This is a genomic window from Halioglobus japonicus, assembly GCF_001983995.1.
GTDB lineage: Bacteria > Pseudomonadota > Gammaproteobacteria > Pseudomonadales > Halieaceae > Halioglobus > Halioglobus japonicus.
The window spans coordinates 402,338-458,982 of the sequence record NZ_CP019450.1 but is presented as its reverse complement, the minus strand read 5'-3'; the positions used below and the strand labels follow the sequence as shown (position 1 = coordinate 458,982).

56 protein-coding genes and 1 pseudogene (1 of these 57 cut by a window edge) are annotated in these 56,645 nt (G+C 58.4%); 23 read left to right on the top strand and 34 right to left on the bottom strand.

Annotation, left to right across the window (positions count from 1 at the left end; translation table 11 throughout):
* Positions 1-1,221 carry the 5' portion of an FAD-dependent oxidoreductase gene (locus tag BST95_RS02180; RefSeq protein WP_146004251.1) on the bottom strand. Its footprint begins 210 nt before the window's first position, so the window shows 1,221 of its 1,431 coding nt (coding positions 1-1,221); it begins with the start codon at positions 1,219-1,221; its stop codon lies beyond the left edge, outside the window.
* On the opposite strand from BST95_RS02180, the gene BST95_RS02175 reads away from it, so the two are divergent.
* The 3 genes from BST95_RS02175 to mtnA are packed head-to-tail and all read left to right on the top strand — an operon-like array spanning position 1,199 to position 4,504.
* Positions 1,199-2,548, top strand: coding sequence for a glutamine synthetase family protein (locus BST95_RS02175; protein WP_084197974.1), 1,350 nt, complete (start codon positions 1,199-1,201; stop codon positions 2,546-2,548). The genes BST95_RS02180 and BST95_RS02175 overlap by 23 nt on opposite strands.
* A 7-nt stretch (positions 2,549-2,555) precedes the next feature.
* Positions 2,556-3,419 (top strand): hypothetical protein, encoded by an 864-nt coding sequence (locus BST95_RS02170; RefSeq protein ID WP_066053308.1) that lies wholly within the window; start codon positions 2,556-2,558, stop codon positions 3,417-3,419.
* Between the two features lie 2 nt (positions 3,420-3,421).
* Complete coding sequence (gene mtnA, locus BST95_RS02165) at positions 3,422-4,504, top strand: S-methyl-5-thioribose-1-phosphate isomerase (RefSeq protein WP_084197973.1); 1,083 nt, start codon at positions 3,422-3,424, stop codon at positions 4,502-4,504.
* Here mtnA and BST95_RS02160 read toward each other — a convergent pair.
* The 3 genes from BST95_RS02160 to BST95_RS02150 all read right to left on the bottom strand — a co-directional run bounded on the left by BST95_RS02160 (position 4,499) and on the right by BST95_RS02150 (position 5,889).
* Entirely contained in the window at positions 4,499-4,705 is a 207-nt protein-coding gene (locus BST95_RS02160) for a type II citrate synthase (RefSeq protein WP_084197972.1), read from the bottom strand. The two genes, mtnA and BST95_RS02160, sit on opposite strands and share 6 nt — an antisense overlap.
* Before the next feature lie 158 nt (positions 4,706-4,863).
* Complete coding sequence (locus BST95_RS02155) at positions 4,864-5,085, bottom strand: PA3496 family putative envelope integrity protein (protein WP_066053317.1); 222 nt, start codon at positions 5,083-5,085, stop codon at positions 4,864-4,866.
* 294 nt (positions 5,086-5,379) lie between these two features.
* Positions 5,380-5,889, bottom strand: a complete 510-nt coding sequence (locus BST95_RS02150; protein ID WP_102106417.1) for a shikimate kinase — start codon at positions 5,887-5,889, stop codon at positions 5,380-5,382.
* 132 nt (positions 5,890-6,021) lie between these two features.
* On the opposite strand from BST95_RS02150, the gene gcvT reads away from it, so the two are divergent.
* Positions 6,022-7,131 (top strand): glycine cleavage system aminomethyltransferase GcvT, encoded by a 1,110-nt coding sequence (gcvT, locus tag BST95_RS02145; protein WP_084197971.1) that lies wholly within the window; start codon positions 6,022-6,024, stop codon positions 7,129-7,131.
* Here the strand turns inward: gcvT and BST95_RS02140 are convergent.
* The 10 genes from BST95_RS02140 to BST95_RS02095 all read right to left on the bottom strand — a co-directional run bounded on the left by BST95_RS02140 (position 7,091) and on the right by BST95_RS02095 (position 17,061).
* On the bottom strand, positions 7,091-8,170 hold the full coding sequence (locus BST95_RS02140) for a BatD family protein (protein WP_084197970.1): 1,080 nt from the start codon (positions 8,168-8,170) through the stop codon (positions 7,091-7,093). The genes gcvT and BST95_RS02140 overlap by 41 nt on opposite strands.
* On the bottom strand, positions 8,167-9,804 hold the full coding sequence (locus tag BST95_RS02135) for a vWA domain-containing protein (RefSeq protein ID WP_084197969.1): 1,638 nt from the start codon (positions 9,802-9,804) through the stop codon (positions 8,167-8,169). The genes BST95_RS02140 and BST95_RS02135 overlap by 4 nt, the downstream gene beginning before the upstream one ends.
* Positions 9,794-10,786 (bottom strand): VWA domain-containing protein, encoded by a 993-nt coding sequence (locus tag BST95_RS02130; protein ID WP_084197968.1) that lies wholly within the window; start codon positions 10,784-10,786, stop codon positions 9,794-9,796. The genes BST95_RS02135 and BST95_RS02130 overlap by 11 nt, the downstream gene beginning before the upstream one ends.
* Complete coding sequence (locus BST95_RS02125) at positions 10,779-11,279, bottom strand: DUF4381 domain-containing protein (RefSeq protein WP_084197967.1); 501 nt, start codon at positions 11,277-11,279, stop codon at positions 10,779-10,781. Before BST95_RS02125 ends, BST95_RS02130 begins: the two co-directional genes overlap by 8 nt.
* On the bottom strand, positions 11,276-12,205 hold the full coding sequence (locus BST95_RS02120; protein WP_229801847.1) for a DUF58 domain-containing protein: 930 nt from the start codon (positions 12,203-12,205) through the stop codon (positions 11,276-11,278). The genes BST95_RS02125 and BST95_RS02120 overlap by 4 nt, the downstream gene beginning before the upstream one ends.
* 4 nt (positions 12,206-12,209) lie before the next feature.
* Positions 12,210-13,178 (bottom strand): AAA family ATPase, encoded by a 969-nt coding sequence (locus tag BST95_RS02115; protein WP_084197965.1) that lies wholly within the window; start codon positions 13,176-13,178, stop codon positions 12,210-12,212.
* Positions 13,179-13,281: 103 nt separating this feature from the next.
* Entirely contained in the window at positions 13,282-13,833 is a 552-nt protein-coding gene (locus tag BST95_RS02110; RefSeq protein ID WP_084197964.1) for an HNH endonuclease, read from the bottom strand.
* A gap of 79 nt (positions 13,834-13,912) precedes the next feature.
* On the bottom strand, positions 13,913-15,142 hold the full coding sequence (locus tag BST95_RS02105) for a putative bifunctional diguanylate cyclase/phosphodiesterase (protein ID WP_084197963.1): 1,230 nt from the start codon (positions 15,140-15,142) through the stop codon (positions 13,913-13,915).
* Positions 15,142-16,299 carry a cyclic di-GMP phosphodiesterase gene (locus tag BST95_RS02100; RefSeq protein ID WP_276205927.1) on the bottom strand — a complete coding sequence of 386 codons (1,158 nt, stop codon included), beginning with the start codon at positions 16,297-16,299 and terminating at the stop codon, positions 15,142-15,144. Before BST95_RS02100 ends, BST95_RS02105 begins: the two co-directional genes overlap by 1 nt.
* 147 nt (positions 16,300-16,446) lie before the next feature.
* Entirely contained in the window at positions 16,447-17,061 is a 615-nt protein-coding gene (locus BST95_RS02095; protein WP_084197962.1) for a fumarylacetoacetate hydrolase family protein, read from the bottom strand.
* A gap of 167 nt (positions 17,062-17,228) precedes the next feature.
* On the opposite strand from BST95_RS02095, the gene BST95_RS02090 reads away from it, so the two are divergent.
* From BST95_RS02090 to BST95_RS02080, 3 genes are read left to right on the top strand one after another with little or no spacing between them, the layout of a single operon-like run.
* Positions 17,229-17,444 (top strand): DUF6316 family protein, encoded by a 216-nt coding sequence (locus BST95_RS02090; protein ID WP_066053351.1) that lies wholly within the window; start codon positions 17,229-17,231, stop codon positions 17,442-17,444.
* 59 nt (positions 17,445-17,503) lie between these two features.
* On the top strand, positions 17,504-17,908 hold the full coding sequence (locus tag BST95_RS02085) for a DUF1761 domain-containing protein (RefSeq protein WP_084197961.1): 405 nt from the start codon (positions 17,504-17,506) through the stop codon (positions 17,906-17,908).
* A 50-nt stretch (positions 17,909-17,958) separates the two neighbouring features.
* On the top strand, positions 17,959-18,561 hold the full coding sequence (locus BST95_RS02080; RefSeq protein WP_084197960.1) for a LysE family translocator: 603 nt from the start codon (positions 17,959-17,961) through the stop codon (positions 18,559-18,561).
* Positions 18,562-18,565: 4 nt separating this feature from the next.
* Here BST95_RS02080 and BST95_RS02075 read toward each other — a convergent pair whose 3' ends face one another.
* The 3 genes from BST95_RS02075 to BST95_RS20260 form a co-directional block, all read right to left on the bottom strand.
* Positions 18,566-19,630, bottom strand: a complete 1,065-nt coding sequence (locus BST95_RS02075; protein ID WP_084197959.1) for an alpha/beta hydrolase — start codon at positions 19,628-19,630, stop codon at positions 18,566-18,568.
* A 101-nt stretch (positions 19,631-19,731) separates the two neighbouring features.
* On the bottom strand, positions 19,732-19,860 hold the full coding sequence (locus tag BST95_RS20835; protein WP_268245008.1) for a hypothetical protein: 129 nt from the start codon (positions 19,858-19,860) through the stop codon (positions 19,732-19,734).
* Between the two features lie 77 nt (positions 19,861-19,937).
* Positions 19,938-20,207 carry a hypothetical protein gene (locus BST95_RS20260; protein WP_229801839.1) on the bottom strand — a complete coding sequence of 90 codons (270 nt, stop codon included), beginning with the start codon at positions 20,205-20,207 and terminating at the stop codon, positions 19,938-19,940.
* Here BST95_RS20260 and BST95_RS21270 point away from each other — a divergent pair.
* The 3 genes from BST95_RS21270 to BST95_RS02060 are packed head-to-tail and all read left to right on the top strand — an operon-like array spanning position 20,127 to position 22,337.
* Positions 20,127-20,438, top strand: coding sequence for a Rieske 2Fe-2S domain-containing protein (locus BST95_RS21270; protein WP_373295109.1), 312 nt, complete (start codon positions 20,127-20,129; stop codon positions 20,436-20,438). The two genes, BST95_RS20260 and BST95_RS21270, sit on opposite strands and share 81 nt — an antisense overlap.
* A gap of 32 nt (positions 20,439-20,470) precedes the next feature.
* Positions 20,471-21,052 (top strand): SRPBCC family protein, encoded by a 582-nt coding sequence (locus BST95_RS02065; protein ID WP_084197957.1) that lies wholly within the window; start codon positions 20,471-20,473, stop codon positions 21,050-21,052.
* A 55-nt stretch (positions 21,053-21,107) separates the two neighbouring features.
* The gene (locus BST95_RS02060; protein WP_084197956.1) at positions 21,108-22,337 is read left to right on the top strand and encodes an alpha/beta hydrolase family protein; all 1,230 of its coding nucleotides are present in this window, start codon (positions 21,108-21,110) and stop codon (positions 22,335-22,337) included.
* A gap of 38 nt (positions 22,338-22,375) precedes the next feature.
* Here BST95_RS02060 and BST95_RS02055 read toward each other — a convergent pair whose 3' ends face one another.
* From BST95_RS02055 to BST95_RS02040, 4 genes are read right to left on the bottom strand one after another with little or no spacing between them, the layout of a single operon-like run.
* Positions 22,376-23,164, bottom strand: coding sequence for a thioesterase family protein (locus BST95_RS02055; RefSeq protein ID WP_084197955.1), 789 nt, complete (start codon positions 23,162-23,164; stop codon positions 22,376-22,378).
* 56 nt (positions 23,165-23,220) lie between these two features.
* Complete coding sequence (locus BST95_RS02050; RefSeq protein WP_084197954.1) at positions 23,221-24,084, bottom strand: DMT family transporter; 864 nt, start codon at positions 24,082-24,084, stop codon at positions 23,221-23,223.
* Between the two features lie 2 nt (positions 24,085-24,086).
* Complete coding sequence (locus BST95_RS02045; RefSeq protein ID WP_229801835.1) at positions 24,087-24,647, bottom strand: cupin domain-containing protein; 561 nt, start codon at positions 24,645-24,647, stop codon at positions 24,087-24,089.
* Positions 24,644-26,053, bottom strand: coding sequence for an amidohydrolase family protein (locus BST95_RS02040; RefSeq protein WP_169843828.1), 1,410 nt, complete (start codon positions 26,051-26,053; stop codon positions 24,644-24,646). Before BST95_RS02040 ends, BST95_RS02045 begins: the two co-directional genes overlap by 4 nt.
* A gap of 206 nt (positions 26,054-26,259) precedes the next feature.
* Between BST95_RS02040 and BST95_RS02035 the strand changes: the two genes are divergently transcribed.
* The 3 genes and pseudogenes from BST95_RS02035 (at position 26,260) to BST95_RS21265 (ending at position 29,494) form a co-directional block, all read left to right on the top strand.
* The gene (locus tag BST95_RS02035; protein ID WP_084197952.1) at positions 26,260-28,419 is read left to right on the top strand and encodes a TonB-dependent receptor; all 2,160 of its coding nucleotides are present in this window, start codon (positions 26,260-26,262) and stop codon (positions 28,417-28,419) included.
* Between the two features lie 3 nt (positions 28,420-28,422).
* A complete protein-coding gene (locus BST95_RS20830; protein WP_276205910.1) occupies positions 28,423-28,983 on the top strand; it encodes a nucleoside phosphorylase-I family protein in 561 nt (186 codons plus the stop codon).
* Positions 28,971-29,494 (top strand): annotated as a pseudogene (locus BST95_RS21265) (hypothetical protein). Before BST95_RS20830 ends, BST95_RS21265 begins: the two are co-directional and overlap by 13 nt.
* Positions 29,495-29,582: 88 nt before the next feature.
* Here BST95_RS21265 and BST95_RS02025 read toward each other — a convergent pair.
* The 10 genes from BST95_RS02025 to BST95_RS01980 all read right to left on the bottom strand — a co-directional run bounded on the left by BST95_RS02025 (position 29,583) and on the right by BST95_RS01980 (position 40,541).
* Entirely contained in the window at positions 29,583-29,825 is a 243-nt protein-coding gene (locus tag BST95_RS02025) for a hypothetical protein (protein ID WP_084197951.1), read from the bottom strand.
* 40 nt (positions 29,826-29,865) lie between these two features.
* Positions 29,866-30,753 (bottom strand): ABC transporter ATP-binding protein, encoded by an 888-nt coding sequence (locus BST95_RS02020; protein WP_373295108.1) that lies wholly within the window; start codon positions 30,751-30,753, stop codon positions 29,866-29,868.
* Positions 30,754-30,771: 18 nt separating this feature from the next.
* The gene (locus BST95_RS02015; protein WP_229801857.1) at positions 30,772-31,716 is read right to left on the bottom strand and encodes an ABC transporter permease; all 945 of its coding nucleotides are present in this window, start codon (positions 31,714-31,716) and stop codon (positions 30,772-30,774) included.
* A gap of 103 nt (positions 31,717-31,819) precedes the next feature.
* Entirely contained in the window at positions 31,820-33,148 is a 1,329-nt protein-coding gene (locus BST95_RS02010) for a CmpA/NrtA family ABC transporter substrate-binding protein (protein ID WP_229801854.1), read from the bottom strand.
* A gap of 336 nt (positions 33,149-33,484) precedes the next feature.
* On the bottom strand, positions 33,485-34,666 hold the full coding sequence (locus BST95_RS02005) for a CmpA/NrtA family ABC transporter substrate-binding protein (RefSeq protein ID WP_084197947.1): 1,182 nt from the start codon (positions 34,664-34,666) through the stop codon (positions 33,485-33,487).
* Complete coding sequence (locus BST95_RS02000) at positions 34,663-35,247, bottom strand: ANTAR domain-containing response regulator (RefSeq protein WP_229801833.1); 585 nt, start codon at positions 35,245-35,247, stop codon at positions 34,663-34,665. Before BST95_RS02000 ends, BST95_RS02005 begins: the two co-directional genes overlap by 4 nt.
* 88 nt (positions 35,248-35,335) lie before the next feature.
* Positions 35,336-36,571 carry an alginate export family protein gene (locus tag BST95_RS01995; RefSeq protein ID WP_084197946.1) on the bottom strand — a complete coding sequence of 412 codons (1,236 nt, stop codon included), beginning with the start codon at positions 36,569-36,571 and terminating at the stop codon, positions 35,336-35,338.
* 267 nt (positions 36,572-36,838) lie between these two features.
* A complete protein-coding gene (locus BST95_RS01990; protein WP_084197945.1) occupies positions 36,839-37,282 on the bottom strand; it encodes a GFA family protein in 444 nt (147 codons plus the stop codon).
* A gap of 25 nt (positions 37,283-37,307) precedes the next feature.
* Positions 37,308-39,065 carry a bifunctional protein-serine/threonine kinase/phosphatase gene (locus BST95_RS01985; RefSeq protein ID WP_084197944.1) on the bottom strand — a complete coding sequence of 586 codons (1,758 nt, stop codon included), beginning with the start codon at positions 39,063-39,065 and terminating at the stop codon, positions 37,308-37,310.
* Positions 39,066-39,074: 9 nt separating this feature from the next.
* On the bottom strand, positions 39,075-40,541 hold the full coding sequence (locus BST95_RS01980; protein WP_084197943.1) for a NarK family nitrate/nitrite MFS transporter: 1,467 nt from the start codon (positions 40,539-40,541) through the stop codon (positions 39,075-39,077).
* 347 nt (positions 40,542-40,888) lie between these two features.
* Here BST95_RS01980 and nirB point away from each other — a divergent pair, with 347 nt between their 5' ends.
* The 7 genes from nirB to BST95_RS01945 all read left to right on the top strand — a co-directional run bounded on the left by nirB (position 40,889) and on the right by BST95_RS01945 (position 49,863).
* Positions 40,889-43,420 carry a nitrite reductase large subunit NirB gene (gene nirB / locus BST95_RS01975; RefSeq protein WP_084197942.1) on the top strand — a complete coding sequence of 844 codons (2,532 nt, stop codon included), beginning with the start codon at positions 40,889-40,891 and terminating at the stop codon, positions 43,418-43,420.
* A gap of 12 nt (positions 43,421-43,432) precedes the next feature.
* A complete protein-coding gene (gene nirD / locus BST95_RS01970; RefSeq protein ID WP_084197941.1) occupies positions 43,433-43,762 on the top strand; it encodes a nitrite reductase small subunit NirD in 330 nt (109 codons plus the stop codon).
* 18 nt (positions 43,763-43,780) lie between these two features.
* The gene (locus BST95_RS01965; protein ID WP_084197940.1) at positions 43,781-45,979 is read left to right on the top strand and encodes a molybdopterin oxidoreductase family protein; all 2,199 of its coding nucleotides are present in this window, start codon (positions 43,781-43,783) and stop codon (positions 45,977-45,979) included.
* A 2-nt stretch (positions 45,980-45,981) separates the two neighbouring features.
* A complete protein-coding gene (locus BST95_RS01960; RefSeq protein WP_084197939.1) occupies positions 45,982-47,940 on the top strand; it encodes a DmsC/YnfH family molybdoenzyme membrane anchor subunit in 1,959 nt (652 codons plus the stop codon).
* Between the two features lie 103 nt (positions 47,941-48,043).
* Positions 48,044-49,123, top strand: coding sequence for an AI-2E family transporter (locus BST95_RS01955; protein ID WP_084197938.1), 1,080 nt, complete (start codon positions 48,044-48,046; stop codon positions 49,121-49,123).
* Entirely contained in the window at positions 49,120-49,398 is a 279-nt protein-coding gene (locus tag BST95_RS01950) for a hypothetical protein (RefSeq protein ID WP_084197937.1), read from the top strand. The genes BST95_RS01955 and BST95_RS01950 overlap by 4 nt, the downstream gene beginning before the upstream one ends.
* A gap of 24 nt (positions 49,399-49,422) precedes the next feature.
* Entirely contained in the window at positions 49,423-49,863 is a 441-nt protein-coding gene (locus BST95_RS01945; RefSeq protein ID WP_146004246.1) for a hypothetical protein, read from the top strand.
* Positions 49,864-49,873: 10 nt separating this feature from the next.
* Here the strand turns inward: BST95_RS01945 and BST95_RS01940 are convergent, their stop codons facing one another.
* Together BST95_RS01940 and BST95_RS01935 are read right to left on the bottom strand one after the other, a co-directional pair.
* Positions 49,874-50,482 carry a hypothetical protein gene (locus BST95_RS01940; protein WP_084197935.1) on the bottom strand — a complete coding sequence of 203 codons (609 nt, stop codon included), beginning with the start codon at positions 50,480-50,482 and terminating at the stop codon, positions 49,874-49,876.
* A 10-nt stretch (positions 50,483-50,492) separates the two neighbouring features.
* Positions 50,493-52,010: an AbgT family transporter gene (locus tag BST95_RS01935; RefSeq protein ID WP_084197934.1), complete on the bottom strand. Its 1,518-nt coding sequence runs from the start codon at positions 52,008-52,010 to the stop codon at positions 50,493-50,495.
* Between the two features lie 163 nt (positions 52,011-52,173).
* Between BST95_RS01935 and BST95_RS21260 the strand changes: the two genes are divergently transcribed.
* The gene (locus tag BST95_RS21260; protein ID WP_146004245.1) at positions 52,174-52,323 is read left to right on the top strand and encodes a hypothetical protein; all 150 of its coding nucleotides are present in this window, start codon (positions 52,174-52,176) and stop codon (positions 52,321-52,323) included.
* A gap of 117 nt (positions 52,324-52,440) precedes the next feature.
* Here the strand turns inward: BST95_RS21260 and BST95_RS01930 are convergent, their stop codons facing one another.
* Positions 52,441-53,973, bottom strand: coding sequence for a CAP domain-containing protein (locus tag BST95_RS01930; RefSeq protein ID WP_169843827.1), 1,533 nt, complete (start codon positions 53,971-53,973; stop codon positions 52,441-52,443).
* Between the two features lie 260 nt (positions 53,974-54,233).
* Between BST95_RS01930 and BST95_RS01925 the strand changes: the two genes are divergently transcribed.
* Positions 54,234-55,904 (top strand): ATP-binding protein, encoded by a 1,671-nt coding sequence (locus tag BST95_RS01925; protein ID WP_084197932.1) that lies wholly within the window; start codon positions 54,234-54,236, stop codon positions 55,902-55,904.
* Between the two features lie 56 nt (positions 55,905-55,960).
* Positions 55,961-56,554 carry a hypothetical protein gene (locus BST95_RS01920; RefSeq protein ID WP_084197931.1) on the top strand — a complete coding sequence of 198 codons (594 nt, stop codon included), beginning with the start codon at positions 55,961-55,963 and terminating at the stop codon, positions 56,552-56,554.
* Positions 56,555-56,645: the final 91 nt, after the last annotated feature.

The window sequence follows — 56,645 nt, the reverse complement described above, 5'->3', positions numbered from 1 at the left end:
GTTGGCCGAGAGCCGCCCGAAATCCGGCATTCGGTTCATGGTAATCGCCAGGGTGCCTCCCCAGCCGTATTCAATCCGGGTGTCGGCCAGTTCGGGGTAGATTTTCAGCATATACTTGCGCACAAAACTGCCAATATCTCGGGGGAATTTGCGGGTGTAAGATTCGCCGCCGCCAAACAGCAGCCGGTTGTCTGCCGAGAGCTTCCAGTAGTCGATCACAAACAGGCTGTCGGACATCGAGGTGTCGTCGCGAATCAGCTGTCGACACAATGCTTCGGGCAGAGGTTCGGTGGCCAGCATGTAGTTGTTAATGGGCATGATGCGGCCCGCGGTGCGCGGCTCCAGCTTTTCCAGATAGCCGTTACAGGCCAGCACCAGCTGTTTGGCCTTGACGGTGCCCTGATCGGTGCTCACCGTGACGCCGTTGGACTCCGTATAAGCGGTAACGCGGCTACCTTCATGTACTGTAGCGCCGAGATCGCGGGCGGCCCGGGCCAAGCCCAGAGCGTAGTTCAGAGGGTGTAGATGGCGGGACCCCGTGTCCAGTACGCCGCCGTGAAGTCCCTGGCCGGAGGTCATCTGCGCCAGTTCCTGGGGGGGCACGTAGCGAATCTTGTCGTAACCGTAAACACGCTCCAGGTGCTCGACTTCCGCCATCAGGTCGGGCTGCTCTTTCGCCTTGGAGGCCACGTGCAGGTTGCCGTATTTCAGTTCGCAATCAATGGCGTGGGTGTCGATCAGCTCGCACACCGTATCCACCGCCTCCAGCCCCAGCTGCCAGAGTGCCCTGGCGTGCTCCAGGCCTACCAGTTCCTCGAGTGTTTCCTGGTCTGCTCGCTGGCCGGTGCCGACATGGCCGCCGTTGCGACCCGAGGCGCCCCAGCCCACTTTGTTGGCCTCCAGTACGACCACGGAGTAGCCCTGTTTGCGCAGATGAATTGCCGTGGACAGGCCGGTGTATCCACCGCCAATCACGCATACATCAGCTTCTGCTTCGCCCAACAACGGGGGGAAATCCAGTGACTGGTTAGCCGAGGCGGCGTACCAGGAGTCGACATGAGGTAGGTTTTGCATGACCGAACTATACTCCGAAGCTGAACCCGCCGCTGATAACACGTTCGGGGTAGCTCCCTTGTTTTGCCCTTGAACCGGATGTCGCGGCCCGCGATACTGAATTTTTAGGCAATGTGGACATTTTATGAGTACCGATACCCAGGCCATTAAGGACTGGCTCAAGCAGCACCAGATCTCCGAAGTAGAAGTGCTGGTGCCAGACATGACCGGTAACGCACGGGGCAAATTCATCCCCGCGCACCAATTTCTCGACATGGGCGAGCCCAAACTCCCCGAAAGCATTATGGTGCAAAGTGTCACCGGAGAGTACAGCGACGAGCATTGGGAGTTGGTCGAGCCTACCGACACCGATATGATTCTCCGGCCAGACCCGAACACCATGCGAGTGGTGCCCTGGGCTCGCGAGCCGACCGCCCAGATTATTCACGACTGTTACAAGCAGAACGGTGAGCCCCACCCGCTGTCTAGCCGCAATGTGCTGCGCAGGGTGCTGGAGCTTTACGAAGCCGAGGGGCTGCAACCGGTGGTGGCGCCGGAAGTAGAATTTTTCCTCGTCGATCGCAATACCAATCCCGACAATGTCCTGATTCCTCCCAGCGGCCGTTCTGGTCGTCGCGAAACTTCACGTTTGTCTTACAGCATCGATGCTGTTGCAGAGTTCGAAGATTTCGTGGAAGACATGTACGACTACGCCGAGGCGCAGAACCTGGCGGTGGACACGCTGATCCACGAAAATGGCGCCGCGCAAATGGAGATCAACTTTTTGCATGGCAACGCCATGGATCTGGCCGACCAGGTCTTCATCTTCAAGCGCACTATCCGCGAAACCGCGCATAAGCATGGCATTTACGCGACCTTTATGGCCAAGCCCATGCAGAATGAGTGTGGCAGCGCGCTGCATATTCACCAGAGTATTGTGCGCGCTGATACGGGAGAGAATATCTTTGTCACGCCCGATGGCGAACATACGGAAACCTTCCTCAGCTATATCGCCGGCCTGCAGCACTACACGCCTGAGTTGATTGCATTCTATGCGCCCAATGTGAACTCCTACCGTCGCCTGGCGCCCGATATTTCGGCGCCGATCAACCTCAATTGGGGTCTGGACAATCGCACGACTGCTTTCCGGGTGCCTGAGAGCAGTGCGGCGGCGACGCGGGTAGAGAACCGCTTCCCCGGGGCTGACACCAACCCGTACCTCGCTATGGCGGCTACTTTGGCGTCCGGCTACCTCGGGATGAAAGGCAAATTGAAGCCCACCGAACCGCACCAGGGTACGGCCAATGAGGACGAGGTGGAAATTGCCCGCAGTCTGGAGGAAGGTCTGCGGAATCTGGATAACTCGCCCGAGGTTCGCGAAGTGTTTGATCCGCTGTTCCTGAAGGCCTTTGCCGCGGTCAAGCGCGATGAGTTCGAAGAATTTAACCGGGTAATTTCTTCCTGGGAGCGGGAGCACTTGCTGCTGCAGGTTTGATACTGGAATGACGAAAGATTCGGACACGCTGCTAGGCGGCAGCGATTTCAACTATCGCCTTTACACCGGCGTTAAATACCTGGTCTATGTGTTGCTGACATTCAATGTTTTCCTGTTCTTGCAGGAGGAATTGGGCGCGCTGGAGCACACCTTTGTCGATGGCTTTGAGCCCTCGCAGATTATTCAGGTCTTTTCCGCCACCATTGATACCACCGCCTGGGTGTTGCTCTTGCTGCTCTTTGAGCTGGAGACATCGGTGCTCGATGACAATCGTATTCAGGGTTGGGTTAAGCGCGGTCTGCACTGGGTGCGCTTGCTCTGTTATGCCGCGGTGTACTACGCTTTTACTGGCTACTACGCCGAACTCACCATGCTCTACGACGCCTCTCCGTTGGTGGGTTTCGACCCTTGCGCGTCGCTGGATCAGGGATTGTCGATGCAGGTTGATATCGACGAGTATGTCCCGCTGGATGCAGCCAGCTGTGCGGTATCCGGTAACCAATGGTTTCAGCTCAACGGATTCCAGATTGTCTCCGAGAGCGAGGTGCTGGCCGCGGCCCGGGCCCTGGCCTGGACGGATGTCATCAACTCCGCCGCCTGGTTGTTGGTTGTCATCATGCTGGAAGTTGAAGTCCGCCTGCAGTTGCGCGGTAACCTGTCTGACCAGATTATGGCCTTCACCAAGTGGATTAAGTTCGCGCTGTACGGCACCTTGTTTGGCGCAGCGGGTTACTGGGGTGTGGCAGGTGACTTCCTCGACTTCTGGGATGCGGCACTGTGGCTGTTTGCGTTTATTTTCATCGAGCTGAACGTGTTTGAATGGCAGCATGAAACTTCCCATACCGAGAATGCCACTGCACAGGAAGCCTGAGCGTGTTTTCATCGGATGACTTGTCCAGCCTGCGCTGGGACGCTACATCCGGCGCGGTAGAGGTCATTGATCAGACCTTATTGCCTCACACGCTGCGCTGGGTGCACCTCGAATCACTGGAGGACTATTGCCATGCCATCAGTGCCATGCAGGTGCGGGGCGCACCCCTGATCGGCATTACCGCGGCCTTTGGGTTGGCCCATGGGTTGCGTGATGATTCGAGTGATCAGGGCCTGGCCGTCGCTTACGATAAGCTGCTCGCAACCCGCCCCACCGCGGTGAACCTGCGCTGGGCCCTGGAACAGGTTCGCGATGAGGTTGGCGAGCTGATGCCCTTTGCCCGGGCTGAGGCGGCGTGGCAACGCGCCGTGGAATTGCGCGCCGAGGACATCGCCAGTTGTGCGCGTATCGGTGAAGTCGGTCTGCCACTATTGCGTGAGGCTCAGCGCGGCGACACGCTGAACGTGATGACCCATTGCAATGCTGGCTGGCTGGCAACGATTCAGTGGGGTACTGCGCTGGCACCGGTTTACAAGGCTGTGGAAGCGGGACTCAACGTGCACGTGTGGGTGTCGGAAACCCGTCCCAGGAATCAGGGTGTGAACTTGTCGGCCTGGGAGTTGCAGCGCGCCGGTGTGCCCTGCACGGTGGTTGCTGATAACAGCTGCGGGCAGTTGATGCGCGAGGGTCTGGTCGATTGCGTCGTTGTCGGCTCAGACCGTACCGCCGCTAATGGCGATGTCTGTAACAAGATAGGGACTTATCTGAAGGCGCTGGCCGCCACAGACAACAACATTCCTTTTTATGTCGCCTTGCCTGCGTCCACGGTCGACTGGCGTTGTGACGCCGGTGAACACATTCCCATTGAAGCCCGCGACAGTGGCGAGGTGCTGGCGATGGCGGGTGTCGACGGGGCAGGTGAGTCGCGCCAGATCAATCTGGCTGCGGCCGGCACCCGTGCCGCTAATCCTGCATTCGATGTCACGCCAGCTCGCCTGGTGTCGGCGCTGATCACCGAGCACGGCTGCTGTACGGCTGACCCTGCCGGACTCCAGGCGTTGCGCGCACAGCTGTACGATTTATAGGGCTTCGTCGGCGCCGATGTAATCAATGCCTGGGTATGCGCGCCACTGAAACGTCTGCTTGTGATCGCAGATCAGGCAGCGGTGCTCGATGTCACCGCTGGTTTCGTCCATGAATCCACATTGGGCCATCATTCCCTGGTTGCATTTGTCGCACAGGTAATTGACGTCGACGGGCCGAACTTCGTGTTTTATTTCTGGCATAAATTGGCTCCCCCTGATTGCGCATGCTAGCGCGAGAGCCGGGTGTGCGGGAAGAGGGTGGGGTTTGAAAGCTGCGAAGCCGACCCTGTCACCACCGGTTGCCCCGTGGCGGCCGTGCCTGCGCCCAAAGTCAGCGAAACTTCAGTGGCTTGCGCCGACTAGAAGTCGTCCAGCTCCAGATCGTAGTAACCTAACTCGTCCCGCAGGCGTTTCTCTTCCAGACGTTGCTCAGCGCGGCGGCGTTTCTCCGCCAGGCGTTGCTTGTCCGAGGCCAGCGGGGCCAGTTCGGCCAGGTCCTCGTCGGACATGTCGCCCAGGCCGGGTTCGAACATATCCTCCAGGGGTTCCGAAGTATTCGGTTCCTGGTTGCGCTCTCCCATAAATCACCTCCCGATGATTTACACAAAAACCAAGGGCCAGCTCGTTTAAGCATGCCTCAAGGCGGAGTTAAGCAAAAAATATCGACGTTGGGAATACTAACTTTTTGCCGGTAGCTGTCGGGCGGCCCGCCACCCTCCATGGTGTTCTCTGCGCTCCGTTGACGTCCTTGTCGCCGGGTGCCCATTAGTGCAGAGATGCGGGCCGCCTCGACAGTTAATTTGCAAAGGCCGTGCCAGCGGCAGACTCGGTAAATCGAAGGATAGTGGGCTCCAGGTGCTGTCCGGACATGTCCACTACAGCTGTTCCAGCTGCGCGAGAATGGCGGCGGCCACCTGATCTGCCGTCCCCGCGGTGGCGTTGATCGTGATGTCGCTGTAGCGCTCGTAAAGCGGGGTCCGCTCCGCATAGACACCGGCGAACCCGTCGTCGCTGTCACTGGCAATGCCCCGCGGTGGCGCGGCAGCCACCCGCGCTTCCAGCGTTGCCAGGTCGGCCTGCAGATAGACAATGGGACCGGCGGCGGCGAGGCGCGCCATGGCATCTTCGCTGTAGACCACGCTGCCACCTGTAGATATCAGCGCGTGGTCCAGGTCCAGTTCCATGAGCACATCGTGCTCGATCTCGCGCAGGCGCAGATAACCCTCGCTGTCGACGATTTCCTGCAGCGTGGCGTTCTCGCGGACCTGGATGTCGAGATCGGTGTCGACAAAGCGCAGGCCGGTTTGCTTGGCCAGAATCACGCCAACGGTACTTTTGCCCGCACCGGGCATGCCAATCAGATTGACGGTATTGAATTTGTACACGGGCCAGTCCTGGTAATTCGGGGGCGCGCATTATCCCCGAACCTCGCCTGGCTCGCCAGTCGGACAGCAGTTGCACCGGCACCGGGCTGTGGGTAGAGTGCCGGCTTCTTCTCTTATTCCCGGAGCCTGACCATGAGCCTGCTGACCACACCCCTGGATGGATTGCACCGCGAACTCGGTGCCAAGATGGTGCCTTTTGCTGGCTATGATATGCCCGTGCAGTATCCCTCCGGCATCATCAAGGAGCATTTGCATACCCGGGCTGCGGCTGGACTGTTTGATGTCTCGCATATGGGGCAGGTGATTATCACGGGCGCTGGAACAGCTGCGATGCTCGAGTCCCTGGTGCCGGTGGATATTGAAGGGCTGGCGGTCGACGGCCAGACCTACGCGCTGTTTACCAATGAGCAGGGCGGCGTGCTCGACGATTTGATTATTACCCGCTGGGCCGAAGACCGGTTCTTCCTGGTGGTCAATGCTGCCTGCAAGGCGCAGGATATCGAGCACCTACAGGCGCATCTTGCCGGTCAGACGCTGGAAGTGCTGACTGACCAGGCCCTGTTGGCACTGCAGGGACCTGCCGCTCGCGAAGTCATGGCTGAGCTATGTCCGGCCGCTGCGGAGCTGGTGTTCATGCAAGGTTGTCGCGCGCAAATCGATGGGGTCGAGGTCTACATCACCTGCTCCGGTTATACCGGCGAGGATGGATTCGAAATTTCAGTCCCCGCAGCGGCAGCCGATGTTCTGGCTCGTCGCCTATTGGCGTTTACCCAGGTTGAGCCGATTGGACTTGGCGCCCGGGATTCACTGCGCTTGGAAGCGGGGTTGTGCCTGTACGGCCATGAACTCAGCACCGAGATCGATCCTGTTCAGGCGGGCCTGCTGTGGTCTATCAGCAAGGTGCGTCGCCCTGATGGCGCGCGCCCCGGAGGCTTTCCGGGTGCGGATGTGATTTTCGATTGTATGCAAAACAAGCCGGCGTTGCGTCGGGTTGGCCTGGCTGTTGACGGCAAGCGACCCGTTCGAGAAGGTCAGCCGGTGGTCGATCAGAGCGGTCATAAGGTGGGAGAGGTCTGCTCTGCAGCCTTTGGCGCCAGCTACGGTGGCCCCATTGCCATGGCGTTTATTGAGCGCGACCTGGGAGAGCCGGGTACAGCCCTGGCAGTTGAGGTTCGCGGCAAGCAGGTGCCGGTGACCGTGACTAAGATGCCTTTCTGTCCGCAGCGCTACCACCGCGGCTAGTGCCCGGATTGAGTTGAGAGGGCAGCCCGGGCTGACGCAGCGCCACCAGGCCCCGTCGCGCATCGGCTATTGGCTTGGCCAGCCAGCGCCAGGGCCGGTAGCGCAACAAGCCGGCGGCGATGAAGCCCAGGGCCACCAGTCCACCTATACCCATCCATTGAACACTGCGCAGTGCATTGTTGGTTGCTGGCTGCTGATTCATGTCGCCTTCGACATGGATCTGGACGGCCGGAACCGTGATGACCTCCAGGGTGTTGGTCTTGGTATTCCACCAGAAAAAGTCCTCTGCAGGGAGCAGATAGTCCCCCGGTTGTTCGGCCACGTAGCTGACGGTCTCTATCCGGGTGGCCTTTGACTGGCCGCGATTCATCCGGTTTTCCAGATTCGGTGTGCCGGGATATGCTGCGAGGCCGGGCGTATCGCTCTGGCGCAGTGTGGGCAGCATCATGGCCTGAACATCACTGGCGCGAAACTCCACTCGTCGTTCAAAGGCATCGCCCGGAGTCAGGGCGTCGGTCTCTCGGTCGAGGGACTGGCGTGCGCTGAACTCCGGTGCGGCCACCCAAAAGGGCGTGTTCGCAAGTGCCTCAGGAACGATGACTTCGAGCTCCGTGGCTGGTGCAAGCACGGGGCCTTCCAGATTGCCCAGCTCGCCCCCGTTGACCTTCAGCGTGACTTCAATCGGCCCAATAGTGAAGAGGCCGGCCTGTTGTGGATAAACGTCAATGGTCCAGCGCTGCATGACCCAGGTTTGACCATCGCGACGCTCCGAAGAGTTGGCGGCAAACTCCTCGGTTTGCAGGATCACCAGACCGGGCACCTCCGGTAGGCGTATACGAGCACCGCCGGTAAACCAGGTGCCGGTGCCGATCTGGATATGCAGCAGGGCCCGCTCTCCCGGCACTACGCCGGTGGCGGGCGTCATGCTGCTATCGATCGTAAGTTGGCCCGCCTCCAGCAATGGCTGCAGTGGGCTCTCTGCGCTTACCGCCGGTGGCAGCAGCAGGCTCACGCACAGCAGAATCAGCCCGGCCCTCACGGCGCGGGCTCCCGCTGCTGCAACTGCATATTGAACTTGACCGCCAGGAAGTTTGAAGGATCCTTCTGTACCCCGCGCAGCCACATATCGCGGGTGGCCTCACTGCCGAGTATTTCCTCGGCGGTGTACTGTTTCAGTTTGACCTGCTCGAAGCTGAGGACTTCCGCACCATCGGCGGGAATCGCGTCATCGCCCCCCATTTGTTTCTCTTCCGTGCCGACACCCTGTTCCTGCATTTGCGCCTCGCTCATGCGATTGATGTCGTCGATGATCGTCTGCACTTTGTCCCGATTGGCCTGGGCGCCGGGATAGTCCGGGGTGCGTGCCAGCAACTCGTCGTATCGCTTTACGGCGCGCAGGAAATCCCGCCCGTGACTGCGGGCATTGGCCTCGTTGAACAGGGCGTCATCGCTGTCAGAGCGCGAGAAATACTCGGCCGCCTGCATAAAATCCTCGTTATAGTAGCAGGCGATGCCTTTCCACATGGGGTCGGCAAAATGGCGGGCGGCGGCGCGATAGTCGCCGAATTGGAGTAGCAGGCGACCCTGTTGATCGGGCGTGAACCAGAGGTCCGCAAACCACTGCACGACCACAGGCGTGTGCGCCTGTTCCTGGATTTCTGCGTCGCCGTCTTCCTGGGCGAGCGCGGGCTGGGGTGAGCCAGTAAGCAGCAGCGGAACCAGCAGCCAGCTCCAGCTGAGTGTCCAGCCCTTGCGGAACCACATGAGAAACAAGGTCAGGCAGACAAACACCAGCGGGTAACCGCTGTCCAGCCAGGGCAGCGCATCGTCATCAATGATGACATAGTGCGATTCAATACGCCGTTCGATGGCGCGCACGTCGCTGTTGTCGATGGTCAGATCAACATAGTGGCCTCCGGCTGAATCGGCCAGGGATTTGAGCGCCCGTTCGTCCAGAGGCACCAGCCCGTCGTCGTCGCTGTTAGTGCCGATGCCCAGCACAATGAACTGGTGGGGTTTGTCGGCAAAGTAAGCGCTGAACGCCGCGATTGAGTCAGCGCCAGCGCCATCGCTGAGAAGCACGACCGTGGCAGGGGCGGTTGTGTCGCGCAGAATTTCGTCGATCAGCGGCAGCGCGTACTCGGGGAATTTCCCCTGGCGCGGCATCATCACGGGTTTTATCGCCTGCAGGTACTGATTCAGAATATCCTGGTCGGCGGTCAGTGGAAGTACTGTGTGTGCGGAGCCCGCGTAGGCGATCAGCGCGGAGCGCTTGTCCGGCCGCAGTGCGAGCAGGTCAGAGGCCTTGTGGCGGGCCCTGACCAGTCGCGAAGGCTGGATATCCTGCTGGGTCATTGATGACGATGCATCCAGCAGTACTACCAGGGCGGATTTGTCTTCGGATAGCGGTGAGGGCTGTTGTCGCCAGCTGGGCCCGGCCAGGACAATAGCCGTCACGACGGCAAATACGATTCCGAACGTGGAAGGATTCAGCCAGCGCGAATCACGCTTTTCCAGTCGCAGATGTTCCAGCAGGTGGGGCGCGATAATACCTTTGAACATGTCGCCCTGGTCCTTGCGTAGCCGCATGACTACCGCCAGCGCTACCCATACCAGTAATACCAGCAGCCACCAGGGTCGCAGAAAGTGGAAGTAGGTCAGGTCAGGCAGCACGGCGCAGCCTCCCCTGATGCCATGTCCAGGCCGCCATGAACAAGTGGTAGCAGATGAACGCAATGACAGCGACGGCCACCGGTACCCAATGCAGGCTCTGGTGAGGGCGGAACGAAACACTTTCGTAGAGTTCCGGTTCCATGCTCGCAATGGTGGCGTAGGCCTCGCGCATCTGCGCCTGGTCCAGGGCCTGGAAGCTGCGGCCCCTAGTGAGTTCGCTGACTCGCTCGATGGTCTGTGTATCCAGCGCGTCCTCACCTACGGTCGTCGGGTCGCCAATGGCGATGGTGTAGATGCGAATGTTGTTGGCCGCGGCGACCTTGGCCGCATCCACAGGTGGTACCGTACTCCCGGTATCATTGCCGTCAGTGAGCATGATCAGCACACGGTTGTCGGCATTGCTTTCACGAAAGAGCTTTATGGCTAGACCAATCGCATCCCCAAACACCGTACTGGGCCCAGCCATACCAATTTCCGTCTCCCCCAGAAGTTGTTGCCATACTTCGTGTTCGTCGGTGAACGGTGTCTGTAGATAGGCGGCGGCGCCGAACACGATCAGTCCCAGCCGATCGGAGGCGCGCTGACTGGCCAGTTCATCGAGGACAATTTTCACCGCTTCCAGGCGGTTCAGCGTGGTGCCGTCCGGTAGCGCAAAATCGCGGGCTTCCATAGAGCCCGACAAGTCCACGGCCACCATCAGGTCGCGGCCTGATTTCTGTTGCTCAATCGGCGCGCCAATCCACTGCGGTTTGGTGGCCGCAAGTACCAGGCATAGCCAGGTAAAGGCGACGAGAATTTTTTGCACGCGATCGCGGCGTAGAATTCGGGCGCCCTCTTCAGGGCGTTGCTCGCTGAGCGCCACAAGTTGATCGAAGAACGGTACCTTGACGGAATCGCGGCTTTCCTTGTATGCCGGCAGCAGGCGCATCAGAGCCGGCAGCGGCAACAGCAGCAGCGCCCAGGGCAGTGCGAGTTCAATCACCGTAGCGATTCCTGTGTAGATTGAGCCACGCCTGGCTGGCGGCGATAAGATCGTTGCTGACGCGCGCGTCCAGCTGACGATCGGTGTACACCGCTTCCGCCAGTAATTGGGCTTGCTCAGAATCAAACACTGGCGCTTCACAGCGGCTGTTGAGGAAGTCGACCCAAGGCGTTCCCGATAGGCGCGCCACCTCTTCCCGGGGGAAAGCGGCCAGCGCTGAAAGCTTGAGCACTTGGTTAATTGCTGCGACTGCCGCACCATTGTGCTCGAGGTTGGCGAGCTTCTGCCGGGCTTCCTTGCGATAGCGGTTACGATACCAGTAACGCAGCCGCCGCCAGCTGTAACGCGCAGCATAGGCAAGCGCTATTGCACCGACCACGTACCAACCGGGCGTCTGCGGCAGCCAGTTGACCGCCTCGGGGGAGACGACCTCGTTGAAGTCCTCGCCCAGAACGTAGTTGCCAAATATGTCCGGAAGGTCTGGCAAGCTCACCGCAGCGGCCTCTCGCCACCCAGTTGCTGGCGCAGCTGGGACGCAGTGTCTGCGTCGGTATGCAGTTGGATGACGGGTACCTCGTGGCGCATAAGCGCCGCCTGTACTCTGGCAAAGTTGCTTTTGAACTGATCCTCAAAGCGCTGCCCCAGGCCTTCTTTGCCGGGATTGATCTCCAACTGATAGCGGCCATCGCTGACCACCAGTTGATCCGCCCGGGAGATATCGCGCTCCAGAGGGTCGTAAATCATGGTGCAGATGATGTCGTTGTGCTCGCCAATACGGCGGATACTCTGCAGTGACTGGTCGTTCCAGCCAAAAAAATCGGAGACCAGAATAACCAGGTAGTCGTGGCTGATCATTCGCTGGGTGGCTTCCAGTGCCTGGGCCAGGGCATCGGGTCGCGCGGCGGTGCCGGAATTGACTGACAACTGGCGATTCATGTCTTCCAGGTCGCCCAGCCATGCCATGACCTTTTTTTCGCTGCGGGCTGGGCGTATGTCGAGTACACGCTCGTCGTTGAACATAATGGCGCCAATCCGGTCGCCGACGCCCAGCACGCGCCAGGCGGTAATGGCAGCGGCTTCGGCGGCCACCACTGACTTCATTTTCCGGGTACTGCCAAAGAACATCGGCATTCGCTGGTCGACCACTACGACCACCGGCCGGTCCCGTTCCTCGGTATATACCCGCACGTGGGGTTTGCCGGTGCGGTTGGTGACCCGCCAGTCCATGGTGCGGATATCGTCTCCGGGCCGGTAGTGACGCAGTTCATCGAAGTCCAGCCCGCGGCCGCGCAGCTTGCTGCGCTTGCGGCCCGCCAGCAGTGAGCGCACCGGCTGCTTTGGCAGGTAGCTAAAGCCGCCGGCGGTATAACGCAGGCGAACGAGGGCGTGCAGGTTGGTGTAAATACCGTCTTCAGACACAGCGTCAGCCAACAGCGACCTGGGCTATGATCTCGTCGATCACCGTGTCTGCGCTGACCCGGTCGGCCATGGCGTCGTAGCTGAGGATGAGACGGTGGCGTAGCACGGCGTGGGCGACGGAGCGAACATCGGCGGGGGTGACGTGATCGCGGCCATCAAGCCAGGCACTGGCCCGGGAAGTGCGATGCAGGGCGATGGTAGCTCTCGGGCTGGAGCCGGTATCTATCCAGCCAGACAGCTTGTTACCAAAGGCCTCCGGTTGACGCGTCGCCATGACCAGATCAACCAGGTATTGCTCTACGGGAGGCGATATCTGCATTGCGCCAATAGTGTCGCGCGCGGCGAAAATATGTTGCTGGGCAATGACCGTGAGCTGAGTGCCGGCTTGCGCTTCCTCTTCCTGGAGCATACGCACAATCGCAAGCTCTGCCTCGGTGTCGGGATAATTCACCGCGATTTTCATCAGGAAACGGTCCATTTGCGCTTCCGGCAGCGGGTAGGTGCCTTCTTGCTCGATGGGGTTCTGGGTGGCCAGTACCATGAATAGTTCTGCAAGCGGGTAAGTTTTACCGGCCACGGTGACCTGTCGCTCTTCCATGGCTTCCAGAAGCGCGGCCTGTACCTTGGCTGGGGCGCGATTGATTTCATCAGCCAGTACCAGCTCGTTGAAGATTGGGCCCTCCTGGAAAATCAGTTCCGATACGCCCTGGTTATCCTGATAAACCTCGTTGCCGGTGACGTCTGAGGGCAGCAGATCGGGAGTGAACTGAATGCGGCCCAGGCGAGCTTCGAGCACTTGCGACAGGGTTTTAATGGAGCGGGTTTTGGCGGTGCCTGGCAGGCCCTCCAGCAAGACGTTGCCATTGCATAGCAGGGCCAGCGTCAGCGTGCGCACTACTTCATCCTGGCCTATGACCGAGCGGGCCATTTGCTCCATCATCGAGTTTACTGCGCTTAAGTGTTCGCTGGACAAGGTGGATTCCTTCTACTACTGGCGGGCTGGCGTAGAGTATAGCCAAGCACTCTGGGTGGTGCAGGCCTCAGCGGCATGAAAACTGATTGCAGCGTCGGCGGTGCTAGTTCGCCCAGTCCCGCTCTGCGTTGAACTGCCGGGAAAGGTATTCCATCTGGTCCGCCAGGATGCGCTCCTTGGCCAGGAAGTGCCACTCAAATGAATTGGGTCTGAATGGCACCGCCAGCAGCGGCATGTCGGCTTCTTCCGGTGTCATGTTGTCTTTCTGCCAGTTGCAGCGACGGCAGGCGGCGACCACGTTTTCCCAGCGGTCCAGGCCGCCCCGCGAAGTGGGCATTACGTGGTCGCGGGTGAGCTCGCCACGGGTATGTTGCTGACCACAGTACAGGCAGCGATAGTCGTCCCGGCGGAACAGGGTGCGATTACACAGGGGGGGGCTGAAGCCGCGGAATACTCTGCCCTGCAGGGCAATAATGGGTTGCAGGTCGATTCTGGAGCGCAGACCGGTGAGCCGCTGAATGCCACCAAATACCGGGGGGAGGGGATCCCCGATGCCCCAAATAACATCGCCTCTGGCATAGGCAGAAACTGCCTCTTGTGCGCTGATCCAGCCTCTCGGCTGACCCGCTACGTCCAGTCGCAGGATCGATTGCATGAGCTCTCACTCGCAGACCTGCTATCAAGCTACTGCAAAAGCATGAAGATAACAATCGCGAATTTGGCGCTGTGCTTGCTCAGTTGAGCGAGGAGGGCGGCTTTGATCGCAGACGCCCGGATGCGTCACGGGCCAGCCCGTAGTCGAGTTCGAAGACTTCCACCGGCAGGGGTTTATCGAACACATAGCCCTGCAATACATCGCAGCCGAGATCCGACAGCTGTCTGGCAATGTCCATGGTCTCTACACCTTCGGCAACCACGCGCATGGAGAAGTTGTGGGCGAGGCCAATAACGGCTTTCACAATAGCTAGGTCTTTTTCCGACTCAACCATCATGCTGACAAAGCTCTTATCGATCTTGATTTCGTCAACGGGAAGGTCGCGAAAGTAGGATAGTGATGAGAAGCCTGTACCGAAATCGTCGAGGGAAATTTTTACCCCGAGTTTCCGCAGCCGGCCCAGTTGCTGCAGCATCACCTGGGGGTCGTCAATCATGACTCGCTCGGTCACCTCAATGGTGAGTCTTCCCGGAGTGACGCCGTAAATATCCAGCGCATCGTGGACTACGGAGAGAATCTGGTCATTGAGCAGCAGGTTGGGTGCGACATTAACAGCGATGCTGAGCTCTTCCGGCCAGCGCGCGAGGCGCGCCACCGCCGACTTGATGGCAAACCAGGTAATGTGGGTGATCACCTCGTGGCGCTCGGCGATCTGGATGAACTTGTTCGGGCCGATGAGTTTGTCACTGGTGTGCCAGCGCAGCAGGGCCTCGGCACCCATGAGAGAGTGATACTTGGCGTGTACCTTGGGCTGGTAGTGAAGCTGTAGTTCACCGACTTCCAGAGCGTTCTCCAGCTTGCGGACCAGTTTGCGCTCCGCATCCGGATCCATTTCCTGCTGGGGTTGGTAGAGGTCGTAGGGGCGCGAACTGCTGCGCGCCTGACGCAGCGCCACTCCCGCCTCGTGCATGGCGCTCTTGCGATTAATGTCCACGCCCGACACCTGGGTGAAACCGGCGGTAAACTCGAGTCTGACCGGGCGGCCGAACTGGTAGTGGGGTTCCTGGAAGATGCGTTGCAGTTTGGCCGTGGCGAGCTCGAGTTCGCCGCGACTGCCCACGCCTTTGAGCTCCACGTAGTAGCGGCCGTCCTCGAGTTGATTGCACTCATCCTTGGCCCGGACCCAGCCTTGCAGGCGCTTGCGGAATACCTCTTTGAGTTCCTGGAACGAGGCGTGACCGTGTCGGTCGCGCAGGGTATCGGCATCTGCGAGTTCGACCAAACCAATCATGTTGCCGCGCCGGGGCATTAGATGAAGTACTCCTCACTGTCGACGCCGTAGCTGCCGGGCAACAGTTCGCGGGCAATCCAGCGTTCGTTGCTGCTGTCCTGCATGCTCAGATCGACGATACAGGGGTCGCGCTCCTGTTGCTGCTCGTCGAGCACAATAATGATCTCTGGTTTCAGGCGACGGGTTTCGTTCTGGCGGGTGACAATCCCCACCTCGCCGGAATTCAGCTCTACCAGCGTGCCCGTGGGGAACAGACCAATGGCCTGGATAAACTGTTCTACCAGCGATTCCTGGAACAGCGTGCCCTTGCCATCCATGAGTTCCTGGATGGCTTCGTGGGAGGTGCGTGCCGGTGCATAGGGTCGCGGTGTAATCATGGCGTCATAGGCATCTACAAGACCGGCGATACGCGCCAGCACCGGGATGGACGTGCCATCCATGCCTCTGGGATAGCCTGATCCATCGGCGCGCTCATGGTGATTCTCGATAATCGCCAGCACTTCGATATTGACGTTTTTATTCTGGGCGACAAGCTCTGCCCCCATCTTGGGGTGGGCGCGAATAATGCGCAGCTGCTGGTCAGTGAGGGCCTGGGGCTGGCTGAGTAAATCGCCCGGCAATTGGGTCATGCCCACATCGCACATGGCACAGCCCAGGGCCAGGGTCTCCAACTCGTCCTGGTGCAGGCCGATCTGACGGCCGAGAATGGCGGCCCAGACAGCCATGGAAATGCCGTGGTGATAGCGATAGTCGTCGCTCTCGCGCAGTCGCAGCAGCGCCGCTACCGCTTCCTTGTTATTGAAGACGCTTTCGATGAGCGGCGTAATCGATTCCTGCACTGCCTCAAAGTCGCCGTTGCGACCACTGCGCAGTGAATCGTAAACCTTGTCGAGGGTATTGGCGGCGTTGTCGAAGCAGATTCTCGCGTGGGCAATGTCTTCTTTTATTTCCAGGCGCTTTTTGCCCTGGTCGGCGGTGGGCTCCAGGGTGAGGTTCAGGAACACCGGGCGGCCCTTGTACTCGGCGTCAACATACACGTGATCGACGTATTTGGAAACGTAAAGGACCTCGGAGGTGTTCTGGATGACAAAGCCCTGCAGTGAAAACGGTGTCTCCAGCCACGGCCGATCCAGCTCGGCGACAAACATCCCCGGCTGTAGGCTCATTGCTGGCATCTTCACTAGACGCATTGTCGCACTCCGTGCGTTTTTATAAGGCAATTCAGGCTATTGGCCGAATTCCTGCAAGTCGATTAAAAATCCGACAAATTAGCAATTAGTAGCCAATTGAGTGGCGATTTTGTGAGCCAGTTCTCGTTTTCATTACATCGCCTCCCAGAACTGGCTGGTCAGGGTGTTGTCGCCGTGGCGGATACGACCGGTAAATTGGCTTCCCGCTTCTACTTCGCCGACGCCTGCCGGGGTGCCGGTCATGACAATGTCGCCATCTTCGAGCGTCATGAAAGAGCGCAGTTGAGAAAGAATGGTTGCCGGTGGATACATCATCAATCCACAGTGACCGGTCTGGCGCAGTGAGCCGTTGATATCCAGTTCGAGTGCCAGGTCATCGACCTCGCCCGGGAGTGGAACGAATTCACTGAACAGTGCGGCGCCATCGAATGCCTTGGCCCTTTCCCAGGGCAGGCTGGCCTGTTTCAGGGTGCCCTGGAGGCGCCGTTTGGTGAGATCCAGGCCAAAGCCTGCAGCACTGAAACTGCCGTTTTCTACCAGAAGTGCAATCTCGCCCTCATAGTGGAGTGGCTCGCCGTCGCGAACGCTGTGCAGCGTGTTGCCGATGGCGGAATTGGGTTTAAGGAACACCACCATGTCGTCGGGAATCTCGTTGCCGAGTTCCTCAATGTGGGCCACGTAGTTGCGGCCGATGCAGACGATCTTGGAGGGCGTTATCTGGCGCCCCTGGCAGGAAACAGAATTCACGAGCGAAAATACCCTAATCAGTGGTCATAGAAATTATAACCTCCGGGGGACTAAAGTCGCCTCACAACTGGCCGATAACGCTGGATACGCGGCGTTGCAGGGCGCATAATAGGGGCCTGCTCCGGCCGTCCTGCCAGCACCGGCAGCCCATTCCATGGACAGCGACAATGAATAACCGCAGTACCGACACAGATGGACGTTCTTTTTTCCGCTCCGAGCGCATGATTCTCGAGGGCGATAAATGGTATTTCCATACTCGCGAAGGCACCATTGAGGGGCCCTTTGCGTGCAAGCATGATGCGCTGATCCAGCTCGACATGTATATCCGCGTGCAGCAGCAAAAGTACCTTTCCCGGGAATACGACCAGCTCAAGGTCAGCTAACCCCCGTGTTGCTCGCCTGTGCTGCGCTGATAGCACAATACATAAAACAGGTGAGCCCAATGGATTTCTCTTCAGTCGATTGGATTGCTGTCGTCGTGGCGGCGGTATCGGCGTTCGTGGTCGGCGGAATCTGGTACGGCCCTGTCTTTGGCAAGCGTTGGCAGGCCCTTGAGGGCCTGTCGGACGAAGACATTCAAAATTCCGGGCATCCGGCGGTGATTATGGGCAGTGCCTTTGTGTTTACGCTGGTGCAGGCCGCCGCGCTGGCAGCGGTGATGCCCGCTGACGGTGGTGTAGTCGGAGGTGTCGCGAGCGGAGCGTTTATCGGGGTGTTCTTCGTGGCCTCGGCTTTCGGTATCAACTACCTGTTTTCACGCAACCCGCGCGGACTCTGGGGTATAGGCGCCGGCTACAATGTGGCCCAGTTGGCCCTGATGGGCGCGATTCTTGGCGCCTTTGGATAAACATTCCCTGCGCGCCAGACAAGCGGAGTTGATTAACGCATAATCGCCCTATGTCTTATGAACTCTTTGCCGGCCTGGCGATGTTTTCCTTTGTCAGTTCTATTACGCCTGGGCCGAATAACCTTATGTTAATGGCTTCCGGGGCGAACTTCGGTCTCACGCGTACGCTGCCGCATATGGCGGGCGTGGCCCTGGGTTTCACGGGTATGGTGGTGTTGGTGGGTCTGGGTCTGCTGGGACTGTTTGACGCCTATCCCGTCAGCTATGCTGTGCTCAAGGTCTGCAGTATTGCCTATCTCCTGTACCTCGCCTGGAAGATCGCCACCGCCAGCTCGAATCCGGCCGGTGAGGAGAGTGAGGAGAGCACCGGAACGCCCATGACGTTTGTTCAGGCGGTGTTGTTTCAATGGGTTAACCCCAAGGCGTGGACGATGGCGCTGACAGCCTTGAGCGTTTACGCCCCCGACCAGAGCCTGCTGGCGGTGCTGCTGGTAGCTGCGGTGTTCGGAGCGATTAACCTGCCCTGTATCTCTGTGTGGACCCTGGCCGGGCTGCAATTGCAGCGTGTGCTGACCAGCCGCCGGCGCCTGGTGGCATTTAACGTCTCCATGGCCCTGCTGCTGGTTGTCTCGCTGTATCCGGTATTTCTCTAGGGGTTCAGCGCGCGTTGCCGCTGGACGTAACCTGGTGCGGGCCGCGGTAGTCCAGCGTATCTGGCGAGAGCAGTTTGCGGTCGAGAAACTCGAAGATATCGCGGGTCAACACGTTGCGTCCCACTGGGGTCATCGAGAGAAACGGTTGCCAGTGGTTGTAGGGATAGACAATGCGTTCGGGTTTGCCGGTCGCAGTGAACAAGGCGGCGCGTGAGGCCGCGGGAATGCAGTCGTCGCGGCTGCTCTCAATGATGAGCGTGCCCTCCGGTCGATATCGCCCTCGCCAGCGAGCGGGATCGCCGGCGGCCAGTGCCTCGCTGAAGAAGGCGCGATACTGCTCCTGATCCCAGCCCAAGGTGTCCTGCACACTCTCTCGCATATACTCAACCACGAGGTTGCACTCGGCCATCATATCCCCGGGGCGGGCCCCTCCCAGTACGTACACAGCGGTACTTACCCGGGAGTCGTTGCCTGCCACATTGGCCCCTACCAGGGCACTCATACTGAATCCGATAATGCCGATGCGGTTGGTGTCGATTTCGGGACGAGATGCCGCCCAGTCGATCAGCCGACGAACGTCGATGGCCACCGCCCGAAAACGCCCCGCAGCAGCATCGACCTCGCGGCGGAACTCTGCCTCGTCCTGGATATCGGCGATGTGGAACCAGTCGAACAGGGCGCCGTCTCCCTGCATCCACAGGATATTGGCCTGCCCTTTACTGTGCACTGCATAGCCGTTTGAGACCACGGTGGCGGGAAAGGTGTGGGTGGCCCAGATGGGCAGCACGATGAGCAGAGGTTTTTTGCCGCTGTCGGCAGAGCGATAGTAGCGTGCGTCAACCATGTTGTCCGGCTGTCCGTTTAACTCGCTGGAGGGAAAGCGCAGGCCGCTTACGTGGTACCCGGGGAGTTGCTGGAAGGGAAGTGCGTAGGTCTCAGGTTGCGGCGTGTCTGCCTGGTATTCGTAGTAGCCTGTTTCGAGCGAGACCTTCACCGCGGTTGGGCTGGCAGACGGCTGATAGGGCTGATGTTCGTGCGTGGTACAGGCACTCAGGAGTGCTACTAGCAACAATGTCCCAAGGCGCAGGTAATGGCCAGGTTTTGGTTGGAAACAGGCGATCAACGGGTCGTCTCTGGGATCTTGGGCATCTGGCTGAACAGGTCTTGGCGTCAATCTAACAGATTGTCGTTGCCATCATCCAACAGTTGCGGTGGTTTGTGCGACGAGTCGCAGCTGGTGCAACGGCTGGCGGAGGCCAGTACCTGTTGCTCAAGCGTATTGATCGGGTCGTGGTTCATGGTGGTCTCCTCAAAGTCCACTTCTGCAGTATAGCCAGCTCAGAATTAAACTATAATTGAATATTCTAAAGTGATGCTCAATAAGGTGCGCCATGAATCCGCAACAGGCGACGACCTTGCTCAGTCAGATGCTTGGCCTGATCGAGGAGCAGCGCAGCCAACACGGTGAGAGCGGTGTATTGCGCGTCAACGACTACATCTGCGCTGAACGGCTGGAGCGTGAGCTCGCGGTCTTGTTCCGGCAATATCCCCTGCTGATTGCCCATGTGAGTCAATTGCGAGATCCGGGTGATTTCGTGACGGCGCAGGTAGGTACCATGCCGCTGCTGCTCAACCGAGATCGTCACGGCGGGCTCAATGCATTTATCAACGCCTGCCGGCATCGTGGCGCGCGCCTGACCACGGCCCCTTGTGGCAGCGCCCGTGCGTTTAAGTGTCCCTTTATGTGCCGAGTCAGGTCGCTTTTCCCGACCTGGCGTTGGAGGCGCATTCGCTGGTCAAGCTGCCGTTGGTTGAGCGAGCGGGGTTTGTCTGGGTGCAACCGGGGGGTGGGGAGATCAATTGGGACGCGGGCCTGAGCGAAGTAGCCGCGGACCTAGATTTCTTCGGCATGTCCGAACATGTGGTACGAACCGGTGACCGTCGCCGGGCCAACTGCAATTGGAAGCTGGTCGTGGATGCGTTTAGCGAGGGCTGCCACCTGAAGAGCCTGCACAAGGATTCTGTGGAACCTTTTTTTCTCGAACACGGCACCGTGTTCGCCAAACTCGGGCGCCATTCGCGCTCAGTGGGTGCGCGCAAGGCCATCCTCGAAGCCCGCGCACTGCCGCAATCACAGTGGAATCTGCGCGCCTGGACTACGCCGTTTTACACTCTGTTCCCCAATAACATGCTGGTGTTTCACCCCGACTGGGTATCGAGGATTACGGTTTATTCCGACGGTACCGACCACTGTGAGGTCCAACACGATATGTTGATCCCCGGCGATGCCGACCCGGAGGCAGGATACTGGGACACGAGCTTCAGGCTTATCAATGAGCAGGTGTTCGCCGCAGAAGATATTGCGGCCTGCGAGAGTATTCAGCGCATGGCGCGTTCTGGCGCGGACAGCGAGTGGCCGATTGGTGGCCTTGAGACACCGGTGTTGTGGTTTCACCAACACATCCGCGAGGCGCTGCAAGAGGCTGGTTAATCCCGCCTCGTTCGATACACTGACGGGAAAAATAATCACAATAACAGGACCGTGTATGTACGACATCGCCAGTACCGTTTCCCGGGTGGCCAACGAGACCTATACCCACAGTCGACGGATTATGCCCGAGCAGCCCTGGTGGGATAATCTCGAGAGTAGTTTTCACAAGTTTCCCGACGACTTCGAACTGGATTTGCGCACCGAGTTAACTGTGGACGCCACCGCCTTTGGTGACCTGTTGCTGCGTACTGTCGGTGCCAGTATGTTGAGCGGCCTGGCGGTGCCCCGCAGTTTTCAGCCCATGCAGTTAAAGCGTGATGCCGGCCAGCGCCCTTACTATCAGCGCAAGGCCGATCAGGCTGACCCCGACGCTTTCTTCAAGCGACCCAACTCCTCGCGCGTCAGCATGGAGCGATCCAGTGCCGGCTTGTGGCGCTTCCGATCCCGTGACGGCCGCTGTGAACTGCTCAGTTTTGAGAGCCCCTTTCGCGCTGTTAATCCGAAAATGCGCGACCGCTATGCCCGCCAGAAGCGCAATGCGCGAGCACAGGCCCAGTACTGGCGCCACGATGATGGCCCGCGCCCGACGATTGCGGTTATTCACGGATTCATGGCTGACCCCTACTGGCTCAACCGGATGTTTTTTGCCCTGCCGTGGTTTTACAACCAGGGATACGACATTCTCCTGTATACCCTGCCACACCATGGCGCTCGGGCCGAGCGCCTATCACCGTTCAGCGGTCACGGGTTTTTCTCTCATGGCACGGCGCATATCAGCGAATCGTTTGCACATGCGGTGCATGACTTCCGGATTTTTATGGACTGGCTCGAGTCTGAGGGCGTGAGCAAGATTGGGGTGACAGGGATTAGCCTGGGCGGCTATACCTCGGCGCTACTCGCCTCGGTAGAGGATCGGCTGGAGTTTGCGATTCCCAATGTGCCGGTGGTCAGTCTCGCCGATCTGGTCATGGAATGGTTCCCCGTCAATTTGCCCATTAAGGCGGCGCTCAAAGCCACCGGCACCAGCATTAGCGAAATCCGCCATGAGCTGGCGGTACATTCGGCGCTGACCTATCGACCGAAATTACCGCGCGAGCGGCTCATGGTCATTGCCGGTGCCGGCGACCGGCTGGCCCCACCCAAGCATGCGCGCCTATTGTGGGATCACTGGGACCGGCTGCGTATTCACTGGTTTCCTGGCAATCACCTGGTGCATCTGGATAAGGGCAAGTACCTCAAGCAGATGGCCGGCTTCATGAGTGAAATCGGCTTCGATCAGATGTAGCGGAGCGCGACCTCGAGCGTCGCGAGCCGCGCTGGATACTAGCCGCGGGGCGTGAGTGCCAGCTGGCGCGAAAGCGCGACGAGGCGGCCGCTCTCGTCCCAGATTTCGCCGTCTTCCTCCAGCACGCCTCCGGTGATGAAACGCGTGGAAAACCGACAGCGCAGCCAACCGGGTTCCGGTATGCCGCGTATTTGCGTTGTCATTTCGACGGTGGGTACCCAGCCAATCGGCAATTCGGTATTGAATATCGTCGGTGGGAATGCGTCGGCAAACAGCATAAGCGCAAAGGCATCGACGGGTTCGTCATCCGGAAAGCGGATCCAGCCGCGGGTTTGCGGCTGGCCTGTGGGGCGGCCTTCAAAGGCCGCGGCATCTTCTGGATGCATGCGCATATCGAGTTTGCCCATCAGCGGCGGCGGAAAGCCCCTCTCGCTGGGTTCAAGTTTGAAGCATTCGTCCGGCGGCGGCATGGCGGGTGGCTCTGCGTCGACCAGAACCGTGCCGTCGACGTTCTCGACTTCGCCAAAGCAGCCCAACAATTCCAGAATGGGTTTTTCCGGGCCCATCACAGTGCCGCGCAGGGTGGTAAACGTGCGGCCGGTCTTGACGACCTGGGTGCTGATATTGACCGGCCCCGGCCGCCCAGGAGACAGGTAGTGGGCGGTGACGGAAACCGGGTGGGGTCTGCTGGCGGCCGACATGGCCCGGGCGGCGAGCGCTATCAGGTAGCCGCCGTTGGCATTGCCGCCGATATCCCAGCCGGGATGGATTTCTGCATTAAACGCGCCGTTGTCGGGCGTCACTGCTGTGGCCTGGGCAAAACTCATGGGCAAACCTCTTGATACCATCTATAGTTCTATTTTGAAACTAATGCTTTCCAGCGTCAAGACGCCGTTTTGCTGCGTCGGTAGCGATACAGCGACAGGGCCGCACTGGCGCCCAATACAATAGCGCAGCCCAGCAACTTGCGCGGCGTGAGTTCCTCATCCAGAAACACCGCACTGCCGATAACCGCGCCGGGCAGATAGAGAAAGTAAATCATGCTGGAGTAAATGGCGGGCAGCTCGGTGCTGCTCTTCACCCACAGGCCGTGAGAGAGCACCGTGCAGAGCAGTCCCAACGCGAGTAACTGGTGGATATCGGTGGGCTGCAAATCCCAGTTGGCTTGGCCCAGCAGTGGCAGGAAGATAATCAGCGCGAAGAAAAACTGGCCGAAAGTACGCTCCAGGGTGCCGATCCCCTCAGCGCGTTGGTGCAGCAGCGGCATGGCAGCATACAGCAGCGCCGATAACAGTCCCACGGCAATGCCCAGGGTAACCTGATTCTGGAATGACAGTTCGGGAGACACGAGAATGCAACCGCTGAAGCAGATCGCGATGGCCAGCCATTCGACGGGACTGACCGACTCCCGGTTGAATACGTACGCCAGAATTAAATACTGCACGCTATAGGTGAGCACGGTCAGTGTGGCGATGGCGGCAGTGGCGAGCTTGATGCTGAGAAAATAGGTCAGCCAGTGCAGCCCGAACGTACAACCGATGATGGTCAGCTGCAGCCACTGGCGACGGGTAAATCGGAACACCTCGCCGCGGATCAGTACCAGTGGGACGAACGCGAGTACTGCGATGCCCAGGCGCACAATTCCAATGGTCACGGCATTCGCGTCGGTGGACTTTACCAGCACCGGCACGGCCGACATGGTCAGCACGGCAATAACGCCAAGAATAATCAGCCTGGAGCGATCCATGGCTAGCGAGTGTAGGCCTGGATAAGTTCGGCGTGCTGCGGGAACACCTCGAGCAGCGCTGCGCGCTCACCCAGCGTCATGTCTTCGTACTCGAAGCCGGGTGCCACCGCTTCGCTGATCAGGCCGTAATCGCCCCCGGGCAAGTGCGATGCCTTCCACACGCCACCGCGGACAGTGAGCTGTAGTTGCTGGCCTGCTGCGAGATCCGGTCCGAGTACTGCGGTTTCGAGGCGACCGTCGGGATGAATCATGTAGTAGTGCAACGGCGCCCCGAGATGGTAGTAGTGCACAATGTCGGAGCGATTGAGATGCCAATGCCCTACCGGGGATTCGGCCGTGAGCAAATAATAAATCGAGGTCATCGTGAAGCGCGGGCCGATGCCGGCATCTATCCTGGGGCGGTGATCGGCCTGAAACGTCCGCTTGAAGTAACCACCCTCGACGTGGCCCTGCAGGCCAAGCTGGGCAATAACAGTATCGCGATCGGGGTAATTCACGTTGGGCATCTCCTGGGCCAATGCACTGGTGGTGAAGGCGGCGCAGCATAGCGCAATCAGCCTCATTGCGGGGCGCCCTGTGCCGATAATGCTGCGCGAATATCATTCGCAGCCCGGTTGACGTCCTTGCGTAGAATCGCTTCGTCCAGCGTGAGCACCTGGCGATCCTGCATCAGCACCTTGCCGGCAACAAGGGTGGTGACCACGTCGCTGGCGTCCAGGGTGTACACCAGATGGGAGCGAATGTCGTACAGTGGCTGGCGCTCCAGTCCGGTGTAGTCGACCTGAATCATGTCTGCCTGATAGCCTGACTTGAGCTGGCCAATGTGGTCGCCCATGCGGATTGCCGCGGCCCCGGTGCGTGTCGCCATGGCGAGCGCCGTGGTGGCTGGCAGGGCGGTGGGGTCGCCGCTGCTGGCCTTGTGTAACAGGGCAGCCATGCGCACTTCTTCCCACATGTCGAGATCGTTATTAGAGGCTGCACCGTCCGTGCCCAGGCCCACATTGACACCTGCGCTGAGCATCGCGGGTACCGGCGATATGCCCGCGCCCAGTTTCATATTGCTGGTGGGGTTGTGAATCGCGCCCACCCCTGCCTTGGCGGTGATGGCGATGTCCTGCTTATTCAGCTGCACCATGTGTGCGGCGATCAATTTGCGGTGGAACATGCCAAGTCCCGCGACATGTTGTACCGGCGTAGTCTTGAAATGTTCTGCAATATAGGCCGTTTCCGCCGGCGCCTCAGCCAGGTGCATGGAAATCAGCGCATCGCTGTCTGCTGCCGCCTCAACAGTGGCCTTGAGGTGCGCCGCTGAGACGGTGTAGGGGGCGTGTGGTGCAAACGCCGGTGTTACCCGGGGGTGTTTGCCGGACCAGCGCGCGACAAAGTCCTTGGCTGCGGCAAAGGAGTCATCCCAGCCACTGAAGCCCGGGCTGGGATAGTCAATATGCGGCGCTGCCACAATCGCTCGCACCCCGCACTCATCGACTACCCGGGCGATTTCGTCCGGGTAAAAGTACATATCGACGAAGGTAGTAGTGCCGCCACGAATCATTTCCCAGCAGGCCAGCTGGGTGCCAGTGCGTACAAACGCCGGGGTGACAAATCGACCTTCCATGGGAAACACATAGTGGTTCAGCCAGGTCATGAGATCGAGGTCGTCGACCATGCCCCGAAACAGGGTCATGGCGGTATGGGTGTGGCCATTGATCAGACCTGGCATCAGGACCTTGCCTGCGCCGCTTAAAGTCCGGGACGCGACAAACTGGCTGTCGATATCACCGCGCTTCCCGACGGCGATGATCCGGTCACCATTAATGACCACGGCACCGTCCTCTATCAGGTCTTGCTCCGGCGTCATAGTCAGCACATAGTCGCCGTAGACAATGAGGTCGGGCTGCCGGGCGCTGAGGGCAGCAGGTGCGCCAAGACAGAGCGCAAGGACAATTAATCTGGACAAAAATGCGCGCACAGGGCGTTCTCCGGAACGAGTCAGCGAGGAGTGAGCATAGCACCGCGATGACGGGCGCGGTAATTCCGGTACTTTTGCCGCAGATTGGGAATGAGCTGTGGTCTGTGCAAAGAATAGGCGTAAAGTTTGCATTGAGCACACGACGACAGCCGCTGGAGCGGTGTCGCTGACAAAAGAAGCTATCCAAGCACAGTAGGGAGAATTCCATGACTCGCACCAATGCCCCCAGAATGGCTATTGCGGCTGCCGTTGCCGCTGTGATCGGCACCAGCGCGCCCGCCATGGCGCAACTTGAAGAAGTGGTGGTTACCGCGCAGAAGCGCGAGCAGGGTATTCTCGATGTACCGCTCTCGATTGCCACTTTATCCGGGGAGCGCTTTACCTCCATGTTTGAAGGTGGTGCAGACATTCGTGCCCTGTCCGCTCGAGTGCCGGGCCTGTACGCCGAATCGTCCAACGGCCGTGTTGCCCCGCGCTTCTACATTCGCGGACTGGGCAACATCGATTTCGATCTCGCGGCCTCCCAGCCAGTGTCCATCATCATGGATGAAGTGGTTAAAGAGAACGTGGTTCTGAAAAGCTTTCCGCTGTTTGATATCGAGCGCGTTGAAGTGCTGCGCGGTCCCCAGGGCTCGCTGTTCGGTCGCAACACGACCGCCGGTATCGTCAAATTTGATTCCTATAAGCCCACTCAGGAGTTTGAAGGCCGGGTGAAGGTCGACGCGGGTTCGCTGGGTACCATTAATGTGGAAGGTGCCGTCGGCGGCGGCCTGACGGACAACCTGGCTGGCCGGGTGGCGGTGCTGGTACAGAACCGCGATGACTACATCGACAACGACTACACGGGTGAAAGCGATGCCCTGGGTGGCTTCGAAGAAAACGCCGCCAAGGCTTTCCTGCAGTGGGATGCCACTGATTCACTCACTTTCCTGTTGGGCGCGCACTACCGCGACCTCGATGGCACCTCGGCCATTTTCCGGGCCAACGTGTTTGACCCGGGCAGCAATAGTCTCAACGAGAACTACGATCGCGAAACCGTCTACTTCGATGAGGGTGACAACAACCCCCAGGAATATGAGAGCACCGGTTACAACCTGAAGATCGACTGGGATATCGGCGGCATGACGCTGACCTCTATCACTGCCTATGACGAGGCTGATGGCTATTCACTGGGCGATATCGACGGTGGCTTTGGTGCAGTATTCCTGCCGGAGATGGGGCCGGGCTTTATTCCGTTCCCCTCCCAGACCGCGGACTCTGCGGATACGGATCAGCTGACCCAGGAATTCCGTCTTGCCAGTGAGTATGGCGATCGCTTCAACTGGCAGGTGGGTGCCTTCTACTTCGACTCGGAACTCGAAGTGGAAACCAACCCGTTCTTTATCCCCGCGACCACTGTTAAGCACGAGAACACGACCTGGGCGGTATTCGGCCAGGGTGACTATGCCTTTACCGATGCCTGGACCCTGACCGCGGGCCTGCGCTGGACGGACGACGAGAAAGATTTCACCGCGCCGGGTTATTCCGAGAATGTATCTGACGACCAGATCAGCGGAGATCTCGCGCTGTCATACGCGGCAGACGAGCGCTCGCTGTTCTGGGCCAAGGTCGGCACCGGTTTCCGTGCCCCCACGATTCAGGGCCGCGATGTGGCCTTTGGTGGCGCTCCTTCGGTCGCCGATTCCGAGACCATCACCTCCTTTGAGTTCGGTTACAAGTCTCAGTTCTTCGACGACACCATGCGCTTCAACGCGGCGTTGTTCTACTACGAAGTAGAAGATATTCAGTTCACCGCTGTGGGCGGTACCAGCAACAACATCCAGCTGATTAATGCCGACACAGGTACCGGTATGGGCCTGGAAATGGATGTGGAGTGGTTGCTGACCGACAACTTCGTGATGACCTTCGGTGTGGGCTATGCAGACACTGAAATCGAGGACAGCGGGCTGCGTGTCGGCGCCTGTGGCAGCGGCCGCTGCACCGTGACCAACCCTGTGGATGAGAACGGCTTTGTGTTCATTGATGGCAACCCGTTCCCCAATGCACCGGAAACCACGTTTAACGTGACCGCGAGCTACAGCTACCCCATCAGCGACGCTTCCGAGCTGTTTGTGTTTACCGACTGGTCCTACCAGGGCGACACCAATATCTTCCTGTACGACGCCAAGGAATTCCAGACCAATGGCCAGTATGAAGGCGGCTTCCGGGCGGGTTGGCGCCGTGTCGATCGCGGCCTGGAAGTGGCCGTATTCGGTCGCAATATCACCGATGAAGAGAATGTCATGGGTGCCATCGACTTCAACAACCTGACCGGTTTCACCAACGAACCCCAGGTATTCGGTGTATCGGTCTCCTCTGAGTTCTAAGTTATGAATATGATACTTCCCAAAGCCCTGCTGCTATCCGCAGCCGGGCTCTTCGCCGGCTGTACCGTGAGTGTCGATGTGGATACTCAGCAGCCGGTGCCCGTAAAGGTGGTGGTGGTCACCATGTTTGAAAGCGGTGAGGACAGCGGCGACAAGGCCGGTGAATTTCAGCGCTGGAACGAGCGGGTCCCGCTGGACAAGGTGTATCCCGCTCCGCACATGCACCACGATATTCACTTCAACGAAGACTCTGGCGTCATGGGCATTGTCACAGGCATGGGTACAGCGAATGCCGCGGCCAGTGTTATGGCGCTGGGTATGGACGAGCGCTTTGATCTCAGTAAGGCCTACTGGCTGGTCGCAGGCATTTCCGGATTTGATCCGGCGGATGCCTCGCTGGGGTCTGTGGCCTGGGCGAGGTTCCTCGTTGATGGTGACCTCGCGCATGAGATCGATGCCCGTGAAAAACCCGATGAGTGGGAGCATGGTTACTTCCCGCTGTTCAGTCAGGGCCCGGCGATCCGGAGCGCCTCAGCTATAGTCTGGGTGAGATGTTTGAGCTGAATAACAGTCTGGTGCAGTGGGCGTATGAGTTCACCGTGGACATGGATTTGCCCGACCACCCAACGCTGGAAGCCACGCGCAAACTGTATGTCAATCACCCTGTGGGCCAGCGCAAACCGTTTGTATTGAAGGGCGATCAGCTGGCCGCCATGACCTTCTGGCACGGTGAGGTACTTAATGACTGGGCCAATGAGTGGGTGGATTACTGGACTGAAGGTGAGGGTAATTTTGTCAGCTCCGCGATGGAGGATACCGGCACTTATCAGTCGCTGACTTATCTGCACAATGCGGGCAAGGTCGATAAGAATCGGGTTATGGTATTGCGCACAGCGTCTAACTACACCATGCAGCCCCCGGAAAAACGGCCGCCCAGAACCTGCTGGAAGAGCAGCACGACAGCTATGCGGGCCTGGACGCAGCGCTTGAAAATGCCTACCTGGTGGGCAATGCCGTGGTTCAGGAGCTGGTCAAGAACTGGGACAGGTATGAGGACACTATCCCCAGTCCCTGAGCTGGTAGTCAGCACAAAAAAGGGCGGCCATGGGCCGCCCTTTTTGGTAGTGTCGCTCGCGATTGCGCTTAAAAGTTGTAGCGCAGGTCTACGCCCTAAGTGCGCGGCATATTGGCGATCTGGGAGATAGTACCGAGAATTCGCTGGCGGAAGAGTACAGGAATTCATCGTCCGTCAGGTTTATGCCCCAGACGGCGGCCTGCCAGTCACCGCTTTGCGATTCCAGGCCCAGGCGTGCGTTAATCAGACCGTAGGCAGGCAGAGCGCCTAAGGACACGGTGCTGCCGTCGAACAGGAAGTGCTCGGTGACGTTGTCTTCCTTGACGGACACGTCGTCGGTGTAGGTGTAGTCGACGTTGGCATGCGTGGGCTCAGGCCGCGGCGGTCTTGGCCTCGCTGGGCGGCTGGTCGGTGCTGCGCTCGAGCACTATGGGGTCGCTGGCGACGGTAGTTGCCGCTTTTTCCTCGGCTTGCGCGGCAGGATTGGTGTGCTTGGCGTAGAGGAACTCAAGCACCTGCTGGCGTAAGTGGACGAACTCCGGATCCTCTGCAAGTGCCAGTCGATCCCGTGGCCGGGGCAGGTTAACGTCGAGAATTTCACCGATGGTGGCCGCCGGGCCATTGGTCATCATGACGATTCGATCAGACAGCAGCACCGCTTCATCGACATCGTGGGTAATCATGATAACGGTATTGCCCAGCTCAGCCTGGATGGCCATTAGCGAATCCTGTAAGTGGGCCCGGGTCAGTGCATCCAGGGCGCCGAAAGGCTCGTCCATCAGCAGTACTTTGGGTTGCATTGCCAGGCAGCGGGCAATGCCGACGCGCTGCTTCATGCCGCCGGAAATTTCGCCCGGGAGTTTGTGCAGGGCGTGATCCATGTTCACCAGTTTCAGGTTGTGCTCGATCCATTCCTTGCGCTCGGCCTTGGATTTCGTTTTACGAAAGACCTGGTTGACTGCCAGTTCGACGTTCTCATATACCGTCAGCCACGGCATAAGCGAGTGGTTCTGGAAAACGACGGCGCGGTCGGGGCCGGGCTCGACGACTTCCTTGCCTTCGAGGACAACGCCGCCCTCGGTGGCGTTGTACAGTCCGGCGACAATATTGAGCACGGTAGATTTGCCGCAGCCTGAGTGTCCGATGAGAGAGACAAACTCACCCTTGTCCATTTTTAAATCAACGTTCTGCAGCGCGCGGAACTTGGTGCCGTTGGTATCGAACTCGATGCCAACGCCGGTAATGTCGAGATACTTCATAGCCATGGTCTTTGTTCCTTAGCGCAATACTGCGTTTTTGTCCCAGCTCACCTTTTTCTGCAGGGTCAGCATCAGACGGTCGAGGAGAAATCCGATCAGGCCGATCGCCAGCACGGCGACCATAATGCGGCCGAGTGAATTGGAGCTGCCGTTCTGGAATTCGTCCCAAACGAACTTTCCAAGGCCGGGGTTCTGGGCCAGCATCTCGGCGGCGATCAGCACCATCCAGCCGGTGGCCAGTGACAGGCGCAGGCCGGTGAAAATCATCGGAATAGCGGCAGGTACAACGATCTTGCGCACATGCACCATGGGCGACAAAGCCATGACGCGGCTCACGTTGACCAGGTCCTTATCGATACTGGCAACGCCCACAGTGGTGTTGATCAGCGTTGGCCACAGACAACACAAGGCGACGGTGATTGCGGAGTTGAGAAACGATTTTTCCAGCATAGGGTCTTCGGCGACGTAGGTGGCCGACACCACCATGGTGACCAGTGGCAGCCACGCCAGTGGCGATACGGGTTTGAAAATCTGGATGATGGGATTCATGGCCTTGTACATGCTGGCGGATAGCCCGCACACGATGCCCAGGGGAATCGCGATCATATTGGCGATAATAAAACCGGCGGCTACGGTCACCAGGCTGGTAACAATCTGGTCGATGAAAGTTGGCTTGCCAGTGTACTGGCGAATCTTGATGGTAGCGTCCGGATCCTTGGCCAGTTTCTTGGCGTTGCGCTCATCCTGGCGCTGGTAGAAAGCGGCTTCCTTGTCGCGCTCGCGAGCGTGCTCCGTACCAAGGTTCTGAATTTGTTCCCATACCTGCACCGGACCGGGAAATTGGCCCAGGGAGGTGTCGATACGATTGGCCGAGAATTGCCAGACCAGCAGGAAAATCACGATACCGACCGCGGGTAGTACCAGGCCTTCGATAAAAGACCGGGAACTGAGCCGCGACAACATCTGTTGGAACCTGTTGTCGGGTTGTAGGGCTGCTGCTTCTGACATGCTGTGTGTCCTGTAACTTGCGAGTGATGCCGCCCCCGTGTCCGGGGGCGGTCGTTATTTACTGGATGACGTCGGTGCCTTTCAGGCCGATCGGGAACTGCTCCAGATAAGCATTGGGCTTGGAGCCGTCGTAGACTTTGCCGTCGATAAAATCAGTCTGGGCCGGTTTGAAGCCAGTCTCGGTGGCGAAGGCAGGAAACTCTGCAGCGTCCATTTCGCCTTCCTCGATAAGCGCCTCGGCGGCGGCCTGGTAGATGTCCGGACGGTAGACGCTTTTGGCGACATCAAAGTACCAGTCGTCAGACTTGGGCTCGGATATCTGACCCCAGCGGCGCATCTGGGTGAGGTACCAGATGGCGTCGGAGTAATAGGGGTAGGTCGCGTTGTAGCGGAAAAACACGTTGAAATCGGGGATTTCGCGCTTGTCGCCCTTCTCGTACTCAAAGGTGCCGGTCATGGAGTTGGCGATCACGTCGTAGTCTGCGCCCACGTACTCGGAGCGGGACAGAATCTCCACTGCTTCAGGCCGATTGGCGTTGTCGTTTTCGTCCAGCCACTTGGCGGCGCGCAACAGTGCTTTGACGATACGCACGGAGGTGTTGGGATACTTCTCGGTGAATTCCTTGTTCAGGCCGAATACTTTCTCGGGGTTGTTCTTCCAGATCTCGTAGTCGGTGATGACCGGTACGCCAATACCTTTGAACACCGCCTGCTGGTTCCAGGGCTCACCCACGCAATAGCCGTAGATTGTGCCTGCTTCCAGAGTGGCGGGCATTTGCGGTGGGGGTGTGACTGACAGCAGCGCCTCGGCGTCGATCTGGCCGGAGATGTCGCCCTTGTGGGGTGCATAATAGCCGGGGTGGATGCCGCCAGCGGCCAGCCAGTAGCGTAGCTCGTAGTTATGCGTGGAGACCGGGAATACCATGCCCATATTAAAGGGCTTGCCCTCGTCGATATAGCTTTCGACAACCGGTTTCAGGTAGTCGGCTTTGATCGGGTGTACGGGTTTACCGTTTTCGTGCGGAATATTCTTTTTCATCTCCTTCCACACCGCGTTGGAGACGGTAATGCCATTGCCGTTCAGGTCCATGGAAAAAGGCGTCACGATGTGTGCCTTGGTGCCGAAGCCAATGGTCGCCGCCAGGGGCTGGCCGGCCAGCATGTGGGCGCCGTCGAGCTGGCCGTCGATGACGCCGTCCAGCAGCACTTTCCAGTTGGCCTGCGCCTCGAGGGTGACATACAGGCCTTCGTCTTCGAAGTAACCATTTTCGTAGGCGACCGCCAGCGGTGCCATGTCAGTGAGTTTGATAAAGCCGAACTTCAGCTCATCCTTCTCCGGCTCGCCCAGTTCGGCGGATGCGGAAAAGGGTAATGCAGCGCTGAGCATAGAGCCCAGGGCGAGCGCGCCAAAGCGGCGGCGCGTCATGGAGAAGATTGCTTTGCGAATCATCGGGTACCCCTTGTGTGTAAAAACGAAAACATGCAAACGCTCCCCTCACGCACCGGCGGTCAAGCCAGGGAGGGAGAGCGTCGATGCTCAAGGAGAGGTTCGCGATGTCATGGTGTTGCTTGGGTAGGGATTACAAAAGCCGCGCCAACTTTATATAACCTCAATAGATTCAGAGGTTTAGGGAGATTAGGCGGGTGAATGCAGGCGTGGGGGGGTGGGCTGGAAAGTCGCTGGCGCACCAATGTGGCACGCCAGGGCGCTATTTTCGGGCGCTCAACAGGCGAGCATCAGGTCGGGCCCGAGCTCGATGCCTGGTTCTATTTCCCAGGCTTCGCTGTGCTCGCCTATGGGTTTGTAGTCCTGGCTGGGGCAGGGCAGTGACAGGTGGCGTGCGGCTTCGCGGTAAAGATCCGTGCGGAACGTGCGCTGGACCAGGGCTTTCACATCTTCCGGTGGCAGCGTCTTGCCCATGAGTTCGCCCACCTGGTTGAGCAACCACTCGCCATCCGAGCGCCAGGGAAAGCCCGCCTGAAATCGCCCGAACACATGGAAGTGCGGCAGGTCTACCTCGGCCTCACCTTTGCTGAAGGCGAACTGGCCGGTCAGGGCCGGTCGCAGCACCTCCGGCGCCAGGTCCAGGTATTGCGGTTCAGACAGTAGCGATACCGTCTGCTCACGGTTAAACGGGTGAGCCAACCATGCACAGGTTTCCATCAGGGCCAGGCGCAGCCGTAAATGGGTCCCGGGATGGTTCTGATGCCAGCTCTCGGTGACGCCGAGCACCTTCTCCACGCCGTTATTCCAGATCTGGTAGCCAGTCGCCTGGACAGCGCCGATACCATACTGCACGGCCATGCTGTTCCAGGGCTCGCCCACACAAAAGCCATCAATAATGCCCCGGGCGAGGCTGTCGACCATTTGCTCCGGTGGCAGGACAATAATGTGCACATCGCGTTCCGGGTCGATCCCGCCGGCGCGCAGCCAGTTGCGGAGCAGCAGGGTATGACAGGAGAAAGTGTGCGCCGATGCCAGGGTAATCTGCCGGTCGCCCGCATCGAGGTAGTGCTTGAATGCGGTGGCGGTGCTGCAGGCACCTGCCGCTGGGTCGCCGCCGTGCTCGACGATCTCATTAGCCAGGCGTTGGCCGACGGTAATGGCATTGCCATTCAGGCTCAGGGCGAGGCCGGTGATCACCTCTGCGCGCATTCCGCCCACGCCCAGTGACGTGGCCAGTGGCAGCGGTGACAGCATCTGCGCAGCGTCCAGTACGCCGGCTACCAGCTTATCGCGCACGTTGGCCCATGAGACTTCGCGCTGCAGGTCGACGCTCAGTCCGTACTTTTCGTAATAGCCCAGTTCCTGCGCCATGATGAGCGGCGCGCTGTCGGTCAGCTTGAGGAAGCCCAGACTGAGGTGTTGTTTCTCCGCCGGTGACAGGCGTTGTACATCGCTCATCGGCTTTGTCCTTTTATCGGGTTGCGCTCGAGGATATCAATCACTTCCTTGGCGACTTCGCCCAGGGTGCGATTTTTGTCCATGGCGAGCTTGCGTAATGTAGAGAAAGCCTCTTCCTCATCCACCTTGTGTACCGACATCAACAAACCTTTGGCCTTTTCCACCAGTTTGCGTTCTTCTAACTGGCGCCGTGTCTCGTCGAGTTCCTCGCGCAGGTTGTTGAACGCCGAAAACTGGGCCACGGCGATATCGATGGCCGCGCGCACTCGCTCGGCACTGATATCCTGTGCCTGGTATGCGGTGACGCCGGCACGGATGGCGTCAGTAATAAAACCCTGGTCGCCGGACTCGGAGAACATGACTACGGGTCTTGGGTTGTGACTGGAGGCAATGCTGAGTGACTCGAGGACATCCCGGTCGGGTGAATCGAGGGCAATAATAACCACATCGGGTTCCTGTTGTGCCATCTGGTACAACAGGCCCGATGCTGTAGGAATGACGGAGAGCACATCGAAGCCGACGTCTCTCAGTTTGCTTTCTACGCTGGTGGCGCGGGAGCGGTCGTCGTCGACGAGGATCACTCTGAGTACGGCACCTGATGGATGGTGTGTGGACAAGGGCAGGCAGGCGCCGGCGAGACATTGCTCGCCGGCGCCGGTATCTCCAGGATCAAATCTTGAAGTTTACCGTCATCCAGACCTTATCGGTATCGGCATATGCATCTGAATCAGACGAGAAGCTCGCGTACTTGAGCTGGAAGTTCCAATTCTTGTTCAATACATAGGTGCCCACCAGGTCGATTTCGGAGCCGTAGTCTGCAGAGGAATCCTCGGCGCTGAAGTCGTGGTAGGTGCCGGCCACCTTCACCGGGCCAATTTTGCCCGCAAGGCTGACGTAGATATCTTCGATCCCGTCGCCGGGAGTGATCAGGAACAAGTCGGCCCAGCCCTGGAATTTGTGCAGGGTCGCGTAAGGCGTTTTGAAGCCGACGCCGTTGTCGCCGCCCAATACCTCATAGCCTGCGGTGGCCTTGAGGCCGCTGAATCCAAAGGCGCCTTCCACCATGTAGTAGTCGGCGTCATAGTCCAGCGGGCTGTCACCGGCGTCAGACTGGGTTGCCCAGGCCGCTTTCAGCCCAACCGGGCCAAAGCTGCCCGCATACTCCACCCCGTAGGTGTCCGAGGAATTACCGACAGTTTTGCCGGCTGCGTAGTCCTCGTCAAAATCGATATCAATGCCGTAGTAGAAACCTGTCAGCGTGTGGCCGTCGCCGATTTTCCAATCGCCGCGTGCAAAGTGGTTTTCGCCGTGATGATTGGCTGGCTGGACCGGTCCGTCGTCGGGGCCGAAGAGCCGGTTGATGTTATACACATAGGCATAGTCGAGGGTCAGCGCATCGTTCTTGTACATGGCGCGGAAGCCGTCGTAGGTCTGCTCGTTCTGGCGCCAGGCTACGCCGCCGATAAAGCGCTGGCTGCCGTGGAGAATGCGTTGCCGACCGTAGGTGCCTGACGCCCCGCCGCTGGCGTATTTAGCCCATACCTGGTTTACCTCGGTGCCTTCAGGGTCTGCCACCACTGGGTATTCGGTATTGCCGTTGGCCGTTGAGTTGTAATTGTCGCTGCCAATAGCGGTAACATCGTCAAACTCGGTCAGGAAGGACAAGCCTTTATATTGTGCAGAGGCAAAGGTCAGCCGCGAGCGCAGGGTTGAGGCCTTGGCGTCTTTGCTGAAGCCGTCCTGGTCGACGAATTCGTAGCGGTAGCGGAAGTTAAACGACGCCTTGCCTTCAGTAAACATATCGGTAAGTGACGCGGATCCTGCCTCTTGTGCATATGCCGGGGTGGTCATTGCACCGACAACGGCGGCCGCCAGGATACTACGCCTGTGAAAAGATACTGCCATGTTTCTACTCCTTAAAAACGACGAAAGCCTGTGCGCCGCAGCGGGATTACTCCCGTTGTGCGCACAGGCTTCATTGCCAGATAAAGTCAAATTGTTGGAACGGCTGTGACAAAGCAAGCATCGGGCCAACCTGACTCAAACCCTTGTAAATGCTGGGTTCTCGGCAATCTCACTACGTCAAGTGTGCGCTCTTGGTGCATCTCCTGCACCGATTTGGCCGCGGTCTTGTGAGCTTAAACTAAAAAATCCACTCCAGCCTGTGGCGTGTCAGCCAGCTTTCAACAGCCGCTTGATGAAGGCATAGCGACTGCTGATGCCGTTGCTGTATTTGGGCAGGTCATCATCGACGTCAGCCACGCGCGTACCGTAAAACACGTGCATCTCGGCGGGCGGCAATTGTTCTGGCTGCAGGTAGTTGCGCGTCCCGATAAACGCAAAATCCTTTTGGCTACTCCCGGTCCTGGCGAGTATGGGCTTGTCACAGCTGGCGCAAAAGCCGCGCTCCACTGCACCAAAGCGCTTGTATTTGCCGAACACTATTGCATCGTCCGCCGGGGGCTCAACGGCACTTAACTTGAACAGCGTGACGTCGGCGAAAGGCGCCTCGTACTTTTGCTGACATATTGTGCAGTGGCAGATGAATCTTGAAATGGGTTTGCCTTGCACCGTCAGGCGGGTAGCACCACAAGGGCACTGACAGTTGTAGGTCATGCTGATCCCGTTGTTGTTATTAAGGTTATCCGTTCAACCACGCCAACAGTGTAGCGAGTTGCGTCAGGGCAAGTATAGCTGCAATGACCTTCCAGGCTTTGACAGGATCGCGTTCCAGCAGCGGTCGCTGGCGGTATTCCAGGTATTGGGGATTGGGATGTTTTAGCTCGTAGGCGAATTCCATGACATCGCCATGGCGGCGCTCTGGCTGGAAGCGCAGGCCTTTGCGCAGGGCGCCGTCGATCCAGTGGGGAACCAGGGGGTTGATCCGGTAGCTTTCGCTATAGCGGGTGTTCAGAAAGTCGCGCTGGCTTTTGCAGTGCTCGAGCTTGCCGTTGAAGGGCAACTCGGAGGTGAGCATTTCGTAGCTGATGACGGCGAGGGAGAACAGGTCCGCCTGGTAATTTGGCTTTCGGGCCACAGTGTATTCCGGTGCAGCGTAGCTCTGTGTGCCCAGGGCTATATCGCGCTGAATGGGCGTGTTGATCTCGCTAATGCCTGCGGCGTGGCAGGAGCCAAAGTCGATAATTTTTATCTGGCCATGCCGATCGATGAGGATGTTGTCTGGTTTTATATCCTGGTGAAGGGTTTCTCGACGATGGAAGGCACGAATACCCTTGGCAATCTGGTCGATCAGGTAAACCGCTTCTTCGACAGCGGGGCGCGGGTGCTCGAGCATCCACCTCGCTAGCGTAATACTTGGTACGTACTCGGTCAGGTAATAGAGACAGGATTTGGGCCGGGGCGGCTCCGCCACTCTCACGACATACGGGCTGTTGATGCGGCTGCCAATCCAGCTTTCCATCACGAAGCGTTCAATGTAGGCAGCATCGTCCTCGAAATTGACCGAGGGTGTCTTCATGCAGAACTGCTCGCCGGAATCGACATCTTCGACGTGATACACCTGGCTGCGATTGCTGGCGTGCATCTCGCGGATGATGCGCAGCCCGTCGAGTATCATCCCCTCTTCAAGAAACGGTGGAAACCGCAGTTCGGTCAGTCGCTTGACCACGTCGTTGATATCTGCCGCCGGCAGTTGGTCGACGCGCATTAGCTGACAGCTCAGGTTGTCGGTGCTGCCAGCTTCAAACGCCGCTTCGGCCAGGGCCTGGCATGCGTGGCTGAGGTCACTCGGCAGCGACTGCAGCATGTACTGCATGCGATCGCGGCCAAGAATATCGTGAATGCCATCTGTGCTAAGCAGGAACAGGTCCCCCGGCACAATGCTGAGGCTGCGATAATCCATTTCCAGGTGGACATCCAGGCCCAGGGCGCGGCTCAGGTAGCTCTGTTTTTCCGACACCCTGGTACTGTGGTCATCGGTTATCTGCTCCAGGGTGCCATCGCGCAGCCGATAAATTCGACTGTCGCCGGCGTGAAACAAGTGCGCTTGCTGCGACTTCAATACGAGTGCGCTGAAAGTGGTGACGTAGCCGCGGGTACTGTCAGCAAAGCCCCTGCCGCGGCTGTATAACCAGCGGTTGAGGGCGGTCAGAACCTGCTGGGCTGACTTTTTGACACTCCAGGACTCGGGGGTGGAAAAATAATCGGTCAGGAAATTCGTCACCGACGTCTGGCTGGCTTCCTTGCCCGCCTCTGCGGCGCTGACACCATCAGCGATAATAGCGACAGCGCCCTTGGTGGTGAGCAGGTTGCCCTCCGGAATGCGAATGCCGATGGCATCCTCATTTTCCGGCTTGCGCCCGGCCACGGAATACTGGCCCACCGAGAGGGTCAGATTACCATTCAGGTGCTCTACCTGGTTCGTATCGGGCGCTGTCATTCCATCCCTTTAGGCCACGTCGATCAATTGCACGGTACCGTCTGGCAGGACTTCCTGCATTTGTCCCGCCGGTTCGTCGATGAATTGTACGATGACAAAGCACACCGCTGCACTGGCGGCGATGATCGTGAAGAAGGTCGATGCGTCGACGAACGATAGTATGGTCAGATAGGTTACCGCGCCGACATTGCCAAACGCACCTGCCATGCCGGCAATCTGTCCTGTCATGCGGCGTTTAATCAGAGGCACCATGGCGAACACTGCCCCCTCGCCCGCCTGAACAAAAAAGGAGCAGCACATAGTGGCGATCACTGCCAGTGGAATGAGCCAGGTTGCATCCACCTGGGCCATGATGAGGTAGCCCACCGCCAGGCCGGCAATCAGAAAAGAGAGGGAGCGTTTACGCCCGAATCGATCAGAGAAATAACCGCCTGAAGGTCGCGCTACCAGGTTCATGAACGCAAAGCCTGAGGCTAGCAAACCCGCTTTGACTGCGTCCAGTTCAAAGGTCTCCATAAAGAACAGCGGCAACATCGACACCACCGCCAGCTCTGAGCCGAAGGTGACGAAGTACGCCCAGTCCAGCGCCGCGACCTGTTTGAACTTGTACTGTTCAATTTCCGGTACGCCGGTACGCAAGTGGTCCTTGTTCACCTTCCAGATCTGGCTGACCTGAAATATGAACAGGGCAATCAGGATAACGTAGATGGAGACCACCGCGGTTTCGGTCAGCAGGGCCAGGTTGGTGGGCGACAGACGCCAGGTCAGCAGTGCCAGTGCCAGGTACAGGGGTATGGTCATGCCGATGTAAAAGTACAGGTCGCGATACGAGCTTACTTCCAGGCCGCCGGTGCGCTTGGGCTTGAAGTAGGTGGAACCCTTGGGCGTATTGCGGGCCTTGATGAAATAGAAGATCCCGTAACAGAACGCCAGCAGGCCAGCCATGGCGATGGCATAACGCCAGCCATCGTCTCCGCCTATCAGGAGGGCCACCGTGGGGAGTGACATGGCTGCGGCGGCGGAGCCAAAGTTACCCCATCCGCCGTAAATGCCCTGGGCCATTCCTACCTGCCGTGCGGGGAACCACTCGCTCACCATGCGGATACCAATCACAAAACCTGCGCCCACGAAGCCGCCGAGGAAGCGAAACAGCGCCAGGGTTTCGTAGCTGTCGGCAAATGCAAAGCCCCAGCAGAAGAATGAAGACGCAATGAGCAGCACGCTGAACACGGTGCGTGGGCCGTACCTGTCCACCAACATGCCGACCACAATCCGCGCGGGAATGGTCAGGGCCACATTGAGCATGAGCAGCGCTTTGACCTGAGCATTGGTCAGGTCGAAGGCTTCTTTGATATGAGCCATCAGCGGTGCGTGGCTGAACCACACAACAAAAGTGATAAAGAATGCGACCCAGGTCAGGTGCAGGGTTCGGATCGAGGGGTTGGCAAAGTCCAGGACTTTGACGGGGCTGCTCATGGCATAGCCTCCTTGATAGCGCAAAAGGATAGTCGAAAAAACATCGAGGAAAGTTTGTTGCGGCTCGACCCGCCGTTAGGCCGAGTAGGCATGGGTTTTGCAATGACTATGCCAAACGTGTGGATTTTCCAACACCAGACCCTCAAACCGCACGGTTTCTGGGCATTCCGGGAAATTCACGCACCAAAATCAGGAATTTGCTCCAACGGTGGATGCGCGGAAAAGGTGCGCATGCACCGCCTATTTGCACGTTTTTGGTGCGCCCTCCGCTCTCCCTCGCAAGAAGCGTGGCCTCTCCCGGCCGTCCTGTAGACACATACACACGCTGTAATAACAGGTAGGTCAACATGACACAACGACTGGTAGTAGTAGGTAACGGGCCCGTGGGGCATCGGCTGGTAGAACAGGTGGTCGACGCGGGCGCGTGGGACATCACCGTATTTGGCGAGGAACCCCGGGTGGCCTATGACCGGGTCCACCTGACCGGCTGGTTCGAAGAGCGTAGCGCCGAGCCGCTCAACATGGTTGTGCCCGGTTTCTACGAGCAACACGGTATTACCTGCCACGTGGGTGATAAGGTCATCGCGGTTGATCTCGCCGCCAAGACCGTCACTTCAGAGAAAGGGCTGACAGTGGCCTACGACAAACTGGTGCTGGCGACGGGCTCGTTCCCCTTTGTGCCGCCAGTGCCGGGCCACGACCGCGATAACTGCTTTGTCTATCGCACGATTGAGGATCTCGAGGCCATTACCGAGGCTTCCAAGAGCGCCAGGGTAGGGACCGTGGTTGGCGGCGGTTTGCTGGGTCTGGAGGCCGCCAAGGCGCTCCACGATCTTGGCCTGCAAACCCACGTGGTGGAGTTCGCGCCCCGATTAATGGCGGTGCAGGTCGACGACGGCGGCGGTGCGTTGCTGAAGCGCAAGATTGAAGAACTGGGTGTTTCGGTACACACCAGCAAGAATACCCAGCAGATTACCGACGGAGACGGTGCCGTGCACAAGATGTGCTTCGCGGATGACTCAGAGCTCAATACGGATCTGATCGTGTTTTCAGCCGGCATTCGACCCCAGGACGAGTTGGCCCGTTCCAGTGGACTCGCGATTGGCGAGCGCGGGGGTATTGTGATCAACAACTTCTGCCAGACCTCCGATGAGGACGTTTACGCCGTGGGCGAGAACGCCCTCTGGAATGGCCGTATCTATGGTCTGATCGCTCCGGGTAATACCATGGCGCAGGTGGCGGCTGAGCACTTGTGCGGCACCGGCGATACCGAATTCAATGGCGCGGATATGTCGACCAAGCTCAAGCTGATGGGCGTGGATGTCGCCTCGGTCGGTGATGCTCACGGCAACACCGAAGGGGCGCTCAACTACACCTACATCAACGAAGTAGAGCAGGTGTATAAAAAAATTGTGGTGTCAGCGGACCAGAAGCATCTGCTGGGTGCGGTGCTCGTGGGCGATGCCGAAGAATACGGTAACCTGCTGCAGTTCGCGCTCAACAAGATTGAGCTGCCTGACCAACCCGATGCGATGATACTCCCCAGCGTCGACGGCGCTGCCTCGACGCTTGGCGTCGACGCTCTGCCTGACACTGCAACGATCTGTTCGTGTAATAACGTGAGTAAAGGCGATCTGGTAGCGGCGGTTGCAGGCGGTTGTTGCACCATGGGGGATTTGAAAGCAGACACCACCGCTGCGACTGGCTGCGGCGGTTGTACGGCGCTTGTCACCCAGGTCATGAACGCGGAGCTGGAGAACCTTGGCTACGAAGTGAACACGGATATTTGTGAGCACTTTGCCTACACACGCCAGGATCTCTACAGCCTTATTCGGGTCGAGAACATCCGTAGCTTCGATGAGCTGCTGACCAAGCACGGTAAAGGCCAGGGCTGTGACATTTGTAAGCCGGCGGTCGCGTCGATTCTCGCAACCTGCTGGAACGACTACGTGCTGGAGAAGGAACACCAGGGCCTGCAGGACACTAACGACCGGTTCCTCGCCAACATGCAAAAGGACGGCACTTACTCCGTCGTGCCGCGTGTGCCGGGTGGCGAAATTACCCCGGACAAACTGATTGTGCTGGGCGAGGTTGCCAAGAAATACGACCTTTACACCAAGATCACGGGCGGCCAACGCGTAGACCTGTTTGGCGCCCGTATGGAACAGCTGCCGGCGATCTGGGGTGAGTTGATCGACGCCGGCTTTGAAACTGGCCACGCCTATGGCAAATCACTGCGTACGGTGAAGTCCTGCGTCGGCTCAACCTGGTGTCGCTACGGTGTGCAGGATTCCGTGGGTATGGCGATTGATCTGGAAAATCGTTACAAGGGCCTGCGCTCACCCCACAAACTGAAAATGGCGGTGTCTGGCTGTACGCGTGAGTGCGCGGAAGCACAGTGTAAGGATGTCGGTGTCATTGCGACTGAAAAAGGCTGGAACCTGTACGTTTGCGGCAACGGCGGGATGAAGCCACGTCACGCCGACCTGTTTGCGACAGACCTCGACGACGCAACCCTGATTCGCTACATCGATCGATTCTTTATGTTTTATGTGCGCACGGCGGATCGGCTGCAGCGCACATCCGTGTGGATGGAAAACATGGAGGGGGGCCTCGAATACCTGCAGAAAGTCATTATTGAAGACAGCCTCGGCATTGCCGAAGAGCTGGAGCAGCAGATGGCTGCGGTAGTGGGCACCTACCAGTGTGAGTGGAAGACCACCATTGAAGACCCCGAGAAGGTGGGGCGCTTCAATCACTTTGTGAATTCAGATGCGACTGACGACAACGTGGTATTCGTGCGCGAGCGCGAGCAGATTCGCCCGGCCACCACCGAAGAAAAATGCGATCCGGCTGATGTGCTGGCAACGGCATCCTGAAGGAGAAGTAACATGACTAACTGGACTGATATCTGCAACGTGAATGACATTCTCCCAAACAGTGGCCGTGCGGCCCTGCATGAGGGCGAGCAGGTGGCTATTTTCAGAATTACCCGCTCGGGCAACGACGCGTTCTTCGCCGTCGCCAACTATGACCCCTGCAGCGGTGCCAACGTAATGTCGCGCGGCATTGTCGGCAATCTTGGCGACAAGACGGTGGTCGCCTCGCCTGTCTACAAACAACATTTTTGCCTGGACTCCGGACAGTGTCTGGAAGAAGACGCCAGCCTAAAGACCTGGCCTGTGCGTGTCGATGGTGATCGGGTCATGCTCGCCAGCTGAGCACAGAGGTAATACAAAATGCTGTTTGGACGTAAGAAAAAGAACCCGATTATTCTCCGCGACAAAGGAGTTGTGGAGTGGAAGTACGCAACTTGCGGGTATTGCTCCACAGGTTGCGCCATCGAGGTCGGACTCGATGCTCAGGGCACAGCGGTCACCACCCGCGGGGTCGCCGATGCGCCCGTAAATCAGGGCAAGCTCTGTATTAAGGGCATTACCGAGGCGGGTATTCTGAACGCCGAGGGGCGTGGCACCGAGCCATTACTGCGCTCGAGTATTCAGCAGCCCTGGGAGACCTCTTCTTGGGGCGATGCGCTGGATACGACCGCAGCTGAATTCAAGCGCATCCAGGCCAAGTACGGACGCGATGCCGTGGCTATCGTGTCTACCGGCCAGATTCTCACTGAGGAATTCTATACCCTGGGCAAGCTCGCTCGCGGTGTGATCGGCACCAACAACTATGACGGCAATACCACGCTGTGCATGGCGTCTGCGGTGTCAGGCTACAAGCGCTCCTTTGGCAGTGACGGTCCGCCCGGGTGTTACGATGATTTCTCGCATACCGATTGTCTGCTGGCTTTCGGTTCGAATCTGCCTGAACAGCATCCGGTTATATACTGGCGATTGAAAGAGGCGCTGGAAAAACGCAAGTTTCCGATCATTGTGGTTGACCCGCGTGTCACCATGTTTGCCCAGTTTGCCGACATTCACCTGCCCATCACCCCGGGTACTGATCTGGTCTTACTCAACAGCCTGGCGCATGTCATCCTCAACGAGGGGTTGGCGGACGAAGACTACATCGCCGCTCACACCAATGGCCGGGAAGAATTTTTCGAATTGGTGCAGCGCTACGATCCTACGACCGCCGCGCGCATTACCGGCATCGATGAAGACACTATTCGCAATGTAGCGCGCCTGTATGCAAAAGCCGGCGCGGCGATGAGTATCTGGACCATGGGTATTAACCAGAGCACCCACGGCTCTGACGGTGTCTGCGCTATTAACAATCTCAATCTGATTACGGGCAACATCGGCAAACCGGGTGGCACTTCGCTGTCGATTACCGGTCAGTGTAACGCCATGGGCACGCGTGAGTGGTCTTCCTGCTCCGGGCTGCCGGGTTATCGGGTGCTGGAAAACGAGCAGCACCGCGATGAGATTGGCAAGTTCTGGAACGTGGATCCAGAGTTCTTCCCCAAGCAGCGCGGTCTGTTTATGACCGATATCTTCCCCGCCATTGAGTCTGGACAAATCAAGGCACTCTGGTTGATTGCCACGAATCCCATGACCTCGATGCCCAACACCGGCCGGATCCGTAAAACCCTGGAAAAGCTCGAGTATCTGGTCGTGCAGGATTCCTACGTGGACGTTGAGGCCACCCAGTACGCCCATGCCTTCTTCCCGGCCAGTGTCTGGGCAGAGAAGGATGGGTGCTTTACCAACACTGAGCGGCGCGTCAATCGAGTCACACCGGTAACGCCGCCACTGGCCAATTCCAAGCCAGACCTGTGGATATTCAATGCATTGGCCAAGCGTTGGGATCAGGCTGATGCCATGAACTTCCCGGACAAGGCCAGCGATGTGTTCGAAGAAATGAAGGCGCTTTCGGTGGGCAAGGGTCCGAATGGTCGTGAGCGGATGCTGGATATTTCGGGCATGGACCACGACAAGATCCTCGCCCAACGGGGCATCCAGTGGCCGATGCGCGAAGGAGAAGAAACTGGTAGCCCACGGCTGTATACCGATGGCGTGTTCCAATTCCCTGACGGCAAGGCCAAGCTGCTCGCCATGGAGTGGAAGGATAACAATGAGAAGCCCGACCAGGACTTTCCATTCTGGCTGAACTCCGGGCGGGTGGTTGAGCATTTTCACACCCGTACCCGTACCGGCAAGGTGGGCAACTGCAACAAATACAGCCCTACCGCTTACATGGAGATGAATCCTGATGCTGCGGCCGAACTCGGCGTAGAGCATATGGACTATGTGCGCCTGGTGTCTCGTCGCGGTGATGCGGTGGTCATGGTGCAACTGACCCAGCGGGTGCCGTACAACATGGTATTCGTGCCGTTTCACTTTCACGACTGCGTCAATCGCGTGTCACTGGGATTGCTCGACCCACATTCCCGTCAGCCTGCGTTCAAACAGGCGGCGGTGCGTATTGAAAAAGTGGATCAACTGGAAGCAGCTCGACTCAATCGCGAACTGCGGGCGTTTTGATAATGACCAAAGAAGAGACTTCAATTCCCAGCGGGAAACCTAAGACATCGCCGAGCCTGCTTGGCGCAGCGGGGCTTGTACAGCAATTCGATCCTATCGACGCTGCCCGCCCGTCCAAGTCACTGTTTCCGTTGCGCGAGAACGAGCCTGAGTACGCCTTGCTAAAGGACCCTGAGACTCAGGAGCACAATCGCTACGGTGACAGAATCGCCCTGATCGACCTGGTTGATGAGGCGGTATCGCTTAATATCAATGGTGTTAGCGAGGTGGGGATTAACCCGAATCGCAACAAGCAGCATGCGTTTCATTTCACCGCCGATAACTGTATTGGTTGTCACGCCTGTGAGTCGGCCTGCTCGGAAAAAAATGATCTGCCGCCCCATCTGAGCTTCCGCAGTGTGGGTTATGTGGAAGGGGGAACCTTCCCCAATTACACGCGAATGAATATTTCCATGGCCTGTAACCATTGCGACGACCCGGTCTGTCTGAAGGGCTGTCCTACCCGGGCTTATACCAAGCACGAGGAATACGGTGCGGTCATTCAGGATCCGGATATCTGCTTTGGCTGTGGCTATTGCACCTGGGTCTGTCCCTACAATGCGCCGCAGCTCGACCCGGTGGCGGGACAGGTGGAGAAGTGCAACATGTGCGTCGACCGGCTTGAGGTGGGTCTCAAGCCTGCCTGCGTCTCTGCGTGCCTCGGCAATGCACTTAATTTTGGTGTAGTCGAGAATACCCCGGAAAATCGCCAGCAGATCGATACACGTATACCCGGCTTCCCGGATCCGGAAATTACCCACCCCAATATTCGTTTCCAGCAGACCAAGTCCATGCCGCGGGAGGTGACGCGCACGGATTCGATGCCCGTTAAGTACCGCCGGGACGACAAGGCGGGTCATTACCGGCCGGCGGTCGATCAGAAAGCCGGTACGGCCAGGCACTGGAACCTCGGCCGCCTCTATAGCCGGGAAAACCCCCTGGTGCTGTTTACCCTGGCGTCCCAGGCTGGGATTGGCTTGTTCGTGTTGAGCTTTGTCGGTGCTTTAGCCGGTGTGTCATTTTTGCAGGGCGCTGCGGGTAGTGCCATCACGGCAACAGCTGCGTTTTTGGCGGCAGCGTTGGCTGCATTTGGCTTGCTCATGTCGACCACTCACCTTGGCAAGCCGTTGCGTTTTTACCGTGGCTTTAACAACTTGCGTCATTCACCCATGGCGCGAGAGGGCGCGGGAATAGCGGCGTTTCTGGCCTTTGCCGGACTGCACTGGCTGGCCCTGATGGGGCAGTCGTCATGGCTGATCGAAACACTGCCGGCACTTGCCAACATGCAGCCCGTGCTGGGTACGGCTACCGCGGTAAGTGGCTGGTTCGCCATGGCGGGAGCGGCTGTGGGGCTTTATTACATGATGCGCTGTTATCTCATCAAGGCGCGGCCGTTCTGGAATCACGGCCAGACTGCCACGGCGTTTGTTGGTGCCAGCGCCTATCTGGGCGCGCTGGTACTGGGCGCTGTTGCTGTGGTCTTTGCTGGCCCCGCTAGCGCAGCGTTGGAATTCTGTGCGGTAGCCATGGGCGTCGGCCTTATCATCGAAGGTCTCGGGCTGTGGGTGCATGCCCGGCAGATGTTTGCCGCTGACCACGAGGGGGGCGTCTCGCACTATGTACAGCGCACCACGTTCGGTTACACCTGGATGGCGCGCAACGCGCTGCTCGGGCTCGCCGCGGTTGGCCTTGTGAGCGCACCGCTGTGGCTGGACATGGCAGCAGCGCTGCCGGTGCTGGTCGCGATGGCGCTGATGGCCATTCTGGTTGCCCTGGTGGGTCGTGCGCTGTTTTACATTCTTGTGATACCGACCACCATGCCTGGCGCTTTCTTCTGGAAGAACAAGGCGTTTGAGGATCATGCCCGGGACATCGGCCTGGCTGATATGCCGCAGGTGGGCGTTGCACCCCACGCCCACTAGTGACGCGCGCAGCCCTGTCGCGATGATGGGGCTGGCTCATAGTTAGGCAACACAGTCGCTCGGCTTGTGCTATTTTCATGGCATAGATCAATTGGGCGCAGGGATGTTAGAAACAGAAACCGAGTTTGGTGGCAGCAGTATCCGCGATTCGCTGCTGGTGTTCGCCTCTATTGTCATCATCCTCGCCGGGGCTCGTCACGCAGCCCATTTGCTGGAGCCCTTTCTGCTGGCGATCTTTCTGGCGGTGATTTGTGCAGCGCCACTGAGAGCACTACAAAAGCGTGGCATTCCCCGTGGCCTGGCGGCCATTCTGGTGGGCATTGGTGCATTTGCCATACTGCTGGCCGTTTTCTCCCTGATTGGTTCTACTGCCGAGGATTTTTCCAAGGCAATGCCGGGTTATGAAAAGCAATTCACGGAACTGGTCAATCTCTGGGGTGCCAGGCTCGAAGGATGGGGACTCAATGTGAGTCGTGAAGGTGTGCAGCGGGCGCTCGACCCGGCCGCCGCAATGACCTATTTCGGCAGTTTTCTCGGCGGCCTCGGCGACGTGCTGGGCAACTTTGTGTTGATTCTGTTCACGGTCATTTTTATTCTCGCCGACGCTGTCAATCTGCCCGCGAAGATGCAGGCCATGTCTCGCGGCGGTGACAAGGACTATATTCAGCCCGCCACCGAGTTGCTGTTGTCGATGAACAACTATATGCGTACTAAGGCTCTGGTCAGTGCGGTCACCGGCACAGTCGTCTGGGCTGGCCTGGTGTTGTTGGAGGCGCCCTTTGCGGCCCTCTGGGGGTTTCTGGCGTTCTTACTCAACTTTATTCCCAATGTCGGGTCGATTATCGCCGCCGTGCCTCCGGTGCTGTTGTCGCTGCTGGAGGGTAGTCTGTTGATCTCCGGTTCCATGATTGCGCTTTATGTGGCGGTGAATATGTTGGTCGGTAACGTCATCGAGCCGCGCTGGATGGGCCAGGCGGTCGGGCTGTCGACACTGGCCGTCTTTGTATCGTTGGTGTTCTGGGGGTATATGTTCGGTGCAGTGGGCATGTTGCTGTCTGTGCCTTTGACCATGGTGATTAAGTTTCTCGCCTTGCAACACCCCGGGAGTGCCTGGTTTGGCATACTTTTATCCAATTGGCCGGCCAGCCCGGTATCCGATCTACAAGAAGTGGAGTCGCCATGACCGAGCGCATTGATGAACTACTGGCATTGCAGCGCGAGTTGATTGAGATGGAAAACCAGCCGTCACCGCCGCCGAGGCCAGACCCCGCCCAGGAAGTTGAAGAAGATTTGCAGGCCTGGCTTGAAGACATGGATCCGGAGACGCTGATGCAGCGTGCGCGCGAACAGTTTGGCGGCTGGCTGGAAGGCCTTGACCACGACCTTCGAGACACAAAACCTTCCACTATTTTGCTGCTACTGGGCCTTGGGGTTCTGGTGGGGCGTTTAAGTAAATGAGCGACAATAAAGATGGCAGATAACATGTTTAAACTGCAACTACTGGCCCGGGCTGAGCTCGCTGTCAAAGATGTACAGGCGCGACGCCTGCTGGCGCGCTCCTCCTATCTTGGCTTTGCGTTGGTGCTATTCCTGCTCGCCCTGGGCATGCTCAACCTTGCGGGCTTTCTCGCCTTTGAAGAGGTGCTAAGCCCGGCGGGAGCTGCCCTGGCAATGGCCGCAATCAATGCGGTCGGTGTGGCACTGCTCATGCATTTAAGCAAACGGGCCGGGCCCTCGGAGCGCGAGGAAGCCTTAGCCCGTGAGATACGCGAGATGGCGTATCAGCAGGTGAATCACGATGTTGAGGAAGTGAAGGAAAAACTGGAGCATGTCGCCAGTGAGGTGACGCGGATGGGCGAAAATGTCCACCGCGCTACGGGCGCAGTGCGCTTCCTGCTTTCAGCGCTGGGCAAAAACAAGTAAGCGCCGTAGCTTACATCTCCGGTTCGGCGTTCGTTGGACAGTTCTTGTCGACAATTCTCAGGCTGGGATTGCGCGCCTGCATGGATCCGCCTGCCTGATGCAGGAAGCTGAGGCGTAACATATTGGTGCGCGGTGGCAGCTTGGCGACGATCCTGGCGGTGAACCAATCGTGTGTGCCCATGTGAGGATCGTGGGGCAGTTGGCTGCGCAATACGATCTTGTTGTTCTTTTTGGCCAACACGGCCAGACCTCCCCCCGTTTTGAAGTTGTGCTTATGGTTGGATTCGGTCAGGTCGAGTTTAAGTTCTGCCGTAAACTCGATTTTTTTGCCGCCCAGTTTGTCAGTATCGGGTAACTGACTGAGCAGGAACCAGGGCTCTGAGCCCACCTGCGTAATGGTTAGCGTGCCGTTGTCTGCAGCATAGGTAAAGGCCTTGCTATTGGCGTGCGCTGAAGCAAACCACTTGCGATCGCGACGGGCGCCCGTCAGTTGATTGAACCCTGGATCTTCCAGCAAGTTGCCGCTTAGGTATTCGCAGCTCGACGCGGTATCTGACCCCGTTCCGCATCCGGCCAGCATAAGCGCGGCGACTGCCACGTAGATAGATCGCAAGATCATGAAAGTATCCCTAGTAGGTGTAGCTCGACTGCAGCCCCAGTGGCAGCCCCAGCGCCCAGTATGCCAGCAGGAAGGCTGTCCATAGAATGATGAATGTGATCGAGTAGGGCAACATGAGTGCCGTGACGGTGCCAATGCCGGCGCCCTTTAGATAGCGCTGGCAGTAGACCACGACCAGCGGGAAGTAGGGCATTAGCGGTGTAATAATGTTGGTGGTGGAGTCTCCCACGCGGTACGCGGCTTGTGCCAGGTCGGGAGAAATGCCCAGTTCCATCAGCATCGGTACCAGAATCGGCGCCAGCAGCGCCCACTTGGCAGACGCCGATCCGATGAACAGATTGAGCAGACCTGTGAGCAGTACCACACCGGTAATCGTAAGGCCGGCGGGTAGCGCCAGCGCCTTGAGCAGGGCCGCGCCCTCCAGCGCCAGCAGAATACCTATATTGGATTGGGCGAACGAGTAGAGGAACTGGGCGATAAAGAACATGATGACCAGGTAATAAGCCATGCTGTTCATGGCCTTGGTCATGCCCTCGATGACATCCCGCGAAGAGGACACCGTGCCCGCGCGCACACCGTAGACAAGCGCCGGTATCAGGAAAAAGATAAAGATCAGTGGCACGATGGAGCCCATGAGCGGGGCACCGCGCTCGGTCAATGATCCTCCGGCGCCGCGCCAGGCAGAGCCTTCCGGCCATGCGGTGGCAATCAGCACCGCAATACACAGCCCCATCGACCATAATGCCGACCGCAGTCCGCTGCGCTCTGAGTCGGTGAGTGGATCCATGGAGGGCAACCCCTCCAGGTCACCATCCAGGGCCTGTCCCGCCAGTCGAGGCTCCACAATTCTGTCCGTGATAAACCAGCCCAGACCGATAATCACCAGCGAGGAGGTCGCGGTGAAGAAGAAGTTGTTCAGCGGATTCAGGGAGACTTCCGGGTCGAGAATCTGCGCCGCCGATTGACTAATGCCCTGCAGCATAGGGTCGATGGCCGATGGCACAAAGTTGGCTGAAAACCCGCCTGATACGCCGGCAAAGGCGGCGGCAATACCTGCTAGCGGGTGCCGGCCAGCCGCATAAAAAATAACGCCTCCCAGGGGTATAACCAGCACGTAGCCGGCGTCAGCCGCGGTGTGGCTGACAATGCCGACAAGAATAATCATAGGTGTGAGCAGGGCTTTACCGGTCACGCTCATCATGGCGCGCAGCGCGCTGTTAATGAATCCGGTGTGCTCCGCAACACCAATACCCAGCATGGCCACAAGCACAACGCCTATGGGATGGAAATGCGCGAAGGTAGCGACCATGCTTGAGAAAAATGCGGTGAGGCTGGTGGGTGCCAGCTGATTAACAATGCGCAATGGTTCGCCACTTCGAGGGTCAGTGAGGCCGAAATCGATATAGCTCAGCCCCCAGGACAGCAGCCAGGTAATGAAGAGCAATCCCACGAAGAGCATGGTGGGGTCAGGTAGTCGATTGCCGATGCGTTCAATAGCGCCAAGGATTCTGCCGTTGCCGGTTGTCATTATGTTCTCTCTGATGCAGGCCTGTGAGCCGCACTCTAGCACAGCTGGTCTACACTTGGAGCGAAGCAGCAGGAGTATCGAAATGTGTATTCTCCGTATGCTGGCGGCCTTGGCCCTGTGCTGTGCTGTCAGTTGACCGGCGCAAGCAACAGCACTCGTTGATTTGATTGAAGGTGGCATCCAGGTGGTTTCCAAGGAGCAGATCAGTCTCGCTCCGGATTGTGGAATGTGGTTCCTGCCGCGGGAGTTTGCACTGGCCAAATTAAAGGCCATGTGTGAGGCCGCTAATCGACTGCGGAGCAAGTACGCCTGATGTGACAAGGCCCGCTATTGCCTTGCGGGCCTTTTTTCAGCCAGTCATGCCGGCTGTTTCTTTTCCCCTGGCTGGCCTCATGGTTTGGCCGCACCACTGCCCCGAATTGCCTGTCTGTTAAAAAGGCTGCCCGAAGACCTGCGTCCAGTAGTGGCGATAGCGGCTATTGGCGTTGGTGGCCCGCGCGCTGCCGAACTCAGTGAAGCGAGAGGTCATCATGTTGGCGCAGTGACCATCGCTTTCCGCCCACTGTTGCATGGCGTCATTCACATCGCTCCGACCTGCGGCGAGGTTCTCGCCATAAGCGCGCCAGTTGTAACCCGTTGCGTCAATCCGGTTGCGCGCAGATGATCCATTTGAACCTGTGTGCGAGAAGAAATCGTTCTGTGCCATGTCGGTGGAATGGCCCACGGCCGCAGTCTTCAACTGACAGTTCCAGCTCAGGGAGCCTGCGGGCGGGAAGACACCTTCGGAGCCGCAGTCCTGGGTTTGGGCGCGGAAGGCGTTAACCGCATCCAGCATTTCCTGATCGAGTGCTGTGCGCTCGCAATCAACCGGCGCAGGATCGGGCTCCGGTGCCGGGTCCGGCTGCTGGTTGTTGTCGGTATCGTCACAGGCGTCGCCGGCGCCATCGCTGTCGCTGTCTTCCTGTCCGGGGTTGGAGGCATTCATGCAGTTGTCGTAGCGATCCTCTACACCATCGTTATCGCTGTCGGTGAAGTCGTCACAGGAGTTACCAATGCCGTCGCCATCCGCATCCGCCTGGGCGGGATTGTAAACACTCGGGCAGTTGTCGCCGGCAATCGTGGCATAGCCCACCGGCCGGAGCACAGCAAAGGTGGTCACGTCGGCATCGCCAAAGCCGTCGTTATCGACATCGCGGTAGAACTCGCGTTCCTGGAAGCCTTCATCGATCTCGCCGTCACAGTTGTTGTCTGCGCTGTCGTACTGTTCCTGAGCGCCGGGGTATATGTCGTCGTTGTTGTCGTCGCAGTCACCGGGTTCGCTGACATAGCCGTCCTGGGGCTCGTCGACACTGACGGTGTCGGTATTGACGCCATAACCGTCGCCGTCGACATCGCGATACAGTAGATCGGCCGGATCTACTGTTTCCAGGCCCTCGTCAATGAGGTCGTTACAGTTATTGTCGATACCATCGTCCAGCTCGTCGCGCCAGGGGTATACGGTTGGATTGGTGTCGTCGCAATCGCGATCATTCACCACATACCCCAGCGGCCGTTCGGTACTGGTCATTGTGTCAGCGGCGGAACCGAACTGGTCGCCATCGGCGTCCCTAAACCAGGTGCGGACTTTAGACTTGCGCTCAAAGTTGGCCCACAATTTGATTTCGGGTTCAACGCCCTCAATTTCTTCCTCAAGTGGCGAAACGGTTGCTTCACATACCGGCGTTACTGAGCGGCTGCAAATGCCCTGCCAGCGCACAAAGCGGTAGTCTTCTGCCGCCACTGCTGTGAAGGTGTCGGTCATTTCTTCGGTGATTTCAAAACTACAGCTTGGCTGATCACAACTATGCAGATGCGACGCAGATTCGATATGGCCTTTACCGTCGGTAATAATGACCAGGCGACATCCGCCCAGGGCCAGCGCGAGTGATGTGTAGGCGACCAGGCGTGGGAGAGATTTTCTCATGTTGTGCAATTGCATAGTATTGGTCATTTTACGAGCGACGGCTCCTGCCGATTTAAGGTCATATGATCGGCACCTTCCACGAAAAACTTGAGAAAAGTCCAGATGGGCCGAGAAGTGAGAACTGGTTCGCAATGAGTGCGAGTCGGAAGGGTTTTAGCGAAGCTGGAAAACCGTTTAAAAAACAAACTTTTGCTGTACGATGGCGTAAAAAATTACAACACTTGCAGCAATAGCAAAGTACGACGAGAGGCAGGGGCAGTATGCTTGAGACAGTCGAATCCGTTTCCAGGGAACCGAACGGTCCTTCATCTGAGGACATTCGGGTGGGAGTGCTGGTCGAGGTGACCGGCGAATCATTCAGCGCCAGGCTGGATACGGCGGGCACGGAAGCCGCGGCAGCGAAAGGCATCACTGCGGGGCAGGTGGGTTCCTACCTGAAGATACGCAGTGCCACGCGCGATACGCTGGTCATGGTGGATCGCAGCTACCGGGTAACCGATAAGCAGGGACAAGCGGTGCAAATGGTTCAGCTCAGCCCGCTGGGTGAGTTGCCGCACAGCGGTGGGTTCGAGCGCGGAGTCTCCCAGTATCCGGCCAGTGATGCCGATCTCTACACGATTCAAGAAGCGAACCTGGAGAGCATCTTCAACACCAGTGAAGGTGCAGAATTTCATGTAGGTCAATTGACCTCGTTTGATTCCATCGATGTGCACATGGACGCCTCGGCGTTTTTTGGACGTCACTCGGCCATTCTCGGTCAATCCGGCTCGGGCAAATCCTGGACAGTGACCAGCGTCATCCAGTCGGCCCTGCGTAGCATGCCCCAGGCCCATATCATCTTGCTGGATATGCACGGTGAATATTGCGACAAGGAAGTGAACGGTATCGTCAGCAAGGCGCCGTTTCCGGCAGATCTCACCCGCAGCTTCCGCGCTGATGAATTGGAGTTTCCCTACTGGCTGCTATCTTTCTCGGAATTTTGCGAACTGGTTATCAACTCCGAGGATGAGCACGCCTCGGTACAGATGTCCTACTTGCGCTCGACGCTCACCCGTCTCAAGGAGGAAAGTAACGCTCACCTGGGTCTCGGACACATCACCGTAGACTCGCCACTGTACTACTCCATTAAAGAATTAATGGACAATATTAAGTCGGCAAATCGCGCCGCCACGGACTTCGGCAAGAAGAAATCGCCGCTCAACGGTAAATTTGACCAGGTGATGGTGCGCCTCGAAGGTCTGATGAACGACACGCGCTACGACTTCATGATGAAGCCGTCCAAGCGTAACGCCACAGAAAAGTTGCCGGATCTGATGCGCGATTTGGTGGGGCTCGGTAGCCCCAGTGCTTCGATTACCATCCTCGATCTCAGCTCCGTTCCATTTGATGTGGCACCGCTGGTCTGTGCTCAGATTGGCCGCCTGGCCTATGAGTTCAACTACTGGAATCCGCGCTGCACGGAGTTCCCGATTTTCCTCGTTTGCGAGGAAGCCCACGAGTACATTCCTCGCGAAGGTATGGCCAAGTTTAACGAGGCGCGCCGGGCTATGGAGCGTATTTCCAAGAATGGCCGGAAGTATGGGGTTGGCCTGTGTGTGGTCAGTCAGCGTCCGGCGGACGTATCCGAGACGGTCCTGGCCCAGTGCAGTTCCTTCCTGTGCCTGCGCATCTCCAACCCGGATGACCAGGCGTATGTGCGCGCCATGGTCCCTGATGCGGCTCGCGGTACGTTCTCAGCCCTGACGTCATTGTCCAAGGGTGAGGCGGTGATCCTGGGCGAGGCGGCCGCGATGCCGGTGCGGCTCAAGGTGCGCATGCCGGATCCGCCCCCCAATTCTGTCGACTTGGATTACGCCGGCAAATGGCGCGATGGTGGCCTGCCTATCGACGTCGATCAGATGGTCGCCAACTGGCACGCGCAGGAGCGTTAGCCACTGATCTGCTGGCCGGTTTGGCGGCGTATAGCTTGGAATAGAGGGATCACGTCATGAGCAATCAGCCAATACACTCCGGGGAAGGTAATGCGGGTACCTTGCGCTCAATATTGCGCCTGGCTGCCATGCACCTGATTATGTTGATCTTGAGTCTGTTTCTGTTTGATCTCGCCGTCGTGCGCGAGGATTTCAGCCTTGCCCCTCTGGTGATCATCGTGACTGGCCTGGTCGCGGGCTTCTTGGTGGTTAACCTCGCCCATGAGTGGTGTCATTACATCGGCGCACGTGCAACTTCATCGCACTACAGCGTTCGCGACAAGCTGGGTATGTTTCTATTCGACTGGGATTTTGACGCTAACAGCACGCGACATTTCCTGGTCATGAGTATTGCAGGCAATGTCGGTGGTGCACTTGCTCTCATGGTGGTGGTGTTAACCGCGCCGGCACTGGATATCGCCAGGGCGTCCTACATCGCAGGCGCTGCCGCATCATTTGCGCTCGGGGCGTTTATCGAGTGGCCAGTGATCATGCGCACTCTGCGCAGCGGCAACCCCTTTGCCGAGCTGAGCCGGTTGTCGCCAGTGGTGTTGGTGTCGTCACTAGTGGGCAGCGTTGCAGTTGGAGCGGTGGCCTGGCAGGTGGCCTAGGCCGTGAGCGCGCGAATGGCCGCCGTATGCGCGGTGAAATCACGGTGGTAACGACGAAGCGTTTGGGGATGGCAATAATGGCCAGTATGAG

What these genes read in the sequence shown, in the direction of transcription:
- BST95_RS02175 (WP_084197974.1), top strand. Translation starts at nt 1,199, where the DNA reads ATGAGTACCGATACCCAGGCCATTAAGGACTGGCTCAAGCAGCACCAG.
- BST95_RS02170 (WP_066053308.1), top strand. Translation starts at nt 2,556, where the DNA reads ATGACGAAAGATTCGGACACGCTGCTAGGCGGCAGCGATTTCAACTAT.
- BST95_RS02160 (WP_084197972.1), bottom strand. Translation starts at nt 4,705, where the DNA reads ATGCCAGAAATAAAACACGAAGTTCGGCCCGTCGACGTCAATTACCTG.
- BST95_RS02155 (WP_066053317.1), bottom strand. Translation starts at nt 5,085, where the DNA reads ATGGGAGAGCGCAACCAGGAACCGAATACTTCGGAACCCCTGGAGGAT.
- gcvT (WP_084197971.1), top strand. Translation starts at nt 6,022, where the DNA reads ATGAGCCTGCTGACCACACCCCTGGATGGATTGCACCGCGAACTCGGT.
- BST95_RS02110 (WP_084197964.1), bottom strand. Translation starts at nt 13,833, where the DNA reads ATGCAATCGATCCTGCGACTGGACGTAGCGGGTCAGCCGAGAGGCTGG.
- BST95_RS02105 (WP_084197963.1), bottom strand. Translation starts at nt 15,142, where the DNA reads ATGCCCCGGCGCGGCAACATGATTGGTTTGGTCGAACTCGCAGATGCC.
- BST95_RS02100 (WP_276205927.1), bottom strand. Translation starts at nt 16,299, where the DNA reads ATGCCAGCAATGAGCCTACAGCCGGGGATGTTTGTCGCCGAGCTGGAT.
- BST95_RS02090 (WP_066053351.1), top strand. Translation starts at nt 17,229, where the DNA reads ATGAATAACCGCAGTACCGACACAGATGGACGTTCTTTTTTCCGCTCC.
- BST95_RS02085 (WP_084197961.1), top strand. Translation starts at nt 17,504, where the DNA reads ATGGATTTCTCTTCAGTCGATTGGATTGCTGTCGTCGTGGCGGCGGTA.
- BST95_RS02080 (WP_084197960.1), top strand. Translation starts at nt 17,959, where the DNA reads ATGTCTTATGAACTCTTTGCCGGCCTGGCGATGTTTTCCTTTGTCAGT.
- BST95_RS20835 (WP_268245008.1), bottom strand. Translation starts at nt 19,860, where the DNA reads ATGAACCACGACCCGATCAATACGCTTGAGCAACAGGTACTGGCCTCC.
- BST95_RS02065 (WP_084197957.1), top strand. Translation starts at nt 20,471, where the DNA reads ATGTCCGAACATGTGGTACGAACCGGTGACCGTCGCCGGGCCAACTGC.
- BST95_RS02060 (WP_084197956.1), top strand. Translation starts at nt 21,108, where the DNA reads ATGTACGACATCGCCAGTACCGTTTCCCGGGTGGCCAACGAGACCTAT.
- BST95_RS02055 (WP_084197955.1), bottom strand. Translation starts at nt 23,164, where the DNA reads ATGAGTTTTGCCCAGGCCACAGCAGTGACGCCCGACAACGGCGCGTTT.
- BST95_RS02050 (WP_084197954.1), bottom strand. Translation starts at nt 24,084, where the DNA reads ATGGATCGCTCCAGGCTGATTATTCTTGGCGTTATTGCCGTGCTGACC.
- BST95_RS02045 (WP_229801835.1), bottom strand. Translation starts at nt 24,647, where the DNA reads ATGAGGCTGATTGCGCTATGCTGCGCCGCCTTCACCACCAGTGCATTG.
- BST95_RS02035 (WP_084197952.1), top strand. Translation starts at nt 26,260, where the DNA reads ATGACTCGCACCAATGCCCCCAGAATGGCTATTGCGGCTGCCGTTGCC.
- BST95_RS20830 (WP_276205910.1), top strand. Translation starts at nt 28,423, where the DNA reads ATGAATATGATACTTCCCAAAGCCCTGCTGCTATCCGCAGCCGGGCTC.
- BST95_RS02020 (WP_373295108.1), bottom strand. Translation starts at nt 30,753, where the DNA reads ATGAAGTATCTCGACATTACCGGCGTTGGCATCGAGTTCGATACCAAC.
- BST95_RS02015 (WP_229801857.1), bottom strand. Translation starts at nt 31,716, where the DNA reads ATGTTGTCGCGGCTCAGTTCCCGGTCTTTTATCGAAGGCCTGGTACTA.
- BST95_RS02010 (WP_229801854.1), bottom strand. Translation starts at nt 33,148, where the DNA reads ATGCTCAGCGCTGCATTACCCTTTTCCGCATCCGCCGAACTGGGCGAG.
- BST95_RS02005 (WP_084197947.1), bottom strand. Translation starts at nt 34,666, where the DNA reads ATGAGCGATGTACAACGCCTGTCACCGGCGGAGAAACAACACCTCAGT.
- BST95_RS01995 (WP_084197946.1), bottom strand. Translation starts at nt 36,571, where the DNA reads ATGGCAGTATCTTTTCACAGGCGTAGTATCCTGGCGGCCGCCGTTGTC.
- BST95_RS01990 (WP_084197945.1), bottom strand. Translation starts at nt 37,282, where the DNA reads ATGACCTACAACTGTCAGTGCCCTTGTGGTGCTACCCGCCTGACGGTG.
- BST95_RS01985 (WP_084197944.1), bottom strand. Translation starts at nt 39,065, where the DNA reads ATGACAGCGCCCGATACGAACCAGGTAGAGCACCTGAATGGTAATCTG.
- BST95_RS01980 (WP_084197943.1), bottom strand. Translation starts at nt 40,541, where the DNA reads ATGAGCAGCCCCGTCAAAGTCCTGGACTTTGCCAACCCCTCGATCCGA.
- nirB (WP_084197942.1), top strand. Translation starts at nt 40,889, where the DNA reads ATGACACAACGACTGGTAGTAGTAGGTAACGGGCCCGTGGGGCATCGG.
- nirD (WP_084197941.1), top strand. Translation starts at nt 43,433, where the DNA reads ATGACTAACTGGACTGATATCTGCAACGTGAATGACATTCTCCCAAAC.
- BST95_RS01965 (WP_084197940.1), top strand. Translation starts at nt 43,781, where the DNA reads ATGCTGTTTGGACGTAAGAAAAAGAACCCGATTATTCTCCGCGACAAA.
- BST95_RS01960 (WP_084197939.1), top strand. Translation starts at nt 45,982, where the DNA reads ATGACCAAAGAAGAGACTTCAATTCCCAGCGGGAAACCTAAGACATCG.
- BST95_RS01955 (WP_084197938.1), top strand. Translation starts at nt 48,044, where the DNA reads ATGTTAGAAACAGAAACCGAGTTTGGTGGCAGCAGTATCCGCGATTCG.
- BST95_RS01950 (WP_084197937.1), top strand. Translation starts at nt 49,120, where the DNA reads ATGACCGAGCGCATTGATGAACTACTGGCATTGCAGCGCGAGTTGATT.
- BST95_RS01945 (WP_146004246.1), top strand. Translation starts at nt 49,423, where the DNA reads ATGTTTAAACTGCAACTACTGGCCCGGGCTGAGCTCGCTGTCAAAGAT.
- BST95_RS01940 (WP_084197935.1), bottom strand. Translation starts at nt 50,482, where the DNA reads ATGATCTTGCGATCTATCTACGTGGCAGTCGCCGCGCTTATGCTGGCC.
- BST95_RS01935 (WP_084197934.1), bottom strand. Translation starts at nt 52,010, where the DNA reads ATGACAACCGGCAACGGCAGAATCCTTGGCGCTATTGAACGCATCGGC.
- BST95_RS01930 (WP_169843827.1), bottom strand. Translation starts at nt 53,973, where the DNA reads ATGAGAAAATCTCTCCCACGCCTGGTCGCCTACACATCACTCGCGCTG.
- BST95_RS01925 (WP_084197932.1), top strand. Translation starts at nt 54,234, where the DNA reads ATGCTTGAGACAGTCGAATCCGTTTCCAGGGAACCGAACGGTCCTTCA.
- BST95_RS01920 (WP_084197931.1), top strand. Translation starts at nt 55,961, where the DNA reads ATGAGCAATCAGCCAATACACTCCGGGGAAGGTAATGCGGGTACCTTG.